Genomic DNA, 55,647 nt, shown 5'->3' with positions numbered 1-55,647 from the left:
CTTTGGCGATGACGTTTTTCATGTCCCAGGGGGCAAGGAACTGGCCTTTCTTCACGTTGACAATCTTGCCCGTCTTCGCGGCTGCGACCAGCAAATCCGTCTGCCGCGAAAGGAACGCGGGTATCTGGAGAATGTCGACGACCTCGGCCACCACATCGCACTGCTCTGCTGTATGGATGTCGGTCAGCACCGGCAGCGCCAGATCGCGACGCAGGTCGGCGAAGATCGGGAGAGCCGCATCCAGGCCGCTTCCTCGTGTGCTGTACAGCGACGTACGGTTGGCCTTGTCGAAGGAGGTCTTGTAGACGAGGCCGATGCCGAGCCTGGCGCACATCTCCTTGAGCGCGCCGGCCATGTCGAAGGCGTGCTGGCGTGATTCGAGCTGGCAGGGGCCGGCAATCAGCGCCAGCGGCGCGGTGTTGGAAAAGCGGACTTCGCCCGCGCTGACGGTCTTGTCGGGAGCGGTCATCGGGTCTCCTCAAAGATGAAATCGACGCCCTGCCCGGCCGTCGCCGGCACGCGGAGGGCGTTTTCGCGGGTTTCGTAATCGATCCCGTTCGCGTTGAACAGGGCGGAGGCCGCAGCAAGGTCGCGAATGCCGAAGGTTACGGCGGTGAACCGCGGATCGGCGGCCTGCGAGGCTTCGGAAACGTCGAGCATCCCGTTTGCGAGGGCAATCTTGCGGGCCGCCGTTACGCTGGCATTGGCGGCCTTTGACAAAAACCGCGCGAAGGCCTCGGCGTCGGGCGCAACCGCATCGATCTGGGTAATCCTCGTCGCACCGTTGGCGTGGCCTTCGAGTGTCGACCGGTCAATTGCCGGAACCTTGCGGCGTTCGCAGGTGAACAGAAACGCGCCGGGCGAGCCATCCGAGGCAAAGGCAAGGCGGAAAGACGCCACGTCGGCCCTGCCCGCGGCATCGAGCGACGGCCGGGAAAACTCGACCATCGGACCGGCCGAAATGCCAGTGTCGACAAAGGCCGCATGGTCGGCCTCGGCATCTTTGGTCGCAAACACCACGGCCGACAGGCCTTCATCGCCATATGTTCCACGGAAAAGCCTGTCGCGCAGGATGAAGCTGTTGCCTGTTACCGCGGCGGATTTCACCGTATCTCGGTCGCCGATCGCCAGCGGTTCGAGAAACGTGCCGTCGGCGAAATAGACACATGCGTTGGTGGTGCCGAACGGATGCACGCCCTGCGGCGCCACGGTAAAGCCTAGTGCTCCGAGCCGCTTGCGGGCCACGTCGAGATTTGCGGTCGGCAATACGAGGTGATCGAGCGCGCGTACGGTGTTTTCTGTCATGGTCGCGGTGTGCCTTAGGGCGCCATCGCTTTCAAGCGGATATTGAGGAATCCTGCGACGGCCTGAATTCGACCCAAAGCGGGAAGTGATCGGAGATACGTACCGAGAAACTCGCCTTCGTCAGGCCCAGGTCCACGAGAAGCCGACCCCAGGTCTCGACAATCCCGCCATCTGCGAGTTCCAGGTCGATCAGCTTCGCCCTCCCCTTGGAGAACCACGCGATCTGGTCATGGTAGCTGTCTTTCTCAGGCTCGGATGCTCGGGCATAGATCGTGCGCGGGTGGCTTTGCAGCACAAAGGGCACTTCCAGCCCGGTCTCGACGAAGGCCTCGTAGAGCTTGTTGCCGATGCGCTCGAGATTGAAATCCCCGAGCGCGATCAGGTTGTGATGCCACCGGTTCTCCCGCGCTGCCCAATCCTGCATCCAGCGGGCGATGGCGCGCAGTTCCGGCAGGCGCTGCGTATCCTCGTTGCCGTAGTCGATATGGGCGGTGACCAGGATGAAGGTCGTGTCGCGGGTGCGGAAGGAAACGGCATAGGGATTACGGGCGAACTGCCTTTTGAAGCTGCCTTCGGTGAATCCGTATTTGGAGGCATCGTCGGGGATGACCAGTTCGCCGGCCAGTCCAGAAAGCGAGACCCGCGACGAATCGAAGAGGAAAGCTATGTGCTCGTTGTTGCCGGCCTGCCCCTCGTTGCGGTCGGTCATCAGGAAGCTCCATTTGGAGCCGAGCACGTCCATCAGCGCCCGCAACGCCTCGAATCCCGCGCCCACCTCCTGAACAGCGACGACATCGAAACGCGACACGATCTCTGCGATTGCCCACAGGCTGCGGTAGTCGCGTTTGGGGCTGTCCTCCGAGCTGGCAGGCACCGACCATTTGCGTGTCAGCGAGCGGAAATGCGCGATGTTCCAGGTGGCGATGAGGATATTGCGGTCAACGTCGCGCTTCGGCGGCACGACGGTGTCGAGATAAGCCGAATAGGCGCGCATCTCCTCCACGACGCCGGCCGGTACGTTGCCATCGAGCGGCGCGTTGCCCGGTGTCTTGAACAACAGGTCGAGAGGGGTGGCCATCGTCGTCGGATACCCGTTTCCGCGCGGTGACGATACCACAGCCTCATCGGCCGCTCCACCGCCCGGATACATGGGTATGGGGAGCCCTCGCCGAGCAGCTGGACGGTCAATCGAGAAGCGGTTCGAAGCCTTCCATTGCCGCGGCGGGCACGACGGCCAGTTCCTGAAGCCCGCCGAGAAAGCTTGATACGGCCTCCCACGCCCCATGGTCGAACATGTCGTCATGGGATGCTTCGGGAAAGATGTGCAGTTGCGACAGGTGCTCGTTGGCTGCCGCGAGCAGGGTCGCGAAGGAGGCTGGCGTCACGGTATCGCGTTCGCCGGCGAGCAGCAGGATCGGCGCCTCGATGGACGAGTAGCGCGACCGCGTGTCGAACCGCGAGCGGACGAGCCACAACGGCATCTGGCGCGCATTGTGGCCGACGATGTCGCGGAACGATGTGAAGGGCGCTTCCAGAACCACGCCCACGGGCTTCGAGTGCGCCGCGATGTAGCTGGCGATACCGGTTCCCATTGAGTAGCCGTAAAGAATGATGCCGTTCGGGGCCAGCCGGTTGTCCGCGACATTTTCCAGAAGTCGAGTGGCGTCTTTGTAAAGGTTGTGCTCGCTGGGCCGTCCGGGATTGCCGCCATATCCGCGATACCCGGCGAGCATCAGCCCGTAGCCTTCCTCCGCGAGGCTGAAGAGGTGACGGGGTTTCCTGATGACGTCACCAACGCGACCGGGAAAATAGACAATGACCGGCTTACCTGCGCGAGGCGGATGATACCAGGAGCGCAGCATGAGGCCGTCATGGGTCGCAAGGTCGACGGGCTGGAGTTCCACATCGCTCTCAAGCTCGAAGATGCTGAGCGCCAGCCGCTCCCTAAAAAGCAGGATTTCGGGCATTGTGGAGAGCGTCGCCAGCACCGCGCCAAGTGCTGCGGCCGCGGACAGGATCAGACGACCATGGCTTGCAACGAAGCCGAAAACCATACTCAAACCAAGCCCCATTGCCCCGCGTCGCGCCCGATGCAGCACCGCAAATCCAGCATAGCCTCATGCAGGCGCTTCGCCAGATCGTTTGTAACAAAAACGAGTTACTGCCGCGTTTCCGGCATCAAGATGCGCGGCGGTCGCGATATCGGCGGATCAGACCAGTCGGCTCTGCTCGACGGCTGCGCCGATGAAGCTTGCAAACAGCGGGTGAGGTTCCAGCGGGCGCGACTTCAGCTCAGGGTGATACTGCACACCGATGAACCACGGATGATCCTGGTATTCGACCGTTTCCGGCAGCACGCCGTCCGGCGACATGCCGGCGAAGACAAGCCCGCACGCTTCCAGCCGCTCCTTGTAGTCGACATTGACCTCGTAGCGGTGGCGGTGGCGCTCGGAAATATCCGTATTGCCGTAGATGTCGGCGATCTTCGTGCCCTCGCCCAGCTTCGCCGCGTAAGCGCCCAGCCGCATGGTGCCGCCGAGGTCGCCGCTTGCCGCGCGCTTTTCGAGCATGTTGCCCTTCAGCCATTCCGTCATCAGGCCCACCACGGGCTCGGACGTCGCCCCGAACTCGGTTGACGAGGCCTTTTCGATGCCGGCGAGCGAACGGGCGGCCTCAATGCAGGCCATCTGCATGCCGAAGCAGATGCCGAAATAGGGAACCTTGCGTTCGCGGGCGAACTTCGCCGCCAGAATCTTGCCTTCCGCCCCGCGCTCGCCGAAACCGCCAGGCACGAGAATACCGTGTACCTTCTCCAGGAACGGCGCCGGGTCCTCCTTCTCGAAGATCTCGGCCTCGATCCAGTCGAGCTTCACGCGCACCCGGTTGGCCATGCCGCCATGCGAGAGCGCCTCGATCAGCGATTTATACGCGTCCTTGAGACCGGTATATTTGCCGACGATGGCGATCGTGACCTCGCCTTCCGGGTTGTGGATGCGCTCTGCGACGCCTTCCCATGGCGCCATGCGCGGCTTGGGGGCCGGGTCGATGCCGAAGGCGGCCAGCACTTCACTGTCGAGCCCTTCGCGATGATAGGCCATCGGCACGTCGTAGATATGCGCCACGTCGAGCGCCTGGATGACGGCCGATTCGCGCACGTTGCAGAACAGCGACAGCTTCCGGCGCTCTTCCTTCGGGATTGCGCGGTCGGCGCGCACCAGCAGAATGTCCGGCGCGATGCCGATGGAGCGCAGTTCCTTTACCGAATGCTGGGTCGGCTTGGTCTTGAGTTCGCCAGCGGCCGGAATCCACGGCATCAGCGTCAGGTGGATATAGACCGCCTGCCCGCGCGGGAGGTCGTTGCCGAGCTGGCGGATCGCCTCGAGAAACGGCATCGCCTCGATGTCGCCGACCGTACCGCCGATCTCGCACAGGACGAAATCGTAGTCGTCGTTGCCGTCGAGGACGAAATTCTTGATCTCGTCGGTGACGTGGGGGATCACCTGCACTGTCGCGCCGAGATAGTCACCGCGCCGCTCGCGCTCGATGATGTTCTTGTAGATGCGCCCGGTGGTGATGTTGTCCTGCTGGTTGGCGGACCGTCCGGTGAAGCGCTCGTAATGGCCGAGATCCAGATCGGTCTCGGCGCCGTCGTCTGTGACGAAGACCTCGCCGTGCTGATAGGGCGACATCGTGCCCGGATCGACGTTGAGGTAGGGATCTAGCTTGCGGATCCGCACACGGTAGCCACGCGCCTGAAGCAGGGCTCCGAGAGCTGCTGCTGCAATGCCTTTACCGAGTGAGGAAACCACGCCGCCGGTGATGAAAACGTATCGCGCCATGGGAGTCGTCGCTTAACCCGATAGGAGTGATTCCACCAGTCAAAATTTGTCAGGGCGTCGGTTTTTCTTCGCCCAAACAAAAGGGCCGGCACCTGCCGGCCCTGTCTTTCGCCTATGTGGCGATGCTTACTGCCCGCTCGGAACCTGCGGCTGCGCGGGTTCCGGGGCTTGTGCCGGCGGGGTGTCCTCGCCGCCAAGCTGGTCGAGAACGCCGCCCTCGCCTGAAGGCGCGCCCTGCTGGGTCGTCGGCATGCGGTCGAAGATGTCGGTCGGCTGGTCGCCGTAACGCGCCAGCAGCGACAGGGCCAGCGACGTCGCGAAAAACGCGGTCGCCAGCATCGCCGTCGCGCGGGTCAGCGTATTGGCGGCGCCGCGCGCCGTCATGAAGCCGGAGCCGCCACCGATGCCAAGCCCGCCACCTTCGGAGCGCTGCAGGAGGACCACGCCAACAAGGGCGAGGACAACCATCAGGTGAATGACGATGAGCACTGTCTGCATGATTCAATCCGGATTGTTCTATCGCGCAGCACTGTAGTTGTGCCGCAGCGGACGCGGCTCATTACACGCCTTTGCCGCGCATTCCAACCCATATGGGAAGGAATGGCGCTGCAAAAAAGACGGCATATGCAAGTTTGCCCACCTAAAACGACCGGTAGGCCTCGGCGATGCCCAGGAAATCGGAAGCCTTGAGGCTGGCACCGCCGACCAGTGCCCCGTCGACATTGGCCACAGCCAGCAACTCGCCGGCGTTGGAGGGCTTGACCGATCCGCCATAGAGAATGCGCATGCGGCCCGCCTCGTCGCCGACGAGTTTCGTCAGTTCGGTCCTGATATGAGCATGCGCCTGCGCGACGTCGTCCACAGAAGGCGTCAGTCCCGTTCCGATGGCCCAGACCGGCTCGTAGGCGATGACGGCGGTCGCGTGGGTCGCTCCATGCGGCACGGAGCCGGCGATCTGGCGCGACAGTACGTCGAGGGTCTGTCCGGCTTCACGTTCGGCCTGCGTCTCGCCGATGCAGATAATCGCGACGATCCCCGCACGCCACGCCGCTTCCGCTTTCGCGCGCACATCCGCGTCGGTTTCGCCATGGTCGGTGCGCCGCTCGGAGTGGCCGACGATGACGGCCGACGCACCCGCGTCCTTGAGCATTTCGGCCGAAATGTCGCCGGTATGCGCGCCCGTCTCCTTTGCGTGGCAATCCTGTCCGCCAGACTTTACCGGCGTGCGGTGCAGAATTTCCGACGCCCGCCACAGCAGGGTAGCGGGAACGCAGACGAGCGCGTCGGTTTCCGCTTCCAGCCCCTTCATGAAACCGTTGCCGATCGAGACCAGCTCGTTGAGCGATGCGCTCGTGCCATTCATTTTCCAGTTGCCGGCAACCAGCGGGCGGATACCTGGTGTCATCGCGCGTGTTCCCTTCCTTCGGTCTCGAGGCTAGGTTCTCCTACCAAAAACCGGGCACAAAGCAATCGACACCGGCCGGGAAGGACGGTATTGCCGAGGCTCACATCAGGTAACCGGAAGAAAACATGCTCAATTCCCTCAGAAACGCCGCCAGATCCTGGATCGCCAAGCTGCTTCTCGTGATGCTGGTGCTCAGTTTCGCGGTATGGGGCATTTCCGGACAGATTTTCGGTGGACTCGGCTCCAACGTGCTGACCGCAGGGGATACGCGCGTGTCCATCCTCGAATACCGTCTCGCCTACGATCGGCAGCTCTCGCTGCTGTCGCAGCAATTCGGCGTGCCGGTGACGCGTGAACAGGCGCAGCAGTTCGGTGTCGACAACCGCGTGCTTTCGCAGCTTGCGGCCGGCGCCGTGCTGGACGAACAGGCGCGCGAGATGCGGCTCGGGCTTTCGCGCGACCGGTTGGCCGCAATGACGGCCGAGGATCCCGCCTTCCAGGGGGCTGACGGTCGGTTCGACCGCAACCAGTTCGATTTCGTGCTGCGCCAGATCGGCATGCGGCCGGAAGACTATCTGAAGAACCGCGAGCAGGCTGCGGTGCGTCAGCAGATCATCGAAGCGGTCTCGGACGGCATGACGGCGCCGGATGCTTTCCTGCGCGCCGTGTCGCTCTATCAGGGCGAGGACCGCACGGTCGACTACATCGTCCTGTCGCGGTCCCTGGTCGAACCTATCGAAGAGCCTGCGCAGGATGTGCTCGAAGCGTATTTCGAAGAGAACAAGGCCAATTACGCCGCGCCGGAATACCGGCGCATCTCCTACGTCAAGCTGGAACCTGCAGATATTGCCGACCCGGCCGCTATCCAGGCGGAGGAGGTCGAGCGTTATTACGAGGACAACGCCGCTCGCTTCACATCGCCGGAGCAGCGCAAGATCGAACAGCTCGTCTTTGCCGATGCGGAAGCCGCGCAGGCTGCGCTGGACAAGATCCGTGGCGGCGCGACCTTCGAGGAGGTCGTGACCGAGCAAGGCAAGACGATGGGCGACGTCGTGCTTGGCACTTTCGCGAAGGCCGACGTGGCCGACCCGGCAATCGCCGAGGCCGCGTTTGCACTGGCCGAAGGCGAAGTCAGCGACGTGGTCGACGGCGCGTTCGGATCGCTGCTCGTTAGAGTTCCGGAAGTTCAGCCGGCAAAGGTTCAGCCGCTCGCCGAAGTCGAACAGCAGATTCGCAGCGACATCGCGCTGGGCGAAGCAACCCGCATTCTGGACGACGTCTACGAAGGCTATGAAGATGCGCGCGCCGGCGGCGAAACCATGGCGGAAGCCGCCGCCCGCAACCGGCTTGAGGTCGTTACGGTCGAGGCGGTCGACCGCAGCGGCCGCAATCCTGAAGGCACGATCCTGACCGACCTGCCCGAATCGAACGCCCTGCTCCAGGAGGCATTCGACAGTGAAATCGGCGTCGAGAATTCGCCGCTGAACACCGGATCGTCGGGTTACCTGTTCTACGAGGTCGACGACGTCACGGAGGCACGCGACCGCACGCTCGAGGAGGTTCGCGATCAGGTCGTTACCGACTGGAAGGAGAACCAGGTCGCAACGAGACTGGCCACCCGCGCCGAGGAAATCGAAAAGCAGGTTGCCGATGGCAAGGCCCTGACCGAGGTCGCGGAGGAACTCGAACTCGAGGTGCAGGTCAGGCGCGGACTGAAGCGCGACGCCAACGATGCCGAGCTCGGCGATGCAGGCGTGGCCGCCGTCTTCTCCGTAGCGCGGGGCGAAACTGGCCTTGCGCCGGCGCAGGATGGTGACGCCCAGGTCGTGTTTCGCGTGACGGATGTGCTGGTGCCGGCCGGTGCCGGTCCCGACGCCCTGCCCGCCGAAGCCCGCGATCGTTTCGCATCTGCGATCTCCGACGACCTGCTGGACCAGCTCGTTGCACGGCTTCAGACCGAATATCCGGTGACGATCGACCGTGGTGCCGTGCAGCAGGCGCTGAGCTTCTGAGCGACGCAATGAACGACTTCAAGTCTCACATAGCCAAGGTCGCGAACGGCACGCCGCTGTCCTTCGAGGAGGCGCGCGAGGCTTTCAGCATCATGATGTCTGGCGAAGCGACGCCGAGTCAGATCGGCGGGTTCCTGATGGCGCTTCGTACGCGCGGTGAAACGGTGGACGAGATTTCCGGCGCCGTGGCCACCATGCGGGCCAAGATGCTTCCCGTCCGCGCGCCGGCCAACGCCATCGACATCGTCGGCACGGGTGGCGATGCGTCAGGCACCTATAACGTCTCCACCTGCGCCGCCTTCATCGTTGCCGGCGCCGGGGTGCCGGTGGCCAAGCATGGCAACCGCGCACTCTCGTCGAAGTCGGGGGCGGCGGATGCGCTTGCCGCTCTTGGGGTCAATATCGAGATCGGGGCCGAAACCATCGCGGCCTGCATCGAGGAAGCCGGGCTCGGCTTCATGTTCGCGCCGGTCCACCATTCGGCCATGCGCCATGTCGGCGCCTCGCGTGTGGAACTCGGCACCCGTACGATCTTCAACCTGCTCGGCCCTCTGTCGAATCCTGCCGGCGTCAAGCGCCAGCTCGTCGGTGTGTTTGCCCCGCAATGGGTGGAGCCGATCGCCGAAGTGCTCAAGGCACAGGGTTCGGAAGCTGTCTGGGTCGTCCATGGCGACGGGCTGGACGAAATGACGACGGCCGGCACGACGATGGTCGCGGCGCTGGAGAACGGCAAGATCCGTACCTTCGAGGTCCAACCCGAGGAGGTCGGCCTGGCACGCGTCAAGCCCGAGGACCTGAAGGGCGCCGATGCGGCTCACAACGCCAGGGCGCTTCGTGGCGTGCTTGCCGGCGACAAGGGTGCTTATCGCGATATCTCCCTCCTGAATGCGGCAGGCGCGCTTGTCGTGGCCGGCAAGGCCCGGACGCTAGACGAGGGCATGGAGCTTGCCACCCGCTCAATCGATAACGGGTCGGCGGCCTCCGCGCTCGAACTACTGGTGCACGTCTCCAACCGGGGAGCGGCATGACTGATATTCTGCGCAAGATCGAGGCCTACAAGCGCGAGGAGATCGCTGCTGCCAAGGCCGAGCTTCCGCTTGCCGAGGTCAAGGCGCGGGCTGCCGACCAGACCCCGCCTCGCGGTTTTCGCAAGGCGCTCGAGGCCAGGCACGAAGCCGGACAGTTCGCGCTGATCGCCGAGATCAAGAAGGCGAGCCCCTCGAAGGGGCTCATCCGTGCCGACTTCGATCCGCCCGCGCTTGCGCACGCTTACGAGCAGGGAGGCGCTGCGTGCCTGTCGGTGCTGACCGACCGCCCGTCTTTCCAAGGTGCGCCCGAATTCCTGACCGAGGCGCGGGCCGCCACCGCCCTGCCCGCGCTCCGCAAGGATTTCATGTTCGAGGCCTATCAGGTTCACGAGGCGCGAAGCTGGGGTGCCGATGCGATCCTCGTCATCATGGCGAGCCTGTCCGACGATGAAGCGAAAGCACTCGAGGATGAGGCCCATGCCATCGGCATGGACGTGCTCGTCGAGGTGCATGACGAGGCGGAACTGGATCGCGCGCTGAAGCACCTGTCCTCGCCGCTCGTCGGTATCAACAACCGCAACCTGCGCACCTTCGAGGTGAGCCTCGAAACCTCGGAGCGACTGGCGGCGCGCATCCCCCAAGAAAAGCTCATCGTCGGCGAGAGCGGCATCTTCACCAATGCCGACTGCGCGCGCCTGGCTCGCTCCGGCATCTCCACCTTCCTCGTCGGCGAAAGCCTGATGCGGCAGGCCGATGTTGCCGGCGCTACGCGGTCGCTGCTCGGTCTCGACACGCATCGGCTGGCAGGCTGACGCCGTGAGCGGCCTCACGCATCTTGGCGCATCCGGCGAGGCCAACATGGTCGATGTCGGCGGCAAGCAGGAGACTGAGCGCACGGCGGTTGCGCAAGGCGCGGTGACGATGCAGCCCTCCACGCTGGCCATGATCCTCGCCGGCGATGCAAAGAAGGGGGACGTGCTCGGCACCGCCCGCATTGCCGGCATCATGGCCGCCAAGCGGACGCACGAGCTGATCCCGCTCTGCCATCCGCTCCTGCTCACCAAGGTTTCGGTCGAGATAGAACCGGATGACAACCTGCCCGGCCTGCGCGTCACGGCGCTCGCCCGCGTGACCGGCAAGACCGGCGTCGAGATGGAAGCGCTGACGGCGGCTTCGGTCGCCTGCCTGACGATCTACGACATGGCCAAGGCAGCCGACCGCGCCATGACGATTTCCGACATCCGTGTGGTGGAAAAGTCCGGCGGCAAGTCCGGCGATTACCGGCTGCAGGACGTCTGACATGGCTGGCCTGCTGCCGGTTGACGAAGCGCTGCGCCGGCTGCTCGACGATGTGACGGCCCTGCCCGCCGAGGAGATCGCGATTGGAGACGCAGCCGGACATGTGCTGGCCAACGCCGTGGAGGCACGGCGGACGCAGCCTCCCTTCCCCGCTTCGGCAATGGACGGATATGCGGTGCGCGCCGCGGATACGGTCGACCAATCCACTGCTCTGACGGTCATCGGTCAATCGATAGCCGGCCAGCGCTTCGATGGCGCGGTCGGCGCCGGCGAGGCCGTACGCATCTTCACAGGCGCACCTGTCCCCGAAGGCGCGGATGCGGTTCTGCTTCAGGAAGATGCCGAGCCGGACGAAGACGGACTAACCATCCGCGCCAGCGAAGCGGTCACCCCTGGCCGTCACGTAAGGGCTGCCGGGCTCGATTTCCGCGTCGGCGACATCCTTTTGGCCAAAGGCCGGGCGCTCGACGCTGCAGCGCTGTCGCTCGCAGCAGCCGGCAACCACCCGCTCCTTTCGGTGGTGCGCACGCCGCTGGTCGCGATCCTGGCCACGGGCAGCGAGTTGCTGCCGCCCGGTTCGGAACCCGGGCCCGACCAGATCATCGCATCGAACGGCTATGGGGTCGCGGCGCTGGCGCGCGATGCAGGCGCTCGGGTGCTGGATCTCGGCATCGCGCCTGACGATCGCGGCGTGCTTGCCGAGCGCGTCCGTGACGCAATCTCGGCCGGTGCCGACGTGATCGTGACGCTCGGCGGTGCTTCGGTCGGCGACCACGACCTCGTCCGCGAGGTGCTTACTGGCGAAGGCATGGCGCTCGAGTTCTGGAAGATCGCCATGCGCCCCGGCAAGCCGCTGATGTTCGGCAGACTAGCCGAGACCCGTGTACTCGGCCTGCCGGGAAATCCGGTTTCAAGCCTCGTCTGCGCGCATCTGTTCCTGAAACCGCTGCTCGCGAAGCTTGGCGGCCGCCCACATGTTGCCGACATAAGGGAAGCCGTCCTTGGCGAAGCCATGAAGGCCAACGATCACCGGCAGGATTATGTCCGCGCGGCAGCGACGCTTGAGGACGGGCGCCTCGTTGCAAGGCCGTTCGCCGTGCAGGATTCCTCGATGCTGACGACACTGGCGCACGCCAACGCGCTCATCATCCGCGAACCGAACGTGGCCGCGTCGGAGGCGGGTGATGCCTGCCGCGTGTTGATGCTGCGCTGAGCCTGGCTTGGGCAATAAGGGCGGCCTCGAGCTGCCAAGTTCACGATAATTTAAGCCGTTGCGGAACACAACTGGAACAGATAGTGTTTGTTCTGGTTTTGTTTATGGACTGATTCCCAAAAGGGGCAACAGAATGCTGACGCGCAAGCAACACGAACTGCTTCTCTTCATCCATGAAAGGCTGAAGGAAACTGGCATTCCCCCTTCCTTCGACGAGATGAAGGAGGCGCTCGACCTCGCTTCCAAGTCCGGTATTCACCGCCTGATTACGGCGCTCGAGGAGCGCGGCTTCATTCGACGCCTGCCCAACAGGGCACGTGCGCTGGAAGTGCTGCGGCTGCCGGACTCGATCGCGCCGGGGCTCAATGCGGCCAAAAAGTTCTCGCCCAGCGTCATTCAAGGCAGCCTTGGCCGAGCGCCTGAACCCTCGCGCATCCAGGCTGCCAGCAATGACGATGATGCCGGTGCGGCCGTTGCGATTCCCGTAATGGGCCGGATTGCCGCCGGCGTGCCGATCGAGGCGATCCAGCACAGGACGCATTCGATCAGCGTTCCGCCGGAAATGCTTTCGGGCGGCGAGCACTACGCACTCGAGGTCAAGGGCGACTCGATGATCGAGGCTGGCATCTTCGACGGCGACACCGTCATCATCCGCGACGGCCAGACCGCCAATCCCGGCGACATCGTGGTGGCGCTCGTCGACGATGAGGAAGCAACCCTCAAGCGGTTCCGCCGCAAGGGCGCCTCGATCGCACTGGAGGCCGCCAATCCGGCCTACGAAACCCGTATCTTCGGTCCCGATCGCGTGAAGGTGCAAGGCAGGCTTGTCGGGCTTATTCGGCGGTATTGAGCGGCCCTTAGACAAGGTCATGCTCGACTGAGGATGAGCATGAGGGGCGGATTGATCGAATCCAACCTATTGGGCTCTATGCACGTCAAGGAATAGCCCGTCGGGCAGCAGGATTCCCGGGCGATGCACACCCTCCCTCATGCTGAGATGCGAGCCCCCGGGTCTTGCCTTCGGCGAGCCCGAGGACAGGCTCCGCGAGCCTTGAAGGACGCACCGATCAGCGCTTCCGCTGCAAAGGTATCGCGGCAGCCGGCGGGGTGTTACTCACCTTGCGATTTCTGCCAGGGTGGAAGTCCCCTCGCCTCCCGCGAATACTGCCGGTGCGCGTGCCAGTGCCGATAAGGTTCGCGGATCGCGAAACGGATGTTTGGGTATAAAGCCGGTCTCGCGGAAGTGCGATCCAAGTCGCTGGCGCCTGTGCCAGGGCTTGCTCCGGTCCCGCGTGTTTCCCTGATGATGTCGTTCTCGAAGACGATCTCGGCGCTGCCGCGGCGGGCCAGATCGCGCTTGGTGATGACCGCAACGCTGCTATCCCGGCAAGGATTGTTCGCAGTGGCGTCGTCGATGACGATCAGGCTGGCATAAGAACACGCAGTCGAAGCCGTTCGTTCGCCGTCGGCGTGAACGACTATGCCGCCGCCGCCATGGCGCGCTATGCAAAGCCCTTCGCCGCACCGGAAAGGCAACTCGCTCTCATCGTCACTCAGGGCGGCATGAGGCGGGAGCCCGGCATCACCTTCGATGGGCCAAACCAGTTCGCCGGCTTGTGCGGCCCGCTGCCAATTCTGGATGGTAAAGGCGCTTGGTCGCGCGCGGTTGACGGCGAGGCGCCCATTGCCGCGATCGACAGCAACGAGCCGCGCGTCCTCCGAGACGAAGACATGCGGCAACTGCCGTGTCGCGATCAGGAACGCCCCGGCGATGAGCAGCGGAAGTGCTGCCCAGCGCAGGGCGCTGCCAGCCATCGTCAGGATCGCCAGCGCTGCGGTCAGCATCAGCACCGCCGAAAGCGGGATCGCGCCGGTGGCGTCGAATGCCGATCGCTCGGCAAGCCACACGGCTATCGAATTCATCGCGGATATGCCCATCCCCATCGCATACAACGCCGGCCCTTCGAGGCCGAAGGGCATCAACAGGCATGCGAGCACCGCCGCCGGCATGACGACGGCGGAGACGAATGGCATTGCCGCAAGGTTGGCGACGAGGCCGAGCGGCGAAACCTGCTGGAAGTGCCATGCGGTGAAAAGCGCCGTTGCGAGACCCGCGACGACTGACGTCAGCGACAGTCCCGAGACGTATTTCATGCCCGTTGTGAAGGCCAGCCGCACGGGACCGTACTTTGCGGCCTGTCGGCGCGGCGTCCGCCTTTCGCGGTACGAGGCCCAGGCCGCGTAAGCGGCCACAAGCGCGGCGGTTGCGGCAAACGACATGTGGAAGCTCGGCCCCATCACCTCATGCGGGGCAATCAGCAGGATGATGACGGCCGATATGGCAAGGTTGCGCATCGTGAGCGCCGCGCGGTCGACCATGACCGCAAGCAGCATCACCGCAAGCATGGTGAAGCTGCGCTGCGCGGCAATGCCTGCGCCCGAAATGACGAGGTAGGCCGCCGTCGCGGTGAGCGCACCGAAGGCGGCATATTTCTTCGCCGGCCATCGCGACGAAAAGCCCGGTGCAAGCGCAAAGGCGGTTCGCAAGCCGAACATAACGGTCCCGGCCACCAGGGCCATATGCAGGCCGGAGATGGAGATGACGTGATAGAGCCCGACCACCCGCAGTGCCTCGTTCATCTCTTCCGGTATGCCTGCGCGGATACCCGTAATCAGCGCGGCCGCGATAGCGCCCTCAGGGCCGCCGATGCTGGCCGCGATGTCCTGCGCCATGCGCGTACGCCAGCCCTCCACCCATGCGGCGGCGGCAGTCATCAACCCGGGTTTGTCTGCCGTTTCCACGAGCTCCGGATTTCTGAGGAAAAAGCCGACCGCGCCGATACCGTCGAAGTAGCTGTTGAAGGCAAAGTCATAGCTTTGCGGGCGGACTGGCCCGGAAGCAGGCATCAGCCGGACAAGACCTTGCACGGCATCTCCAGGCCGCAATGTTTCTGGCACCGCGCGGGCGGTTGCACGAACGCGATCCGGCGCATAACGAAGCACCGGCCGCTCGGTCGCGATGACATCCAGCGTCAGGCGGATGCGTCCGGATGCCTGCTGCTCGATGCGCACAACGCGGCCGGTAAGGCGCGTCGAAATCTCGGAGCCGAGCATCTGCGTGCTGGCCCGCCATGTCTCGAATTTCGCGGCAAGAACGCCCGTGAGCGTGATCAACACCGCGAGCGACGCCATCCGTAGTCCAGGCCGGTTTGCGAGCGCGAGTGACAGGGCCGCGAGCAGACCAGTGGCCAGAAGCAGGCCGCCAAGTCCTGGCTCGGCCGGTGCCGAGAAATAGAAAAGCGCGCCCAGCGCGATGAAAACCGGCACGAAGACGAACGCGGTGCCATGCTCAAGCTCGCTGTAGAAGCTGCGGCGCAGCGCAGGACCGAGCCTCGCGAGCGGAGTGAGACTGCTTGTGGGTACGGGCGGCGGCAGCGCTCGCATGGTTTGCGGACGATGGACTTCGGGGGCAGCATTTTCGGGCGCGACGACACGCGCGCCGAACTGCAGGCGCTCGTCTTCTCGCGTCGCCGTCTCCCCGTCCATGCGGCGTTCCCCACCCGGTAATCGCTTGCACGCCGAAGCCTCTATGCTACATGAGCCCCATCAAAACACCACAGGCGCAGCCGCTGCGCGCCCTCATCCGTTTCCGGGGAAGAAGAAATGTCCGACAAGGTCGTCACCCGTTTTGCGCCGTCACCCACCGGCTACCTGCATATCGGCGGCGCGCGCACGGCGCTATTCAACTGGCTGTTCGCCAAGCACACCGGCGGCAAGATGCTGCTGCGTATCGAGGATACCGACCGCGAGCGCTCGACCGATGTGGCAACGGCAGCGATCCTCGACGGCCTCTCCTGGCTCGGTCTGGGTTGGGACGGGGAACCCGTCTCCCAGTTCGAACGCGCGCAGCGTCATCGCGAGGTGGCCGAAGAGCTCGTGCGCAACGGCAAGGCCTATCGGTGCTACGCCACGCAGGCGGAGCTTGAGGAGATGCGCGAGAAGGCGCGCGCCGAGGGCCGTCCGCCGCGCTATGACGGACGCTGGCGCGACCGCGATCCCTCGGAGGCCCCGGCCGGCGTGAAGCCCGCAATCCGCATCAAGGCGCCTACGGACGGCGAGACGATCGTGCGCGACCGAGTGCAGGGCGACGTCAAGTTCCCCAACAAGGATCTCGACGATTTCATCATCCTGCGGTCTGACGGCAACCCGACCTATATGCACGCCGTCGTGGTAGATGATCACGACATGGGCGTGACCCATATCATTCGGGGCGACGATCACCTGACCAACGCGGCGCGCCAGACGATCATCTACAACGCGATGGGCTGGGATGTGCCGGTGATGGCGCATATCCCGCTCATCCACGGGCCGGACGGCGCGAAGCTTTCCAAGCGCCACGGCGCACTGGGTGTCGAGGCTTATCGCGCGATGGGCTATCTTCCGGAAGCGCTGCGCAACTATCTCGCGCGCCTCGGCTGGAGCCATGGCGACGACGAGGTCATGTCCACCGCGCAGATGATCGAGTGGTTCGAGATCGAGGACGTCAACAAGGGAGCCGCGCGCTTCGACTATCAGAAGCTGGAAGCCCTCAACGGCTTCCATATGCGCCAGAGCGACGACGGCGAGCTGCTGGAGCAGTTCATCGCGACATTGCCTTATCTGGAACAGCCCGGCGCAATCCCGCGCGAGCCGGACGCCGCGCAGCGGGCGATGCTGCTTGCCGCCCTGCCCGGCTTGAAGGAGCGCGCGAAGACGCTCGTCGAACTGGCTGACAGCGCGCAATATCTGTTCGTCCAGCGCCCCTTGTCGCTGGATGAGAAGGCAGCGCAGATTCTCGACGGCGACGCGCGCTCGGTGATCGCCGCGCTGCTGCCGGATTTTGAGGCGCTTGGCGAATGGTCCGCAGACACAACGGAAGCCGTCGTGCGCGCCTATGCGGAAAAGGCGGGCCTCAAGCTTGGAAAGGTTGCGCAGCCGCTGCGTGCAGCGCTGACCGGCAGGGCCACATCGCCCGGCGTTTTCGACGTGCTTGCAGTCCTTGGCCGGGAAGAAAGCCTCGGCCGGCTGCGCGATCAAAGCACCTGAACGATTGTGGCGAAGTCGCGTTTTTTGCGTTGCAACAATGTGACCTTGGGATAGCTTGGCACGCTCCCGCAAATCGGATAGCAAGAGCGCGCAATCGGAGCACGGTTGTTATGCGTCATAGCTGATCGGCGTCGAGGGCGGGCTAACGTACATTGAGAGGTGATAGGGATGACCAGTTCGACTGCAAAGCTTGAATTGAACGGCAAAGCCAGCGAATTCAAGGTACGAAAAGGCTCGGTCGGACCAGAGGTCATCGACATCAGCTCGCTCTACAAGGACACCGGGCTGTTCACCTACGATCCCGGTTTCACATCCACCGCGAGCTGCGAATCGGAAATCACCTATATCGACGGTGATGCTGGCATGCTGCTGCACCGCGGCTATCCGATCGACCAGCTTGCCGAGCACGGCGACTTCCTGGAAGTGTGCTACCTTCTTCTCTACGGCGAGCTGCCGACGAAGGCGCAGAAGGACGATTTCGACTACCGCGTGACGCGCCATACGATGGTGCATGAGCAGATGACCCGGTTCTTCACCGGCTTCCGCCGCGATGCGCATCCGATGGCGGTTATGTGCGGCGTCGTCGGCGCTATGTCGGCGTTCTATCACGACTCCACCGACATCTCCGACCCGCACCAGCGCATGGTCGCCTCGATCCGCATGATCGCGAAGATGCCGACGATCGCCGCGATGGCGTACAAGTACCATGTCGGCCAGCCCTTCATCTATCCGAAGAACGAGCTGAATTTCGCCGCCAACTTCCTGCACATGTGCTTCGCCGTGCCTTGCGAGGACTACAAGGTCAACCCGGTGCTGGCGCGCGCGATGGAGCGCATCTTCATCCTGCATGCCGACCACGAGCAGAATGCGTCGACCTCGACGGTTCGGCTCGCCGGCTCTTCCGGCGCCAACCCATTCGCCTGCATCGCTGCCGGCATTGCCTGTCTGTGGGGCCCGGCGCATGGTGGGGCCAACGAGGCTGCGCTCAACATGCTGGCGGAGATCGGTTCCGTCGACCGCATCCCCGAGTTCATCGACCGCGCCAAGGACAAGAACGACCCGTTCCGCCTGATGGGCTTCGGCCACCGCGTCTACAAGAACTACGATCCGCGCGCCAAGATCATGCAGAAGACCACGCATGAGGTTCTGGGCGAGCTCGGTATCAAGGATGATCCGCTTCTCGACGTCGCCATGGAGCTGGAAAAGATCGCGCTGACGGACGAGTATTTCATCGAGAAGAAGCTCTACCCCAACATCGACTTCTATTCCGGCATCACACTCAAGGCGCTCGGCTTCCCGACCACTATGTTCACCGTGCTTTTCGCAGTCGCCCGTACGGTCGGTTGGATTGCCCAGTGGAAGGAGATGATCGAGGATCCGCACCAGAAGATCGGCCGTCCTCGCCAGCTCTACACCGGCCATGGCGAGCGCGATTACGTGCCGATTGCCAAGCGCTGATCGATACTTTCGAGACAAGAAGAAGGGCGCCGTTGGCGCCCTTTTTCGTTCAGCCTGGCTTCTTCTCGAGAACCGCCAGCAGCGCTTCGGCTGCAAGTTCGCCTGATGGCCTGTCCGTTTCCATGGCTTCACGGATAGCGGCGAAGCCGGCCATCTGGACAGCGCGGGCTGGCGTATCAGCGGTGAGCTGCTCAGTATAGCGCGCGAGCCGCCCCGGCCGGAGCTGGCCATCGTAATATTCCGGCACGACTGGCCAGTCCGCAATCAGATTTGGCAGCGAAGCCGACCATGCCGTGATCATGCGGGCCATTACCGAACCGATGACGGGATCGGTGCGATAGCATGAGACGAACGGCACGCCACACAGCGCCAGCTCCAGCGTGACGGTACCGGATGCGGCAATTGCGGCATCGGCCTCGGCAAACGCCTGCCACTTCTCCTCGTCCCCATGGACGACGCGCGGACGCACCGGCCAGTCTGCCGTGCCCGCTTCCACCAGAGGCGCGACATGAGGCACTGTCGGGATCGTCACATCGAACAAATTGCCACGCGCGGCAAGGATGCGCACGGCTTCGCCGAAGGGCTCAAGCAGCCGCTTGACCTCGCTACGACGCGAGCCGGGCAGGATCAGCAGCTTTTTCGGTTGATCCGATGCGCGAGCCCGCGCCGCCTGTGCCTCGGCTGCGGCGACAATGCCTGGGTGGCGCACCAGCCGATGACCGACATAGGTGCCGTGCGGCCCGTCGAGATCGGCCAAGGCCTTCGGCTCGAACGGCAGCAGGCATAGCACCTCGTCGACATAAGGCCGCATGGCCGGAGCCCGTCCGGGCCGCCATGCCCAGACGCTTGGGCACACATAATGGATGATCGGGATCGACGGATCGGCCGCCCTCACCTTCTTCGCGACGCGCAAGGAGAAATCGGGGCTGTCGATGGTCACGAGGCAATCGGGCGCGGCGCGCACCACAGCCTGTGCTGTTTCGTTGAGGCGGCGCATAAGGCGAGGCAAGCTCGCGACAACAGCGCTCACGCCCATCAACGCGATCTCGGAGCCATCGAACAACGGGTCCAGGCCGAGCGCCTGTAGATGCCGGCCGCCGACGCCGACCAGCTCCACCTCATGTCCGGTACGCGCTGCCAATGCCCTCACAAGGTCCGCGCCAAGCAGGTCGCCGGATTCCTCGCCGGCAACGACTGCTATTCGCAAAGGCCTGGCCGGCGTCATTGATCGTCCTCCGGTTTCGCGGGCATTCCGACGACGAACAGGCCAAGTTCGTCGGCGCGGGCAATCGTCTTGTCGAAATCGAGGATGAAAGAGCGCCCGGCATCGACGGCAATGCCCGCCAAACCCGCCTTGTGGGCGCCCTCCACCGTCTGCGGGCCTATGGCGGGCAGGTCTGCGCGGCGCTCCTGAAGAGGCTTGCAGTGTTTGACGAGAACACCCCGCTTCTTGCCAGCCAGCCTTCCGTGGCCACGCATCTGTGCTGTGCGCTCCAGCAGTCCGTCCGTGCCCTCTATGCCTTCGAGCGCGACGGCGCGTCCGCCGATCGCGATCGCTGCCTGGCCGATGTCGAGCCGCCCAATCGCAAGGGCCGCTTCCGATGCCGCTTCCAGGTCGCGACGGTCGCGTGATGTCGACGTCGCGCGCGTCAATGTACCTTCCGGTGCCAGCAGGTCCGGTACGATTTCGTGCGGGCCCACCACGGCGATGTCGTTGGCCTCCGCAATCTCGATGATTGTGCGCAACAGCCCGTCGTCTCCGCGCAAGAGGCCGGCGGCCACGCGCGGCAACAGCGCCAGGGTGGACAGGTTCCACCGTACCCGGCGCAAATTCGGGCGCCGGACGACGTTGCCCGACATGACCAAGCGTTTCACACCGTGCTTCTTGAGAAGCGGCAACGCCTGGCCGAAATCCTCAACTGCGAGCACGGCCTGCTCTGCACCGTCAAAAGACTGCTCGTCGTCGACTTCCCCGGCAATCAGGATAACGAAAGGCTTTTCTCCGCGATCGAGGAGCGTCCGCACAACCGCGACCGGCAGTGCTCCGCCGCCGGCGATGACGGCGATGCGGCCGTCACGGCTTGCCTGCGCGTTCGGCTGGTCAGCCCTGGTCATCATCCGCGGCATCGTCGCCATCGAGCGGCGGTACGGCGAAGTGGCGCTTGCCGCGCTGCGTGATGAAGTCGACGATCTCAATGACCGCCGGCGAGTCGGCAAATTGCACCCGCACCTCCTCGGCACTTTCGAGCAGGGGCTTTTCCGGCGAGAACAGGATGCGATAGGCCGCACGCAGGTTTGCAAGGTCGCTGCGCGCCATGCCCGAGCGCTTCAGGCCCACGACATTGAAGCCGCGCAGCTTCGCGCGGTTGCCAACAGCCATACCGTAGGGGATGACGTCCCCGACGACGGCGGAGCAGCCGCCAAGGAACGCACGGCGCCCCACCCGGACGAACTGATGGACTGCGGTCAGGCCACCGATAATGACGTAGTCGCCGATCTCGCAATGGCCGCCGAGCGTCGCGCCGTGTGTCAGTGTGACGTTGTCGCCGACGATGCAATCATGGGCCACATGCGAGTAGGCAAGGAAGAAGCCGTTGGCGCCGACGGTCGTGGCACCGCGGCCGCTATCGGTGCCTACATTCATCGTCACGGATTCGCGTATGTCGCAGTTCTCACCGATGGTCAGCGTCGTGCGGCCGCCCTTGTGCTTGGAATCCTGCGGCGGCCCGCCCAGCGCGGCGAATGCCTGCGCGCGGGTGCCCGCACCGACGGTGGTGGCGCCCGTTACCGAGACATGGCCGGCAAGGTGAACATTGTCACCGAGCACGACCTCCGCGCCCACATGGCAGAAGGGTCCGACATGGACACCGGTGCCCAGTTGCGCGCCTGGCTCCACGAAGGCGGTCTGGTGGATGAATGTTTCGCTGGTCATGATCTCGGCGGCTCAGTTTGCCGGCTTGGGCGACATCATCGCCGATATTTCGGCCTCGGCAACCTTGGTTCCCTCGACGATTGCCTCGCAGGCGAAACGCCAGATATTGCCGCGCTGCTTGAGCTTCCTGACGTGGATTTCCAGGCGATCGCCCGGCACCACCGGGCGGCGGAACTTGGCGTTGTCGATGGTCATGAAATAGACGAGCGACGGCTTGTCCTCGCCGGTTGAGCGAATGCAGATAGCGCCGGCCGTCTGTGCCATTGCTTCTACGATAAGCACCCCCGGCATCACCGGCTGCTCGGGAAAGTGTCCCTGAAAATGGGGCTCGTTCGCCGTGACGTTCTTGATGCCGATTGCAGAATTGTCGCCGTCGATCTCGATGATGCGGTCGACAAGCAGAAACGGATAGCGATGCGGCAGCAGCCGCATCAGGCCAAGTATGTCCAGGCTGTCGAGCGAGTTGGCGGCTGCGGTGTCATTCATCCCGCGGTCCCTTTCCCGTCTGGTCGTTTGTGAGTTTTCGGATCGTCGCGATCTCTCTGAACAGGCTCTTCAGCGGCTGTGCAGGTGCACCACCCCAGCGCGCGCCGGCCGGAACGTCGTTCATCACGCCGCTGCGCGCCGCGATGGCGGCGCCACTGCCGATGCTAATGTGGTCGGCAAGGCCGACACTGCCGCCCAGCATTACCCCATCGCCCAATTGTACCGAGCCGGACAAGCCGCAAAGACCGGCGATCAGGCAGAACCGACCGATCCGGACGTTGTGGGCGATCTGGACGAGATTATCGATTTTGGAGCCTTCGCCGATGATTGTATCGGAAAGCGTGCCGCGGTCGACCGTGGTATTCGCGCCGATCTCGACGTCGTCCTGTATGATGACCCGTCCGATCTGTGGGATCTTTTCCGGCCCGGATCGGCCTGCGGCAAAGCCGAAGCCATCCTGTCCAATCCGCACCCCGGCATGGATGATCACACGATTGCCGACCAGCGCGTTCTGAACCGATGCCCCCGGCCCCACGAAACTGTCGCGCCCGACCTGGCAGGAAGATCCTATCACCGCCGTCGGCGCAATGACTGTTCCACTGCCGATTGCAGCATGCGGGCCTACGACAGCGCCGGCCTCGATAATCGCGCCGGACTCGATGAGCGCATCGGGATGAACATGAGCACCCGGCGACACGCCGTTTTCGCCCGTCAACGGCGCAGGGCGCACGGCGGCAGGAAACATGATCCTGCCGATCGCAGCAAAATCGGATTGCGGCCTCGCTGAAACGACGATAGCGCTGCCGTCGCGCACGAAACCGGCAACGTCTTCAGTGCAGAGCACGACCGAAGCCTCGATGACCTCGAGTTTCGCCGCGTTGCGCTTGCCGTCGATGAAGATCAGGGCACCCGGACCGCCCTCGCCGGCTGAGACGAGCTTCGACACCTCGTTCTGAGCCAGCTGGGGCGTGCGGAGTTCCGCGCCCGTCAGCGTCGCGATCTCAACCGCGGTAAACCGGCGCGACGGTTCGAAGAATACCGGATCGGTCATGCAAACCTTCTCTTCCGGGCCGGTTGCCAGCCCGGAAGCGCCTTGCCCGTTTTCAGGGCACGGCCCGCTCCCCATGGGTCCAGGCCGCGCTCATCATCGTTCGTTGCGCAACGGACCTGCCGAAGCCGCCACAATGCCGGCACGACGCGCTAGAAACGGGTCGAGATACCGAAGCTGAAGTTCTGAATCTGGTCGCCTTCTTCCTTCATGACCGGCACGGCGTAGTCGACACGCAGCGGACCGAAGGGCGACGCCCAGATCAAGCTCGCACCCACCGATGCGCGCCACTCCATCTCGCTCCCAAGAACAGCACCCTGGCCGGTCAGCTTGTTGCCGTAGAGGGTCGCAGCGTCAGCAAAGGCGGCAGCACGCAGGCCGATGCCGGTCGGGATAAAGGGCATCGGAAACTGCACTTCGGCGGATGCATTGAAGTAGGTGGTACCGCCAAGGTGGTTGTAAACGGTGTTGCCGTTGCTATCGAGCGTCGTCTGATAAGGGCCGATACCGTTGCTCTTGAAGCCGCGGATCATACGATCATTGTTCTGGAAATGATCGAACACGCGCAGCCCGTCATTGCCGTAGGAGGCGATGTGGCCGGCGCCCGCCGAAAGCAGACCGACAAGGTCCAGCTCCTCCGACAGGAGGTGGTAGTAGCTGCCGCGGGCGGTCAACTTGGTCCACTGCGCGTCGCCACCGAGACCAGCAACCTCGACAGTACCGTTGAGGTAGAGACCCTCGCGCGGATTGCGCATGTCATCAATCGTGTTGAACAGCAGCGTGCCACTGACCGAAGACTTGGTCCACGGGCTCTGGTTTTCAATCGCGTCCTTCAGGTAATCCGACAGCGTGCATCGCGGATCATTCGGGATCGGATTGCCGTTATCGTCAAGGCAGACGCCGCTGTAGACGTACTTTTCCTGCGTCAGGTTATAGGCAAACTGTGTGCTGAGCGCCTGCGTGATCGGCAGGCCGAAACGCACGGTGCCGCCGGTCAGTTCGCTGTCGTAACCCTGGTTGTACTCGCGCGTCTGGCGATAGATATCGAAGCCAGCGCTGATACGACGCCCGAGGAAATACGGCTCCGTAAACGATACGGTGTAGTCGCGAGAATTCCTGCCGCCCGCCATCGAGAGGCGGATCGACTGGCCGCGGCCAAGGAAGTTGCGCTCTGCGATCGAGCCTTCGACGCTGAAGCCGGAGGTTGCCGAATTGCCGGTCGTGTAGCCGCCGCCGACGGACAGCTCACCGGTCGACTTCTCGATGACGTCGACGACCAGGATAACACGATCCGGCTCGGAACCGGGCGCGGTCGCTATGTTGACCGTCTCAAAGAAATCAAGCCTTTCCAGCCGGCGCTTGGCGCGCTGGATGAGAACCTGATTGAACGCGTCGCCTTCGCTGAAGTCGAATTCACGACGAATCACATAGTCGCGCGTGCGCTGGTTGCCGCGAATCTCGATACGCTCGATATAGGCGCGCGGCCCCTGGTCGATCGTATAGACGACGGAGATCGTCTGGTTCTCGAAGTTGCGGTCGCCGCGTGGGGTTACCTGCGCGAACGCATAACCGAGATCGGCAACACGCTCCGAAAGGCCGACCAGCGAGTCCTCGACCGCCTTGGCGCTGTAGTAGTCGCCGCTACGGGACTCGAGCTGGTTGCGCAGTGCCTGACCATCCAGACCCTCGACGGTGCTCTCCACTTCGATGGAGCCGAAGCGATAACGCTGGCCTTCGTCGACCGTGAAGCTGACGCGATAGGAATTCGCCGCCTCGTCGAACTCGCCAAAGGCCGAGATGACACGGAAGTCAGCGAAGCCGCGATTGTAGTAGAAGCGGCGTAGCGCCTCCTCGTCGGCACGCAGCCGGTCCTCGTCATAGATGTCGTTGCGGGTCAGCCACGACATGACGTTTGACTGCTTGAGCGAAATCACCTCGCGCAGGCGGCCGTCGGAGAAGGTGTTGTTACCCTCGAAGCTGACCGAAGCGATCTTCGTGCGATCGCCTTCCTGAATATTGAAGACGACGTTGACGCGGCCCTGGCCGAGGTCGACGACCTCCGGGGAAACGGTTGCGTCTTCACGGCCGGTACGGCCGTATGCCTGACGGATCGTCTCGGCGTCGGCTTCCATCATCGCGCTGGAATAAGCGCCGCGCGGACGAAGCTGGATCTGACGACCGAGGTCGGCGTCCTTAAGACGCCGGTTACCCTGGAACAGAACCTGGTTGACGATCGCGTTCTCGTCGACGCTGACGATCAGCGTCGAGCCCGACTGGTTGATGCGCACATCCGAGAACATGCCCATCGAGAACAGCCGCTTGACCGCTTCATCGACGTCGGCGTTGCTGAAATTCTGGCCGGGACGAATGCCGGTGTTATTGCGGATGGTTTCGGCATCCACGCGGCGGTTGCCGCGAACCTCGATGCTGCTCACGACGGCGGCCTGCGCGACCGTCGTCGATGCAAGCTGCAACGCGCCGGCGCCGGATACTATGAATCCGACCGAAAGGGCGGCCGCCGAAGCGGCGCTCAACAAACTGGAAGCTGCCTTCATTGGGCTTTAAAACCTTTTATTCTCGTAGTCCCCACGGCGAGAAACCCGGACGTCGCGGTCAATTCTGCTACCGTATTACCCGTATTTTCCATACACGCAAGGCTTCGGGTTAACATGCGTTTACTAAATCCCCGAGCGTGGCTTTCGCGTCACTCCAATTCGACCCCATGGTAAACGAGCGGTCAACCGAAACGCCAAGTCACGCATTTTCTTCACATTTCAGCAACCGAATAGGTCGTTCCAGAACACGAACACCATAAAGGCCAGCACAAGCACAAGGCCGATTCGGTAGACCATCTCCATGATCCGTTCCGACACCGGGCGCCTCATGACGGCCTCGACCCCATAGAACACCAGATGCCCGCCGTCGAGAGGCGGAATCGGCAGCAGGTTCAGAAAGCCAATGCCCACGGAGAGCAAGGCAACAAGCTGCACCAGCCATTCGAAGCCGAGCGCGGCCGCCCTGCCCGCCATATCGGCGATCTTCACCGGTCCGCCGAGTTGGCAGCGGTCTTCGCGCCCCACCGCAAAGCGCTGCAGGAATTGGCCGGTCCGGGCGATGATGAACCCGGTCTCCTTCGCGGCCTCTCCGACCGCTTCGACCGGATTGAAAGTCAGATGTCGCGGCTTGCCAAGCTCCGCGTTGTTCACGACACCGATGACACCCAGCCGGATGGTGTTGCCGAGCGCATCCTCCTGCTCAACAACTTCCGGTGTTGCCGTCAGCGTGACTTCCTCGCCATCGCGAAGCATGACGAAAACGATGGAATCTCCGGCACGGCCCGAGACCAGGCGCTGCACATCCCCGAACGTGTCGATACGTCGCCCGTCAACCGAGACGAACCGGTCGCCTGGCTGGAAGCCTGCAACATCGGCCGGGCTGTCGGCCCGCACCTCCGCAACGGTCGGTTCGGCGACATAGCGGCCATACATCGAAAACATCACCGTAAACACGGCGATCGCCAGCAGGAAATTGAACAGAGGGCCGGCAAAAACGGTCGCGGCACGTTTCCAGACCGGCTGCAGATGGAACGCCACCTTGCGTTCCTCGGCGCTCAGCGAGTCGTCTTCCTCGCGGTTCGACGGTTCGCTGGTGACGCTCATGTCACCGACGAACTTGACGTATCCACCCAGCGGAATTGCGGAAAGCTTCCAGCGCGTTCCACGCCTGTCGTTGAAACCCAGAAGTTCCGGCCCGAAGCCTATCGAGAACTCTCGTACCCCGATGCCGCACCAACGGCCGACAAGGTAGTGACCCATCTCATGGACGAACACGACCACGGTCAACACGAACAGAAAGGGGATTATGGTCGTGATGACGATATTGTCGAAGCTGAAGAATGTGGTCAGAAATTCGTTCAAGACGTCCCCTTACCCTTTTGGCACGCAACCCTGTCGTCTCTTAGCGCAACAATACTGGCGAATCCGTGTCCGAAACTGACGCGATTTTTCGTTGCTGCAAACGCTTGAGCGTCAGCGACCGAACAGCGCATTTGCGGGCGCGTCCAGTCCGGAAGCAGCCGCACCGATGACGAAAAGCATGAAGGCAGCGGCGACAAGCCCATCGACACGATCCATCACACCACCGTGACCCGGGATGAGTCCGCTCGAATCCTTGGTGCCGAACCGGCGCTTGAGCGACGATTCGAAAAGGTCGCCAATCTGAGAGACGATCGAAAGGATCAAGGCTAGAGCTGCCGTCGCCAGCACACCCCAGACTATGCCTGCATAAAGCGCGACCGTACCGCCGGCGACGATACCGGCAATCGTTCCGCCGATAGCACCGCTCCAGGTCTTGCCCGGCGAAATCGAGGGCGCGAGCTTTGGGCCGCCGATCGCGCGTCCAACGAAATAGGCGAGAATGTCGGTCGCCCATACAATTGCGAAAAGGAAAAGCGTCGCGGCGAGCCCAGCCGCATCGTCGCTACGCAGTGCGGCAAGCGAGATCGCGGAGAGCCCCGCATACGCCACGCCAGCAACCGGCCAGAACTCCCGCTGGCCGTAGGCCGCATGCGCTGCGCCGACGATAACTGCCACCACGAGGGCGATATGCAGCGTTACCGCCGGCACGCCAGCCAGCAGCATGGCAAGAACGACAGCAAGAAGGCCCCACAGAACGATGCGGTGTGCGGTGGCATCTCGCGGCGACGCCATTGCCGTCCATTCATAGAGGACCGCACCGGCGATCCCTGCACAGAGAATGCGATACCAGAATCCGCCGGCCCAGGTCAGGGCCAGCACCACCGCTACGAGCAAGATGGCGGACAAGACGCGCTGCTGCAAATTGCTCCGGCCTGCGCCCTTTGTCATAGGGCGACGTCGCGGGCGGTCACGCCGCCAAACCGACGCTCGCGCGCGGCAAAGCTCTCGATTGCCTGTTCGAGTTCGGCAAGGCCGAAGTCCGGCCAGTAGCAGGGCATGAATACCAGTTCGGAATAGGCCGCCTGCCAAAGCAGAAAATTGGACAGCCGCTGCTCTCCACTCGTGCGGACGATCAGGTCAGGGTCCGGTATCAGTTTCGTGTCGAGGAACTGGCCGAATGCCTCCGGCGTGATGTCGGCCGAATCGAGGGTGCCGGCCCGGACGGATTCTGCGATCGCTGCTGCCGCGCGGGCTATCTCGTCGCGGGCACCATAGTTGAAGGCGATCACGAGGTTCATCGATCGGTTGGCGACGGTCAGCGTCTCGGCTTCTTCGACGAGCGCCCTGATGTCGGGGGCGAGGCTTGCCCGCTCGCCGATCATGCGCACACGCACGCCTGCCTGGTGGATTTCGGCAAGGTCGCGGCGAATGAATAGCTTAAGAAGGCCCATAAGGTCGCTGACTTCGGCCTTGGGTCGCGACCAGTTCTCCGAAGAGAACGCGTAAACGGTGAGCCATTCGATGCCGAGGTCACCTGCGGCCCTCACCGTGCGGCGCAGTGCTTCCACGCCGGCGCGATGACCCGCAGCGCGCGGCAGGCCGCGTGCCTTGGCCCAGCGGCCGTTGCCGTCCATGATGATCGCGATATGGGCGGGCTTCAAATCCCGTTTCCTTTCCGCGGGTCCCGCGCGCCGGAGCGACGCTCCGGCACAGGCGCGGTCAAACCTGCATGATCTCCGCTTCCTTCTCGGACAGAAGGCTGTCGATCGAGGTGATCGTGTCGTCGGTCAGTTTCTGCACACGTTCCGACTGGACGCGCGAGTCGTCCTGGCTGATCTCGCCGTCCTTCTCCGCCTTCTTGGCATTTTCCATGCCGTCGCGGCGAACATGCCTGGCGGCCACTTTCGCGTTTTCCGCGTACTGGTGCGCGATCTTGACCAGCTCCTTGCGGCGCTGCTCGTTGAGCTCCGGCAGCGGGATGCGAAGGTTCGTACCGTCGACGATCGGATTGAAGCCAAGATTGGATTCGCGGATGGCGCGATCGACGGCGCCGACAAGCTGCTTGTCCCACACCGAAACCGAGATCATGCGCGGTTCGGGCACCGTCACCGTCGCGACCTGGTTGATGGGCATGGGCGCGCCGTAAGCCTGAACCTGGATAGGGTCGAGCAGGTTCGCGGAAGCGCGGCCCGTGCGCAGCGATGCCAGATCGTGCTTGAACGCACTGATCGCACCTTCCATGCGTCGCTGCAGGTCCTTGAAATCAATTCCGGTGCTCATCTCAACCCTCCGCTTCCGGCGTCGCCGGTCGTTCTCTGTGGTGTTCTTCGGCGGACGTCGTCAGGCTTCGCTGACGACTGTGCAGCGGCCTTCGCCACGCAAAATGGCACCGAAACCACCTTCTTCATGAATCGAATAGACGATTATCGGAATGTTGTTCTCGCGTGCAAGTGCAATTGCGGCCGTATCCATGATCGACAGGCCGTTGCGCAACACTTCCTGATGGGTGATGCGGTCGTAGCGCTTGGCGGCCGGATCCTTCTTCGGGTCCGCCGTATAGACGCCGTCCACCTGGGTGCCCTTGAACAGCGCATCGGCGCCGATCTCGGCGGCGCGCAGCGCGGCTGCGGAATCGGTCGTGAAGAACGGATTTCCCGTTCCGCCGGCAAAGATCACAACCTTGCCCTGGTTCATGTAGGCTGTTGCCTGGCGCTGAGAGAAGCTTTCGCAAAGCTCCGGCATGGCTATCGCCGAGAGAACCACCGCTTCGACGCCGATCTTGACCAGCGACGTCCGCAGCGCGAGGGAATTGATCACGGTGGCCAGCATGCCCATGTGGTCGCCGGTCACACGGTCGCCACCCTTGGAGGCCACTGCGACGCCGCGAAAGATGTTGCCGCCACCGATCACGACGCCAACCTCGACGCCCATGTCGCGCGCCTGCTTGATATCGGCGGCAATGCGATCGACGACGGAGACGTCGATACCGAAGCCCTGTTCACCCATGAGCGCCTCGCCGGAGGCTTTGAGAAGGACACGGCGAAAGGCGGGTTTGGGGGGCATGGGGTCCTCTTGGTCGGCTGATGCGAAGCTGCGATACACGAAGGGCGCCGCGATGTCACGCGGCGCCCTTCGAGCAGTTGCGATGATCTTCGGCCGGGGTCCGGCTATCTACAGCAGCTCCCCGGCGTTCGAAGCCTTTCGTCATGCCACCGGCATGAGGAACTCGCCTCCGGCGAACCGGCTTCTCACCCCTTGGCTGCAGCTGCGACCTCGGCTGCGAAGTCGCTCTCTTCCTTCTCGATGCCTTCGCCGAGCGCGAAGCGCACGAAACCGGAGATCCTGGCTTCCGCGCCGATGTCCTTCTCGGCGGCCTTGAGGGCCTGCTCGACAGTCATATCGGGGTTCAGCACGAAGGCCTGCTTGAGCAGCACGACTTCCTCGTAGAACTTGCGCATGCGGCCTTCCACCATCTTCTCGATGATGTTCTCCGGCTTGCCGGATTCGCGCGCCTGGGCGGCGAAGATGTCCTTCTCGCGAGCAACCGCGCCCGCATCGACTTCTTCGGCGGTCAGTGCCAGCGGGTTGGTCGCGGCCACGTGCATGGCAACCTGGCGGCCGAAGGCACGCGCAGCGTCTGCATCGCCGGTGGTTTCCACCGCCACGAGCACGCCCATCTTGCCGAGATTTTCGACGACGGCATTGTGCACATAGGTGGCGACCGCGCCGTTGGACACGGAGAGCTTGGCGGAACGGCGCAGGCTCATGTTCTCGCCGATCGTGCCGATCGCGTCCTTGATCGTGTCGGAGACCGACTTCTGCGAGCCCGAATAGGTCGCGGCGGCAACGGCGTCGACGGAACCGTCGGTTGCAAGGGCAACCTGGGCGACATTGCGCACGATGTCCTGGAAGGCGTCGTTGCGGGCAACGAAGTCCGTCTCGGAATTGACCTCGACGACGACCGCCGAAGTGCCCTCGGACGCGACGCCGATCAGGCCCTCTGCGGCCGTACGTCCGGCCTTCTTGTCAGCCTTGGAGATACCCTTCTTGCGCAGCCAGTCGACGGCGGCCTCGATGTCACCATTGGTTTCGGCCAGGGCCGCCTTGCAGTCCATCATGCCCGCGCCGGTCATGTCGCGCAGTTGTTTGACCTGTGCAGCAGAAATGCTCATTGTCGCCTCTTCAGTTTCCGTATCGTTCAAAAGGCAAGGCGCACCGTGGGTTCTTCCAGGTGCGCCTGCCGAAGGTTCAGGTTTCAAGACCGCCGAAGCGGCCGGCAGGATCACGCGCCCTTGTTTTCCTCTGCGGGCGTCTCGTCCAGGGTCGGCTCGGTCGGAGCTTCTTCGGAAGCGCCGACGTCCACGCCCATGGCGCCCTGCTGGCGGGCGATGCCGTCGATGGCAGCCTTGGAGATCAGGTCGCAATAGAGCTGGATCGCGCGGGCGGCGTCATCGTTGCCCGGGATCGGGTAGTCGACCTTGTCCGGATCGCAGTTGGAATCGATGATCGCCACGACCGGGATACCGAGGCGCTTGGCCTCCTGAATCGCGATCGCTTCCTTGTTGGTGTCGATCACGAACATCAGGTCCGGCGTCGAGCCCATGTCCTTGATGCCGCCGAGGGCCTTGTCGAGCTTCTCGCGCTCGCGCTCCAGGTTGAGGCGCTCCTTCTTGGTGAAGCCCTGGGCGTCGCCGGCGAGGAGTTCGTCGAGCTTGCGCAGACGGGAGATCGAGTTCGAGATCGTCTTCCAGTTGGTCAGCATGCCGCCGAGCCAGCGCGAGTTGACGTAGTACTGCGCCGAACGGGAGGCCGCATCCGCGACGATGTCCGAAGCCTGGCGCTTGGTGCCGACGAAGAGTACGCGGCCGCCACGGGCCACGGTGTCGGAAACCAGCTTCAGCGCCTGATGCAGCAGCGGAACCGTCTGCGAGAGGTCGATGATGTGGATGTTGTTGCGGGCGCCGAAGATGTAGGGCGCCATTTTCGGGTTCCAGCGGTGGGTCTGGTGGCCGAAGTGAACACCAGCCTCGAGAAGCTGGCGCATGCTGTAATCAGGCAGAGCCATTGTCTTATCCTTTTCCGGTTTGCCTCCACGGACCATTGACGGATGGGATCGCTCCCGCTCCGCCACCGGAGGTCTCAGCCGGATTTCTCCCGGACAGAGGCCAAAGCCCGTGTGTGGAATGTGCGCGCATATAGAGGCTAAGCGCGCAAAACGCAACCTGATGTGTGGCAGGTCATTCCGCCGCAGCCGGAATGGCCGCCGCGCCGGATACCTTCCTCGGCTGGCGGACACGGCGGAACACATCGACGATCACGTCGCGGCCAACCGGCAGCGCGCCCATGCGCACGGCGCGGTCGCGCTCGAAGCCCGTCAGGTCGTAATGCGGCGCCGACGTCTTCGGCGGGCCCTGATAGGAGTGGCGATGCACGCCGATTCTGGCAGCGAATCGGTGCAGCTCGGCCTCGTCATCGGCAAGCAGATGGCACCAGCGCCGGCCTGCCCAGGGCCAGATCGCATTGTCGACATAGACCGCCATTCGTGCCGTTGCCGCCGGTTATTCGGTGCAGGATAGCGGTTCGTCGAACAGCGCCAGGTCGACAAGCCGGCCGGTCATGGAAAAATCGCCGTAATCCATGACGAGATCGCGGGTTACGCCGTTCTCGTAGAGCTTGAAGCTGATGCGGTAGGTCGGAAGCTCCTCCCCCTGCTCGTCCTTCATGTCGAAATACGCCACGTCCACCGGCCAGAACGGCTCCTCGGCCATCGGCGCCAGCGCCTTCTGCTCGGGGTCGTTCGCCGACGCCTTGGCCTCGCGGCCGATGATGACGGTCGTCGTCATGACCTGGTCGGCCTTGTCGGACGCGTCGAACAGTGTCGTCTCGTAGAATGTCTCGCCGCTTTCCGCCTTCTTCAACAGTTCCAGAAGGTGCTGCGTCGGGAACTGGGTCGCCGCAAGGCGAATCTCCTGCGTTTCCGGCTTCTCGATGGAAACGACGGTCGCATCCGGCTTGGACGCCGGCGTCAGCCGCGCGGTCCCGCGCAGTTCCGTGTCCAGCGCCTCGTCGACAAAGGAGCGCGTGACGAAGCGGAAACTCTCGCCATCGCCATCCTCGTAGGTGGTCGTCTGCTGGTCGGTCACGCGCGACAGATCCGCGGTGTCAATCTGCGTGACGAAGCGAAACGTGACCGTATAGCCTTCGCAGGCGGACCCGTTGAATTCATAGACCATGCGGCCGGTGATGCCGGTGATTCCCGAGCGGTCGGATGCCTCGTCGAGGGTCAGGTCGTAGACGGCACGGTGCGGTATCAGGGCGCCTGCATGGGCGGGCACCACGGTTGCCGGAATGGCGGACAGGAAGGCAGGCAGGGCAAGGCGCACAATGCGCATGAACAAATCTCCGAAGCGCGGCGAGGTCCGCATTCTTTCTATTCACCACAGGAAATATTCGTGGCAGAAGCAGGGCGCTATCGGAAGCCGTTCCCTCGCCTGCCCCGCAGCATAAGGAATAGACCATGTCGGACACAATCCAAAAACGCCTCGACGCGCTGGGCGTGGCCTTGCCCGCAGCGGCTGCGCCTGCGGCCAACTATGTGCCTTATGCCCAAAGCGGCAAGCTGCTGATGACGGCAGGCCAGTTGCCACTTGAAACCGGCAAGCTGGTAACCGGCCTGCTTGGTCGCGACCTCGACACCGAGGCCGGCAAGAAGGCGGCGAGACTTTGCGCCATCAATATTCTGGCGCAGATCCAGGCAGCGACCGGCGATCTCGAGCAGATTGCGCGCATCGTGAAGATCACTGTGTTTGTCGCCTCGGCCCCGGACTTCACGGAACAGCACCTGGTTGCCAACGGCGCGTCGGACTTTCTGGCCGAGGCGCTTGGCGAACGCGGCAAGCATGCGCGCTCGGCCGTCGGCGTGGCGGTGCTGCCGCTCAACGCTGCGGTGGAAATCGAAGCCATCGCCGAACTCAAATAGCGATCACGACATCCATGACCGACATCGCCTGGCTCACCAGCCGTCCGATCGCCCATCGCGGCTACCACGACCTCAATAACGCGCGTTGGGAAAACACCCTGTCAGCGTTCGATGCCGCGGCGGAGAGGAACTACGCGATCGAATGCGACGTGCACCTTTCCTCCGATGGTGTGCCGGTCGTTTTCCACGACGCTGTCCTCAACCGGCTCGTCGGCCGCGAGGGCTTCGTCTACGAACAGACCGTCGCGAGCCTCGCGCAGATGCAGATCGGCGGCACGGCCGACCACGTGCCGACGCTTGCTGAGATGCTGGAGCTGGTTGACGGTCGCGTGCCGGTGGTGATCGAGTTGAAGGGCACCGAGGGCAAGGATGATGGGCTGGTCGCCGCCGTCGCGAAAACGCTGTCGTCATATCGGGGTCATGCCGCGATCATGTCGTTCGACCACTGGCTCATTCGCCAATTCGCGAGCGATGCACCCGGCATCCCGGCCGGATTGACGGCGCACGGGCGAACGATCCGCGATCTCGAAGCCCATTTCTCGATGCTGGCGCACCCGATCTCGTTCGTCTCGTTCGGGGTGCACGACCTGCCCAATCCGTTCGTCGGTTTCGTGCGGGAAAAGCTCGCGATGCCCGTCATCACCTGGACCGTGCGCAACGACCAGGCGCGTGACGTGACATTTACGCATGCCGACCAGATGACCTTTGAAGGTTTCGAAGCCTAGTGCTGCAAATCGAGCCGGCCGATCTTGCATCGCACAACGGCTGTCGTATCTAAGAACCCATGAGCGATAGTTGCGACGAGGAAGCGCAATCCGGCGGCGAATTCGTCATTCGCGTCGTGCGGAGCATGGCGGCGTTCTCCCGCAGTGAATGGGACGCTCTCGCCGGGACCACGCGCGGCGATTCAACAACACCCTACAACCCGTTCATATCATATGACTTTCTGCTTTCTCTTGAGGAGAGCGGGTGTGCCGACCGCCGCACGGGCTGGTTGGCGCAGCACCTGAGGCTGGAGACACCGGACGGCACGCTCATCGGCGCCGTTCCCTGCTATCTGAAGAACCACAGCCAGGGAGAGTACGTCTTCGATCATGGCTGGGCCGATGCGTTCGAGCGGGCCGGCGGAGCGTATTATCCGAAGCTGCAGGTTTCGGTGCCGTTCACGCCTGCCACTGGTCCTCGATTGCTGACCCCGCGCGGTAGTGACGGTTCATCGGCCCGGCAGGCTCTTGCTGAAGGTCTGAAAGCGCTTTGCGCGCGGATCGGAGCGTCATCCGTACACGTCACGTTCGCCGATACCCGCGATGTTGAGGTCCTCGAACAGGCCGGTTTCCTGCACCGGACCGACCAGCAGTTCCACTTCTTCAATGAAGGCTATAGCGCCTATGGCGACTTCCTTGACACGCTCGCCTCACGCAAGCGCAAGGCGCTGAAGCGCGAAAGACGGGAGGCCCTGGCGTCCGGCATCGAGATCGACTGGCTGACGGGAAGCGACCTGACCGAGGGCGCATGGGACGACTTCTATGCCTTCTATATGGATACCGGCGGGCGTAAATGGGGAAGCCCCTATCTCAACCGCCGCTTCTTCTCGTTGGTCGGCGAGCGCATGGCCGATGACATCCTGCTGGTAATGGCGCGCCGTGACGGCCGCTATGTCGCCGGTGCCATCAATTTCATCGGCTCGGAGACGCTTTACGGTCGCAACTGGGGCTGCATCGAGGACCATCCGTTCCTGCATTTCGAGGTCTGCTACCATCAGGCCATAGACTTCGCGATCGCAAAGGGACTCAAGACCGTGGAAGCCGGCGCGCAGGGCGAGCACAAGCTGGCGCGCGGCTATCGTCCGGTGACGACACATTCCGCGCACCACATCGCCCATCCAGGCCTGCGCCATGCGGTGGCCGACTATCTCGACCGCGAACGCCGCGAGGTTGAGATGATCAGCGGCTATCTGGAAGAGCGCGCGCCGTTCAAGAAGATCTGAGCGGGTCAGTGGGCGAGCGTGTCTGAGAAGAGGTTTATGACCAGCACGCCGGCAATGATGAGCGCGATACCGATCATCGCGGCCGGGTCGAGCACCTGCCGGAACCAGATCCATCCGATGGCGGTAATCAGCACGATGCCGACACCGGACCAGATCGCATAGATGATGCCCACCGGTAGCGCCCTGAGCGGCAGCGACAGGAAATAGAAGGCGAGCGCATAGCCGCCGACGGTCACCAGCGATGGCAGCAACCGGGTAAAGCCTTCGGTCTGCTTGAGCGCTGTCGTTGCAATGACTTCGAAGACGATCGCGACCGAGAGAAAAACGTAGTTCATGACGGCACCTGTGCGAATCGACCGAGGTTGACGCGAAGAAGGCTAGCACCGAAACATGCTGCAACCATTCCGCAATCACCGAGGAACAGATGAGCCAGCCCGCCTACGATCCCGACAACGTCTTCGCCAAGATCCTGCGCGGCGACATGCCGGCACACAAGCTCTACGAAGACGCCGACACCTTTGCCTTCATGGACATCATGCCGCGCGGGGACGGTCATTGCCTGGTGATTCCCAAGACGCCGTCGCGCAACATTCTGGACGTCGAGCCAGCCAGCCTGTCGGCAGTGGCTGCCACGACGCAGAAGGTCGCCCGCGCCGTCATGAAAGCGTTTTCGGCCGATGGCGTCACTGTGCAGCAGTTCAACGAAGCGGCCGGCGGACAGGTGGTGTTCTACCTGCACGTCCACATCATCCCGCGCTTCGACGGTGTCAGCCTCAAGCCCCATACCGGGCAGATGGAGGATCAGGCCGTGCTGGCGGCCAATGCCGAAAAGATCAGGGCTGCGCTCGGTTCAGCATGATTATCCGCCGTTGAACCCGATCGCATAGAGGCCGGCAATCAGCACGGCCTCCGCCGTCAGGATGCCCACCACCACGCTCTTGCGCACCAGTAGGTAGGCGCCGAAACCTGCAGCCGCAGACAGCAGCCTCAGCGCCAGCGGCGCGGCTGCCAGCGCCCCGCTGGGGAATACGATCAGGTTCCCGATGACGGCGGCGACAAGGGCAGTCGCCAGCGCGCGCACGAGAACCAGCGCATCGGTATCGTCCCGCAGCCGTCCGCCCAGATAGACACCAAGAAAGCGCCATGCGTCTGTCGCCAGCCAGCCGCCAACGAGGATGAACAGGTAAGGCCACCACCAGGCGTCGAAAGCATCGAAAGTCATGTCGCTGCTCCCCTGCCCTTGCGCATCCTGTGGACCAGATACGCAGCGGCCCCGCCGATGACGCCAGCGGCCAGCAGGTCGAAACCGGGCAGGACGACGTGGAACAGCGGGCCGAGCACGAGCCCGAAGATCATCGCGAAATGACCGGCACTTTCGCGCGCCGAGCCCCATAAGGACGTCAGGAAGTAGATCGGAGTCAGCATCAGAAGTGCGGCCGAAAGTACCGGCGGCAGGCTGCCCGCAACCGCATACATAACCGTGACCACGATCATGTTGGTCAGGACCAGCGTGCCGCCGAGCCCGCCATAATAGACCGTGCGCATGTCGCGCGGCACGGTCCGTAGATGCTCCATCGCAAGCACCCAGGACGTTACCGCCACGAAATGGGAAAGCAGGTAGAGCACCCACGGCCGCGTCCGTTCGGTCTTCAGTTCCGGAACGAGGGATACAACCATCGGCGTCAGTCGCACGGAGGAGAGCGCTACCGCGAACGCAGCCGCAGGAAGCGAACTACCGGAGATGATCGCGCCGATCAGCACCACCTTGGCCGGCAGCGCCCAGACCATGCCGGTCATGAACACCGCCTGCGGCAGCGTGATGCCCGCCTCGCGTGCAAGGCCCGCGAAGCCGACGAACGCACTCATCAGGATCAGCGCCGGTATGGACGCCGATGCGACGACGCCTTTCAGGAACCAGCGTCGGTAATCGGAAGCCTTGAGGGGAGAATTCGGAAGGTCTTCGGCCATATCTGGTGGCCGCATATCACACGGAACGATTCAGCGCGATATGGCTCGTCGCCGATCCCGCAACTTTCGCGGGCGCAGCGCGAGAGGCCGTGACGGGCTTTGCGGCCCGTCACGGATCGGTCGTTACTTGCGCGGCAGTTGGGGAACGATGCTGCGCTTGGGGGGCTGCTTGCCCTTCGGCTCGCTCTTCGGCTTGGCTGCAGATGCCGTCGCCTTTGCCGGTGCCTTCTTCTTGGCCGCCTTACGCTTTACCGGCCGTTCCTCGGGGTCTTCCTTCTTCGGCTTGACCGGCGTCTCGTCGGCAAGCGCCTCGAGGTTGAGAACCTCGATGCCGGCGTCGGTCTTGATCACCGAGACGCGCACCGTGCCGCCCTTCTTCAGTCTGCCGAAAAGCACCTCGTCGGCCAGAGGCTTCTTGATGTGCTCCTGGATGACGCGGGAGAGCGGACGTGCTCCCATGCGCTCGTCGTAACCCTTGTCGGCAAGCCAGGCGATTGCCTCCGGCGTTAGGTCGAAGGTGACGCGGCGCTCGGCGAGCTGCGCCTCGAGCTGCATGACGAACTTCTGCACCACCTGGTGGATCACCGGCACCGGCAGCGAGCCGAACGGTATGATCGCGTCGAGACGGTTGCGGAACTCCGGCGTGAACAGCCGGTTGATCGCCTCCATGTCGTCGCTGTCGCGCTTGGACGAGCCGAAGCCGATCGCAGCCTTCGCAAGGTCGGCCGCACCCGCATTGGTCGTCATGATGAGGATCACGTTGCGGAAATCGATCTGCTTTCCGTTGTGGTCCGTCAGCCTGCCGTGATCCATCACCTGCAACAGGATGTTGAACAGGTCCGGATGCGCCTTCTCGATCTCATCCAGCAGCAGCACGCAATGCGGATGCTGGTCGACGCCGTCGGTCAGGAGCCCGCCCTGGTCGAAGCCGACATAGCCGGGAGGTGCGCCGATCAGCCGCGAGACCGTGTGGCGCTCCATATATTCCGACATGTCGAAGCGCAGCAGTTCGACGCCGAGAGAGGCGGCGAGCTGCTTGGCGACTTCGGTCTTGCCGACACCGGTGGGGCCAGAGAACAGGTAGGAGCCGATCGGCTTCTCTGGTTCGCGCAGCCCGGCACGCGCCAGCTTGATCGCCGACGACAGCGCCGTGATTGCCGTATCCTGCCCGTAGACGACGCGCTTCAGCTCCTCCTCCAGGCTGGCGAGAACCTTCTCGTCATCGGCGGAGACAGTCTTGGGCGGAATACGCGCCATCGTCGCCACGGTAGCCTCGATCTCCTTGATGGAGATCGTCTTCTTGCGGCGCGATTCGGGCAGCAGCATCTGCGAGGCACCCGTCTCGTCGATCACGTCGATCGCCTTGTCGGGCAGCTTGCGGTCGCTGATGTAGCGCGAGGACAGCTCCACCGCGGCCTTGATGGCCTCGTTGGTGTACTTCACCTTGTGGAACTTCTCGAAATAGGGCTTCAGCCCCTTCATGATCGAGATCGCGTCCTCGACCGAAGGCTCGTTCACGTCGATCTTCTGGAAGCGGCGGACAAGAGCCCTGTCCTTCTCGAAGAACTGGCGGAACTCCTTGTAGGTGGTCGAGCCGATGCAGCGGATCGCACCCGACGACAGGGCCGGCTTGAGAAGGTTGGAGGCATCCATCGCCCCGCCCGACGTCGCGCCGGCGCCGATCACCGTGTGGATTTCGTCGATGAAGAGCACCGCGCCGGGGTAATCCTCAAGCTCCTTCACGACCTGCTTCAGCCGCTCCTCGAAGTCGCCGCGGTAACGCGTGCCTGCCAGCAGCGTGCCCATGTCGAGCGCGAAGATGGTGGCATCGTGAAGCACTTCCGGAACATCGCCTTCGACGATTCGCTTGGCGAGCCCTTCGGCGATCGCGGTCTTGCCGACGCCGGGGTCGCCCACATAGAGCGGATTGTTCTTGGAGCGGCGGCAGAGCACCTGGATCGTCCGGTTGATCTCCGACTCGCGGCCGATCAGAGGATCGATCTTGCCCTGCCGGGCCTTGGCGTTGAGGTTCACGCAGTAGGCCGTCAGGGCGTCCTGCTGCTTCTTCTTGCCGCCGTCCTCGCCCTCGCCCACGCCGGGCTGGCCGCCCTGCTCATCCTCGGCCCCGCGCGGCGCGCGGGCCTCCGACGAGCCCGGCCGCTTCGCGATGCCGTGGCTGATGTAGTTGACCGCGTCGTAACGCGTCATCTGCTGTTCCTGGAGGAAATAGGCGGCGTGGCTTTCGCGCTCGGCGAAGATCGCGACGAGCACGTTGGCGCCGGACACTTCCTCGCGACCGGATGACTGGACATGGATGACCGCGCGCTGGATCACGCGCTGGAAGCCTGCCGTCGGCTTGGAGTCTTCATCATAGCCGGTGACGAGATTGTCGAGCTCGGTGTCGATGTAGGACAGGACGGTCTGCTTCAATTCTTCGAGATTGACGTTGCATGCACGCATGACGGCGGCGGCATCACCGTCGTCAAGCAGCGCGAGCAGCAGGTGTTCGAGCGTCGCATATTCGTGGTGACGCTCGTTTGCAAATGTCAGCGCCTGATGCAGCGCCCGTTCGAGGCCTTGCGAGAAAGCCGGCATTCAGAACCTCATTTCTTTTCCATCACGCATTGCAGCGGATGCTGGTGCTGGCGGGCGAAATCCATGACTTGAGTCACTTTGGTCTCAGCCACCTCATATGTATAGACCCCGCATTCACCGACACCGTGATTGTGAACATGCAACATTATGCGGGTCGCGGCCTCGCGATCCTTCTGGAAGAAACGCTCCAGCACATGGACCACGAATTCCATCGGGGTGTAGTCGTCGTTGAGGATGAGCACGCGGTAGAGCGACGGCTTCTTGGTTTTCGGCTTGGTACGGGTGATGACCGCGGTGCCGCGTCCGGGACCGTTGGCCCGGTCGTCGTCACCCTGCATCCTCGTCACCAGTTCCGGCATGGGTACCCCGCCACTCGTTTCCGCATCCTTCCAGTTGCGCGCGCTTCCTTCAAGGCACGTCATGTAGGCACTCATCATGAAATTTTAAGGCCTTCTTTCTTGCTGACAATACGGCTCACGTCACAGACGCGCGAATTCGGGTGCGGCGTAGCGCACTTCGAACCCTGAAACGACAAAAAACCCGGCCGCGAAGCCGCGACCGGGCATATCGGCGGGCAAAAGCCCGCGCGACAACGATTTCGAAGCGGATTACTTCGCCTTGGCGACGACCGATTCGAAGGGCTTGTAGGCGTCCTTGGCCATCTCGGCATAAAGCTCACCCATCTTGGTGGCCTGTGCGACGAAGCCTTCGTAAGCCTGCTTGGCATAGTCGGTCTGGATCTCGACAGCCTTGTCGAGCGACTTGGCGGAGGTCAGCTTCTCGAAAGCGGCGGTGCCGTTCTCAAATGCCTTCTTCGAGTACTCGGTGGCCTCGACGGTGATCGCCTGCGCGTTTTTCGACAGAGCGGCGAAGCTCTTGAGGCCGGTGTCCATGAATTCCTTGCCAGCCTTGCTGGCGTCTTCGAACGACTGAATCATCTGAATGCTACCTTCCGTTGGAGGTGGGGTTTCCCGCATCCCTAATGCGTTGCACTCTATTTATGTTGCAGTGCACAAAAAGTCAATATGCAGCCCTAGGTCCAATCAACAGCTGGCTGTCGAGGCCGCTTTCTTTCCTAGAAGTTGACGAAATTGGTGAACGGGCCGGTTACCATAAACGGATTGGTAACGGGCTCGCCTCTATCGTGGCTGACAATCCCGGGGGCGGGTTTGGGCATCAGTCAGTATCAGTAGAAGTGTAGCTATGGTTGTGCGTCAGGCGTTGGCAGGCTTTATCTCGCAAATCTCGAACACTCGCAGCATTTTCGTCGCCATGCTGGCGGTCGTTATGTTCACGGTCGCAGGAGCAGGGTCGGCTTCGGCCAATTCCCGTTATGCGGCCTATGTGATGGATGCGCGCACCGGTCAGGTGCTGTTCTCACGCAATGCGGACGAGCGGCGCTATCCCGCGTCGCTGACGAAGATGATGACGGTGTACATGATCTTCGAGGCGATGAACGCGAGGCGTATCTCGACGAAGACCGCCATCCCCTTCTCGAAGAATGCATCGGCTGAGCCGCCAACGAAGCTGGGCGTGAAGGCGGGCGGCTCGATCACCGTCGACACGGCCATCCGCGCACTTGTCACGCGTTCGGCCAATGATGTCGCGACGGCCGTTGCCGAGATGCTCGGTGGCTCGGAGGCCGGCTTCGCGCGGATGATGACGGCCAAGGCCCGCCAGCTCGGCATGAACTCGACTCAGTTCCGTAACGCGCACGGCCTGCCCAACAGCGCCCAGCACACGACGGCGCGCGACATGGCGATCCTGGGTGTCGCACTGCGCGAGCATTTTCCGCAATATTACGACTATTTCTCCACCCGCTCCTTCAAATACGGCAAGCAGACGATCAGCACGCACAACCGGATGTTCGGCCGGATCAAGGGCGTCGACGGCATCAAGACCGGTTACACCCGCGCCTCGGGCTTCAACCTGGTGACGTCGGTGGAAGACAATGGACGACGCGTCGTTGCCGTGGTCATGGGCGGAAAGAGCGGCCGCAGCCGCGACGATCACATGGCCGCGCTGCTGCGCGATTACATGCCCAAGGCCTCCCGCAACGGGGGCGGCGCGCTTATTGCCTCCCAGCGCCCGACGCCGGGTGCCGGCGCGGTTGTCGCAAGCGCCTTCTCGCTGCCAAGCCGCAACATTCCGACGCCGGACTTCCGGCCGCGGGAAGAAGTCAGCGCACCATTGGTCGCCTACGCGCAGGAGACGACGCCCGCAGCCGTTGCCGCGCTGACACCGACGCCTTCGGCTCCCATTCCGTCTGCTCCGGTGCCGACACCGGCAGCAGCCGTTGAGGCCCGCTTCGCCGCCGAAGGGGACGCCAACATCGATCCCGTTATGACCTCGTCCACGGCGCCCTCCGGCTGGGTGGTGCAGGTTGCTTCGTCACCGTCGCAAAGCGACGCGTTTGCCGCGCTCGTGCGCACCGGCAAGGAAGCGCCCCGCATCCTCAACACCGCGAACGCCTTCATCGAGGAATTCGACAACAAGGGCACTGTCTACTATCGCGCGCGCTTCGGCGGGTTCGCTTCGAAGAACCAGGCATGGAACGCCTGCAACGCGCTCAAGAAGCAGAAGATCGATTGCTACGCAGTGGGGTCGTAAGCAGGCTTTCGGACCAGCCCGCGCCGCGGGCTGCCCGGGTGGGCACTACGTCGAAGGGGATTATTTGTGATCAGACAGCAAAACTTCCTTGGCCTCGTTGATCCTCGCCGCAAGGAAAGAAGTGCCGCCGAGGTCGGGGTGCAGGCGCTGCATCAGGCGGCGATGCGCCTTGCGGATCTCCGCCGCACTGGCACCAGCTTCAAGACCAAGGATCTCGTAGGCCTCCTGCTTAGTCATGGGGCCAGAAGTTGGCGTGCCACCCTGCCCGCCGCTCATGTCCGACTGCGCGTGGTCACGCCAGCCGGGAAAACGGCCGTCAAGATAGGTCTCAAGTAGCTGCATGCTTTCCGGGTCGGCGGAGAGTTCACCGCCGAGCTGCAACAACTGATCGAGCTCGAGCTGGCCAAGCTCGCGCCCCTCGAAGCGCCCGACAAGCACGATCCCTTCAAGCGATCCGGAATCGTGATCCAGTTCCATCTCCAGCGCGGCGGTGCGCACCGTGGATCGCTTTCCGGGCGTCGGACGGGCCTGCCGGCGCATGCGCCCCGAAAGATGCCATGCGAGTGCTGTGGAGATCAGCATCCCGCCAAGCCCCGCGCGCCCGAGCAGCAGCAAGCCTACACCAAGCCCGCCGACCGCGATCGGTCCGACAAGCCTCATGCTGCCGGCAATGCGTCTCGCATCCATGCGCAGAAAGGCTGCGCCCAGCAGCGTCAACACGAGAACGGCCGCGGCAAGATAGAAAAGGACCGTCATCCCCGTCCGCCGGACTTCTTCAGATGCTCGATCATCAGGCGGTCCTCCGCGCGGCCTCTGGCTTCCAGCGCCTTCAACCCACCTGTTGCGTAGACGGCAACCGCCGAAAGCAGCTTCGAAAGGGTCGAAGCCGCGTTGCGGTCGAAGCGGAACCAGGCCCCCTTCGAAAGCCGGGCGACTTCCTTGAATGCGGTTTCGGCGACCGGATCGTGCCCTTCCTGAAAGGCGAACACGGGAACGCCGTGCAGACCGAGCCGGCCGGCCTTGTCGGCCAGGTCGTCGACATTTTCCTCCATCGCGTCGCCGATATAGACCAGCGCGTTGACCTTGGTCCGTTCCGTCTCCTTCAGCGTGTGCGAAAGCACCTTGCCGATCTGCGTATGTCCGCCCCGGCAGTCGATCTTCACCATCAGGTCTTTCAACGAGCTGGTATCGCGCACAAACCTCGATGCGCGGCACTCGCCAAAGCCACGGAAATAAACGAGCTGGACGTTGAGGCCCCCTGCCCTGGATACGGCGTCGAACATCTCAGCCTGCAACGAACATGCGAGGTCCCAGGTCGGCTGCCGGCTCATCGTCGCGTCGAGCGCCAGAATCAGCCGCCCGCCATCTTTGGCCCCGGTGGGCTGTGCCAAAGCGCGCGCATGGCGCACAAACGCATCAATCGCGGTGCTGTCGGATCGTGCCGCGGCAGGTTTCTGGTCGGCCTTGCGGGGTGCCGGCGTCTTGTCGTTGCTCATGCCAAGAACATGTAGCCGTGACGGACTGCTTGCAAGGCCTGAAGCGCGTTGGGCGAAAGCGTCACAGCGCGGGCGTGATCGCGGCTTCGGTCGGGCTCGTCCCGGGCCCGCCCACTGGTAACGAAGGCCCGGTATGAAGCAGATCCATTCGATCCATCAGCCGCCGCATCTCCTGCCGCGCGGCCAGATGCGCGAGGTTCGGCCGGGAGGACGCCGAACGTCCGTCGTATTCGTCAAACGCCGTGAGGCCCGCTGCAAAGAGATCGTCGAACAGCGACCGCTGCGAGATACCGTCTGCGAAGCGAAAGCCGAGCGTCGATGCCATATCGCGCAAGCGCGGCGCTATCTTGGCCTCTCCAGCCGCCGTCACCGGTACGCGATTGCACGCGACGATCCAGTCGATCAGCCGGCCGTCGGCACGCCGCCGTTCGTCGCGCGCCTGCGCGACGGCCTGTGCGTAACCCGAACCGGAAGGCGAACCGCGGCCCGCAGGAGGCAGATCTCCAAGCGCTTCCAGATCGATAAGCGAATCGTTCAGCGGTGTGACCAGCGTGTCGGCAAGGCGGTGCGCGAGCATGCCGGCAAACGTGTCTCCGGCGGCGGTGTCGATGACGACGAAATCAAACGCGGCATCGACGCCGGCCAGCGCCTCCGCGAGGGCTGCAAAGGTTTCACCTTCGCTATCGGCAAATTTCCCGCGATGCGGGACATCGCGGTGATCGGGCACTGCGACCGCGATCCCCGTCCCCTGCGCCCATCGCCTTCGGTTCTCGACGTACCGTGTAAGCGTCTGCTGGGCGGTGTCGAGATCGATCGTCGCGACGCGATTGCCGGTGCGAAGCAGCGCCACCGCGATATGCATGGCAAAAGTCGATTTGCCGGTGCCGCCCTTGGCATTACCGCACACGATGACGTGGGCGCGACGTGGCGCGGCGGAAACGCTTGCTGATACACCGGACACGTTCATGTGACCGCAACTCCATACTTCGCACGCAGCATCGCCGGTTTGCCGTTGCGTTACAATCCGTCGCGAGGCATCGGCTGCGGGTCTTGCGAAGTTCGGTTAAAGCAGGCCCAGCTCGGAAAGCTCACGACGCAGGTTCAGCGGCAGTTCCTCGCCTGCGTCCGCACCGCCAAGATCGGTCGGCGTATCGGCCGGCACCAGATAACGCCAGCCTTGGAAGGGCCTGCGCGGCTGCCATTGGGTGCGCACGACCGTCGGATCGAAAACCAGATGGCAGCGGCCTATGCCTTCGGCATCCGTGAAGGGGCGAATGTCGACCAGTCGCTGACGGCATTGCACGCCGCCCTTGATGACCCAGTACAACGAGCCGCCATCGAGCAGCTCGTCGGCGCGCTTGGGCACCATACGGGTGGTATGGAAATGCTCAACGACAACGCCGGCGCGCCGCTTCTCCTCGAGCCGCAGCGCGATCCAGTCTTCGAGGTCTTCAACGCTTTCGGCGCCGACGCAGAGTTTGATCAGGTTGAGAGCCATGCGCCTAATCTAGTGCGGAACGGCGCGCCTTACAGCGCCGGTCCGCACTTTCCACAGGCTCAGCATTCGACGACGTTGACGGCCAGCCCGCCGAGGCTCGTTTCCTTGTAGCGCTCATTCATGTCGAGGCCCGTCTGCCGCATGGTCTCGACCGCGGCATCCAGCGGCACGAAATGGGTACCGTCACCCTTGATCGCCAGCGAGGCGGCGGTGACCGCCTTGACCGCGCCCAGCGCATTGCGCTCGATGCAGGGCACCTGCACCAGACCGCCAACAGGATCGCAGGTCATGCCCAGATGATGTTCCAGGGCGATTTCGGCGGCGTTCTCCACCTGGGCTGGCGTGCCGCCCATGACGGCGCAAAGCCCGGCCGCAGCCATGGCCGACGCAGACCCAACCTCGCCCTGGCAGCCTACTTCAGCGCCGGAAATCGAGGCGTTATGCTTGATGATGCCGCCGATCGCCGCCGCCGTCAGCAGGAAGTCGCGGATCGAGTCCTGATCGGCCTCGACATGGAAATGCAGCCAGTAGCGCATGACGGCGGGCACCACGCCCGCGGCGCCGTTTGTCGGCGCCGTTACCACGCGCCCGCCGGCGGCGTTCTCCTCGTTGACGGCCATCGCGTAGATCGAGAGCCAGTCATTGGCCAGAAGCGGGTTCGGTCGGTTGCGGCTCCATTCCTCTTGCAGCTTGTCGTGAAGCTGGCGCGCGCGCCGCTTGACCTTCAGCCCACCGGGCATGATGCCTTCCTGCGACAGGCCACGCTCGATACAGCTGCGCATCGCATCCCAGATGCCGTCGAGCGAGGCATTCAGCTCCTCACGGGAGACGAACTTCTCCTCGTTGGCGCGCTTCATCGCCGCGATCGAAAGACCGCTGCGTGCCGCCATTGCAAGCATCTCCTTCGCTTTCCCGAAGGGATAAGGAACGCCCTTGTCGCCGCTGCCCCGCACCGGCCCCTCGGCCTTCATGCGCTGCAGTTCCTCGTCGGAGACGACGAAACCGCCGCCGATCGAATAATAGATGCGGCGCAGGAGCAGCCGGTCGTCGGCGTCAAAGGCTGAAAACGCCATGCCGTTCGCGTGGCCGGGCAGCGGCGTTTTCTTGTCGAGCACCAGATCGTTCGCCGGGTCGAAGCGATATGTCGGATGGCCGGGCGGGCTGACGCGCTTCTGCGCCTGAACGTCGGCAAGCGTTACGTCGACATTGTCCGGATCGACCGTGACCGGCGTGAGTCCGGTCAGCCCCAGGATAACCGCGCGATCCGTTCCGTGTCCGACGCCGGTGAAGGCGAGCGAACCGTGGAGGCTGACTGCAAGTCGCGCCACGGCGACGCCTGCCGGTCGCGGCCAGTCATCGCCGGACACTTCTGACAGGAAGCGCGCGGCCGCCGTCATAGGCCCCATCGTATGGGACGAGGACGGGCCAATGCCGATCTTGAACAGATCGAAGACGGAAAGGAACATCGAGAAGCGCTCCGACTGGGTTGGCCCCGATGTTTCGCGGCTTTCGGCATGAGAAGCAAGCAGGCTGCCGACCTCATCTGATCAGGCTGCGACATTCCCGGCCAACAAAAGAAAAAGGCGCGGTCGAAACCGCGCCTCTTCAGATTCCCTGAGATTGCCGGGAGGGTCTAGCCGGCGACGATCATCGCCGCAGACGCCGGACCACTGAAAAGCCAAGCCAGAAGAATGATGCCGGCAAAGCCGATCACTGCCTTGGCGGTTACGCCCCAGCAGGATTTCTGAACGGTTTCGTCCATTTTTGTCCTGTTTCCGTAGATTTCATCCCGAAATGCGGCTCTCGAAACGCCGCGACGGTCCCACCCGTCTGGCCGCTAGATAGCCGTTCGGCGCGCCATTCGCAATGCAAAAACGGCGAAAGCAAGGCAAGGCCTTTTGCCCGAATGGTGCAAACCGATTAAAATTATTCCTTTTCAAGGGCTTGAGGCGGCCACAGATATTCATCGCTTTTCAACATAGACGGCCAAATTGAGGCGCAAAAGTTGGCCTGCGGCACAGCCTTTCGCGATAGGATAACGGCATGCTGATCGATTCCCTGTTCCGCTCCCCTCCCGACATTGCCGCGCTCGCCTTCTTTCTTGTCGGCTGGACCCTGTTCTCGCACGCGACGCAAGGCCGCATCGTCTCGCGTGAAACGCTGACTTCGGCGATGAACCGGCAACGCGAGGCGTGGATGCGCACAATGGCGCGGCGCGACATGCGCATGGTCGACACCAGCATCATGGGCGGGCTTCAGCAGGGCACGGCGTTCTTCGCGTCGAGCTGCCTGCTCGCCATCGGCGGCTGCTTTGCGCTGCTGGGCGCGACCGACGCGGTGCTCGACGTGCTGGGCGAACTGCCCGCCACGGATGCAGACGCGCGGCCGGTGTTCGAGGCCAAGGTGCTCGGGCTGGTCGCCGTCCTCTGCTACGCCTTCTTCAAGTTCGGCTGGTCCTACAGGCTGTTCAACTACTGCTCGATCCTGATCGGCGCTGTGCCGGTGGCGCGGGAAGACGGCCAGACCGATGCCGAGATCGACGCTTCGGTGGCCCGGGCCGCGCAGATGAACATGCTCGCAGGCAAGCACTTCAATGCCGGACTGCGGGCGATCTTCTTCTCGATTGGCTATCTGGGCTGGTTCGTCGGCCCGTGGGTGTTCATCGCCACCACGACCTTCATCCTGGGCGTCCTGATCCGCCGGCAGTTCTTCTCCGCCGCGCGGCGCGCCGTGCTCGAAGGTGGCGGCTAGGACCGCTCCGGGAAGATGCTGTCTATACGTCCGGTGAGCCGGTAGGCCACGAGCCCGATCCATTCGCGTATGGCGATCGTCAGGTTCTGCAGGGAATCGGAGACGTTGTCGCGGGCAAGGCCCACGGGCTCGTTGCCGGCCGTGCGGTAGTCCGCCGGCCACGGCACAACGTCGAACCCCGCCTTGCGGAAAAGACCGACCGAGCGCGGCATGTGAAATGCCGAGGTCACCAGAAGCCAGGTTTCTCCCGGTTTCGGCTCGACCATCTCGCGGGTGAAGAGCGCGTTCTCGTAGGTATTGCGCGAGCGGTTCTCCAGCACCAGGCGATCTGCTTCGACCCCGAGCGCCGTCAGTAGGCGGGGGGCGGTGTCGCCGTCTCCCTCTCCCTCGAGGATCAGCGTGCCTGTGCCGCCGGTCACGACGACCCGCGCCTGCGGGTAGCGCCTTGCAAGGACCGCCGTTTCCACAAAACGGTCGCCGCTGGCGTTGAGCTCATAGCCGCCACGCGCGAGGTTGATCGCGCCCTCGAAGCCGCCGCCAAGGACGATGATACCGGCGACATCCTGCGGCGCGGGATCCGGTCTGGCGAAATGATCCTCCAGCGGATGCAGCAGCAGCGCGCCGGTGCTCGTCCAGCCGCCGAGCGCCAGCACGAGCAGGCCGCAGATCGAGAAGAACAAACCGATCCGCCGCAACCGGAAGAAAGCACAGACGATGCCCAGCAGTACCAGTATGCCGATCAGGTTGATCGGCTGCGCCACGATCCAGAAGAGCTTGGAGAGCGTGAAGAACATCGAATCAGTGCGTCCTTCGAGGCTCGCTTCGCTCGCACCTCAGATGAGGGAGGTGGTTTGTCGAACCCACCTTCTTATGGGGTCGAAATACAACTTCCCCCGCGATGTAGTTTGATCGAACCGATTGGTAGCGGTCTCGATTGCGCGACGCCCCTCATCCTGAGGTGCGAGCGAAGCGAGCCTCGAAGGACGCACTACCACCACTTCTCCGGTTCGAATCGGCCAGCAGCCTGCTCGATTACGTGGGAGGCGCGGAAGAGCGTCTCTTCCTCGAACGGCCGTCCGATAAGCTGGAGACCGAGCGGCAGGCCCTTGCCGTCGAGACCTGCCGGCACCGCGATGCCCGGCAGGCCCGCCATGTTCACCGTCACGGTGAAGATGTCGTTCAGGTACATCTTCACGGGGTCGGCCGCCATGTCCTGATCGGCGATGCCGAAGGCTGCCGAAGGTGTCGCCGGCGTCAGGATCGCATCGACGCCCGCGTGGAAGACATCTTCGAAGTCCTTCTTGATAAGCGTCCGCACCTTCTGCGCCTGCACGTAGTACGCGTCGTAGTAACCCGCCGACAGCACATAGGTGCCGATCATGATGCGGCGCTTGACCTCGCGGCCGAAGCCGGCGGCGCGGGTCTTTTCATACATGTCGATGATGTCCTTGCCGGGAACGCGCAGCCCGTAGCGCACGCCGTCGTAGCGCGCGAGGTTGGACGACGCCTCGGCGGGCGCGACGATGTAATATGCCGGCAGGGCGTATTTCGTGTGCGGCAGCGAGATGTCGACGATCTCGGCGCCCGCATCCTTGAGCCAGGCAATACCCTTCTGCCACAGCGCCTCGATTTCCTCCGGCATGCCGTCGACGCGGTATTCCTTCGGAATGCCGATCTTCATGCCCTTGACCGACTGGCCAAGCGCGGTCTCGTAGTCAGGCACCGGCCGGTCGACCGAGGTCGTGTCCTTCGCGTCCACGGAAGCCATTGATTTCAGCATGATCGCCGCATCGCGCACGTCGCGGGTGATCGGACCGGCCTGGTCGAGCGACGAGGCGAAGGCGACCGTGCCCCAGCGCGAGCAGCGGCCATAGGTGGGCTTGATGCCAACCGTGCCTGTGAAGGCCGCCGGCTGGCGGATGGAGCCGCCTGTGTCGGTCGCGGTCGCGCCCGCGCAGAGGAAGGCGGAGACCGCCGCGGCAGAGCCGCCCGAAGATCCGCCCGGCACGAGGTCGACGTTGGAGCCCTTCGCCCGCCAGGGATTCTTGACCGGGCCGTAATAGGAGGTCTCGTTCGACGAGCCCATGGCGAACTCGTCCATGTTGAGCTTGCCGAGCATGACTGCGCCGTCGGCCCACAGATTGGCCGTCACCGTCGATTCGTAGCGCGGCTTGAAGCCGTCCAGAACGTGGCTGGCAGCCTGCGTGTGGACGCCTTCGGTGGCAAAGAGGTCCTTGATGCCGAGCGGAATACCCTCCAGCGCGCCGCCTTTGCCGGCGGCCAGCCGCTCGTCGGACGCCTTTGCCATCTCGCGCGCCTTGTCGTGGGTCACGGCGACATAGGCGTTGAACGTCTCGTTCGCGGCATCGATCGCGCCGAGATAGGCATCGGTCAGCTCGATCGCCGAGATGTCCTTGGCGTGCAGGCGGTCGCGGGCTTCTGCAATGGTCAGGTGCGTCAGATCGGTCATGAATCGTCCGTTCAGGCTGCCGCGGGCGCGGCGGTCAGGTCTTTGCGATAGAATGTAGAATAGGGATTGTCCGGGTAGTCGGCGAATGCACCACTGCGCCGGTAACCGGCGCGCTCATAGACGCGCCGCGCGGCACCATAGCCCTCGCCTCCGGTCTCGAGCGCCAGATGCGTCAGGCCCTCGGCTGCGGCCAGTTCCTCGATCGCCACCAGCATCAAGCCGGCAACGCCCCGCCCCTGGGCGGCGGGCCGCACATACATGCGCTTGATCTCGCCAAACCCGCCGGCATGGCGCAGCAGTGCGCCGCAGCCGACGGCCTCGCCGTCCAGCCGCGCCACCCAAACGGTTGTTTCAGGCCCTGCCATTTCGTCGGCCGTCATGCGGAAGTTGAATTCCTCGGGGGTTTCGGGTTCCTGCGCGCTGAGCGCGCCGTTCAGCTCCGCGATGAGCTTGCGGACATCGTCCTGCAACGGCGTCTCGACCGCGATCTCGACGGCCATGGCAAGCTACTCCACAACCTTGGGAACGAGGAAGAAATTGTCTTCCGTGGCGGGCGCGTTGGCGACGATGTCGGCAGCCTTGCCGCCATCGGTGACGCGGTCTTCCCGCTTCTTCATCTCCATCGGGATCACGGAGGTCATCGGCTCGACGCCGCTCACATCGACCTCGCCGAGCTGCTCGACAAACCCCAGGATCGTGTTGAGCTCGCCGGTCATGCGGCCGGCTTCTTCTTCGGTCACGGCGATGCGGGCGAGACGCGCCACGCGCTTAACGGTGTCGATGTCGACGGACATGGTGCGCTCCGGCGATTGGAAGGAAAATCACAAGCCCGCGCTATACCGGCGCAGCCGGCACAGCGCAACATGCAAGCCGGCTGCCGCCGCCGGTCACACCTCGAAAGGCTCGCCGATCTTCGGCGTCAGCACTTTGGCAGACGCACCCTCCATGCCGGCGACGAACTTGTCCGCCGTCTGGTCGATGATGCCGAACGAGGCGTAGTGCGCCGGAATCACCGTCTCGAAGTCGAAGAAGCGCCTGCAGGCGAGCGCTGCCACCGCGCCGCCCATCGTGAAACGGTCGCCGATCGGCACGATGCCGACCGCCGGCTGGTGCAGTTCGTTGATCAGCGCCATGTCCGAGAAGATGTCGGTATCGCCCATGTGATAGAGCGTCTTGTCGTCCGGGAAATGCAGGACAAGGCCGGTCGGATTGCCAAGAAAGACGTTGATGCCCCCTTCCCGACTGAACGACGAGGAGTGGATGGCATTGACGAATGTTGTCGTGAAGCCGCCGCAATCGACCGTCCCGCCGTGGTTGCCGGGGTTGACCTTGCTCTCGTCCACGCCCTGGCCAACCAGATACTCATAGATCTCGAAGCTGGAGACGAGCATCGCGCCGGTCTTCTTCAGAATCGGCAGCGCGTCGCCCAGGTGGTCGTTGTGGCCATGCGTGATGAGAACGTGGGTGACACCCTCGGCCGGCCCTTCCCAGCCGCCATCCCATGACGGGTTATCGGTCAGGAACGGATCGATCAGGATTGTCGCTCCGCCTGCTTCAACGCGGAATGCGGAATGGCCGTACCAGGTCAGCTTCATCAGAACACCTCTGCAACTCGCTTTTCGATACCGTGAAGGATAGAACCGCGCGTGTGCAAGTCAAAGAAGAAGGCAATCACGTGGCTGTTGCGGATATCGGCGAGGTTCCCGCCCTCATCGCGCCCGGTGGACGGCTCGCCGGCCTCGACCTCGGCACCAAGACCATCGGGGTGGCGGTCTCCGACGCGGGGCTATCGTTTGCCCATCCGCGCCCCATGATCGCGCGTCGCAAGTTCACGCAGGACGCCCAGGCGCTGCTGGTGCTGCTGCAGAAAGAGGCGGTCAGCGCCGTTATCATCGGCCTGCCAGTCAACATGGACGGGTCGGAGGGACCGCGCGTGCAGGCGACCCGCGCCTTCGTGCGCAACATGGAGAAACTAACCGAACTGCCCTTCGTCTACTGGGACGAAAGGCTGTCGACGGTGGCCGCGGAGCGGGCACTGCTCGAAATGGACGTATCCCGGCGCAAGCGCGACGAACGGATCGATTCGGCGGCGGCGGCCTTCATTCTGCAGGGGGCACTGGACCGGCTTCGGGCGCTACGGTCGGCTGCCGGCTAGCGTTCCACCAGGCAATTATGTCGCGGCGCCTGCGGAAGGCGTAGATCGCGAAGATCACCACCGTATCGACGACACAGGCGCGCGCCACCAGCGGCGGGATCGTCTGCGGGTCGATGCCCAGCAGATTGCCGTAGAAGCCGAAGGCGAAGTCATGAACCGGCCGGCTGAGGAATGTCAGGCCGAAATTGATGTCGTTGTACGACAGGTAGAACCAGCCCCAGAAAAGCCCCATCGGCACGGCCCAGAAAAGAAGAATGTAGCGCATCAGCCGTCGCTCTCCACGATCTCTGGTCCTCGCCGCGACAGTCGCGACAGCATCGAGCCGTGGGCGGCGCCAACGGCGAGACGGCGCGCAACGGCGCTCGAATAATCCACGGACCGCGGTTTGCGTTCCGCTGCCTCGGCACGGATCACAAGATAAGTGGCCGCAAGGGCAGCGAACTGCATGGTGGATGCCGCGCCGGGCGTTGAAGCGCCCGCCACGACCGCCTGCTCCACGGCAACCGCGACAGACACCAGAACGGCCGCGCTCAGGGCCAGCCTTGCCACATCGTCCACGCCCTCGTCGCCGTGTCCCAGCGCGGCGAATGCAGTCCACAGGAACAGCAGCGCCACCAGGGCCTGCGCTACAGCCATGGCAGTTGCGAACAGATCGGGTGCGTGAATGCCCGCCGAAAGCCCAGCCACGCCGCATGCACCGACCGCGAAGACGACCGTCCAATAGGCTGCCAGACTTGTAATGAGAATCTTCTGCATGCGGTCCCTGCTCGGCGAGAATCGAAACTGGACGCTGGCCGCGTTAACCGCAATTGAAACCATTCGTTAAGGTTAACGTACGAGCTTGAGGGAGCGTTTATCCCCTGCTGGGCTATCAGGCTTGTGCCGCTGCCACGCTTTACAGGGCGGATGACGCTGCCTATGCCGGGGGTCGATCCCTCCTGTCCGGTCCGCCTTGCCTGCCATGCTCGCCATCTTCGAAAGCATCCTCCCCATCTTTCTCATCATCGTGCTGGGCAATCTCCTGCGCCGCACGTCGATAACCAGCGACGACGGCTGGCGCGGACTGGAACAGGTCAGCTACTGGGTGCTGTACCCTACCCTGCTGTTCGCCACGATCATTCACGCGGACTTCTCGGGATTGCGGCTCGACGCGATGCTCATCGCGCTTCTGGCCACGATCGCGATCATGGCAGTGCTGGTGCTGGGGAGCTGGCCGCTGTGGCGGCCCAGCGGCGCTGCGACCCCCGGTGAATTCTCGTCCATGTTCCAGAGCGCGCTGCGCTGGAACGGCTTCATTGCGCTTGCCGTTGCACAAAAACTGTTTCCGCCGGCCGCGAGCGCCGTGGTCGCGCTGGCCATGGCCGTCATCATCATCCCCCTCAATGTGATGTCGGTCGCCGTCGTCGCGCGCTTTGGGAGCCGGGATGCGGATTGGGGCAAGGTCATGCGGGCGACAGCGACCAACCCGCTCATCGTCGGCGTCGCGGCCGGCATCGTTCTGCGCTTCCTTCCGGGCGGGCTCTACGACCCGCTGGACGAGGCGATCGGGCTCATCGCCTCGGCCGCCATCGGCATGGGGCTGATCTCGGTCGGCGCCGGCCTGCGGACCGCCGACATGTTCCGGCCCCGGCTGGCGATCTGGTTTCCGGTCGTGCTCAAGCTCGCCGTGCTCCCGGCCATCCTCTGCCTGATCGCCTACGGGCTCGGCGTGCGCGGCCCGGAACTCGTCTATCTGGTGCTTTGCGGTGCGGTGCCAACCGCCATGAACGGCTACATGCTCGCCCGTCAGCTCGGCGGCGACGCCGAGTTCTACGCCGCGGTCACCACACTGCAGACGGTCCTTGCGGTGCTCACGATGCCGGCAGCGCTCGCCATCGCCACTCAGCTCAGCTCGGGATAGAGCGTATCCACGATGACGCGCGCGTCGTGGCGGGCGTCCAGCATGCCGTAGGTGGTGCGCCACTGGCCGGCAAGGCGTGATTCCACGAACGCATCCGCGATCTGCCCTGCCCCCTGCCTGCGGAGCTCCGCAGCCGCCGCCGAAATGGCAAGCTGCTCGGTGAGGATGCGGGCCGAACCTTCATCGGAACTGGCCACCTGCAAGGCCGCGC

At 63.6% G+C, this 55,647-nt stretch carries 59 protein-coding genes (2 of these 59 running past the window's edge); 16 read left to right on the top strand and 43 right to left on the bottom strand.

Annotated elements, in window-relative coordinates:
• From kdsA to tpiA, 7 genes are all read right to left on the bottom strand, one after another.
• A protein-coding gene (gene kdsA, locus V1479_RS11900; RefSeq protein ID WP_368803074.1) for a 3-deoxy-8-phosphooctulonate synthase crosses the window boundary here: on the bottom strand, window positions 1–469 show its 5' portion. 368 nt of this gene lie to the left of the window's left edge; the window shows 469 of its 837 coding nt (coding positions 1–469); it begins with the start codon at window positions 467–469; the stop codon falls past the left edge of the window.
• The gene (locus V1479_RS11895; protein ID WP_368803073.1) at window positions 466–1,305 is read right to left on the bottom strand and encodes a VOC family protein; all 840 of its coding nucleotides are present in this window, start codon (window positions 1,303–1,305) and stop codon (window positions 466–468) included. The genes kdsA and V1479_RS11895 overlap by 4 nt, the downstream gene beginning before the upstream one ends.
• A gap of 31 nt (window positions 1,306–1,336) precedes the next feature.
• Window positions 1,337–2,383: an endonuclease/exonuclease/phosphatase family protein gene (locus V1479_RS11890; RefSeq protein WP_368803072.1), complete on the bottom strand. Its 1,047-nt coding sequence runs from the start codon at window positions 2,381–2,383 to the stop codon at window positions 1,337–1,339.
• 106 nt (window positions 2,384–2,489) lie between these two features.
• On the bottom strand, window positions 2,490–3,359 hold the full coding sequence (locus V1479_RS11885) for an alpha/beta hydrolase (protein WP_368803284.1): 870 nt from the start codon (window positions 3,357–3,359) through the stop codon (window positions 2,490–2,492).
• Window positions 3,360–3,515: 156 nt separating this feature from the next.
• Window positions 3,516–5,144 carry a CTP synthase gene (pyrG, locus tag V1479_RS11880; protein WP_368803071.1) on the bottom strand — a complete coding sequence of 543 codons (1,629 nt, stop codon included), beginning with the start codon at window positions 5,142–5,144 and terminating at the stop codon, window positions 3,516–3,518.
• Window positions 5,145–5,270: 126 nt separating this feature from the next.
• Window positions 5,271–5,642: a preprotein translocase subunit SecG gene (secG, locus tag V1479_RS11875; protein WP_368803070.1), complete on the bottom strand. Its 372-nt coding sequence runs from the start codon at window positions 5,640–5,642 to the stop codon at window positions 5,271–5,273.
• Window positions 5,643–5,784: 142 nt separating this feature from the next.
• Window positions 5,785–6,549: a triose-phosphate isomerase gene (tpiA, locus tag V1479_RS11870; protein ID WP_368803069.1), complete on the bottom strand. Its 765-nt coding sequence runs from the start codon at window positions 6,547–6,549 to the stop codon at window positions 5,785–5,787.
• A 125-nt stretch (window positions 6,550–6,674) separates the two neighbouring features.
• On the opposite strand from tpiA, the gene V1479_RS11865 reads away from it, so the two are divergent.
• From V1479_RS11865 to lexA, 6 genes are all read left to right on the top strand, one after another.
• Window positions 6,675–8,561 carry a peptidylprolyl isomerase gene (locus tag V1479_RS11865; RefSeq protein ID WP_368803068.1) on the top strand — a complete coding sequence of 629 codons (1,887 nt, stop codon included), beginning with the start codon at window positions 6,675–6,677 and terminating at the stop codon, window positions 8,559–8,561.
• Window positions 8,562–8,569: 8 nt separating this feature from the next.
• Entirely contained in the window at window positions 8,570–9,589 is a 1,020-nt protein-coding gene (gene trpD / locus V1479_RS11860) for an anthranilate phosphoribosyltransferase (protein WP_368803067.1), read from the top strand.
• Window positions 9,586–10,401 carry an indole-3-glycerol phosphate synthase TrpC gene (gene trpC, locus V1479_RS11855; RefSeq protein ID WP_368803066.1) on the top strand — a complete coding sequence of 272 codons (816 nt, stop codon included), beginning with the start codon at window positions 9,586–9,588 and terminating at the stop codon, window positions 10,399–10,401. Before trpD ends, trpC begins: the two co-directional genes overlap by 4 nt.
• Window positions 10,402–10,405: 4 nt before the next feature.
• Entirely contained in the window at window positions 10,406–10,888 is a 483-nt protein-coding gene (gene moaC, locus V1479_RS11850; RefSeq protein WP_368803065.1) for a cyclic pyranopterin monophosphate synthase MoaC, read from the top strand.
• 1 nt (window position 10,889) lies between these two features.
• Window positions 10,890–12,101 (top strand): molybdopterin molybdotransferase MoeA, encoded by a 1,212-nt coding sequence (locus V1479_RS11845; protein ID WP_368803064.1) that lies wholly within the window; start codon window positions 10,890–10,892, stop codon window positions 12,099–12,101.
• A 133-nt stretch (window positions 12,102–12,234) separates the two neighbouring features.
• The gene (gene lexA, locus V1479_RS11840) at window positions 12,235–12,951 is read left to right on the top strand and encodes a transcriptional repressor LexA (RefSeq protein ID WP_368803063.1); all 717 of its coding nucleotides are present in this window, start codon (window positions 12,235–12,237) and stop codon (window positions 12,949–12,951) included.
• Window positions 12,952–13,211: 260 nt separating this feature from the next.
• Here the strand turns inward: lexA and V1479_RS11835 are convergent, their stop codons facing one another.
• Window positions 13,212–15,647, bottom strand: coding sequence for a ComEC/Rec2 family competence protein (locus V1479_RS11835; RefSeq protein ID WP_368803062.1), 2,436 nt, complete (start codon window positions 15,645–15,647; stop codon window positions 13,212–13,214).
• A 117-nt stretch (window positions 15,648–15,764) separates the two neighbouring features.
• Between V1479_RS11835 and gltX the strand changes: the two genes are divergently transcribed.
• Together gltX and gltA are read left to right on the top strand one after the other, a co-directional pair.
• Window positions 15,765–17,186 (top strand): glutamate--tRNA ligase, encoded by a 1,422-nt coding sequence (gene gltX / locus V1479_RS11830; RefSeq protein WP_368803061.1) that lies wholly within the window; start codon window positions 15,765–15,767, stop codon window positions 17,184–17,186.
• Between the two features lie 168 nt (window positions 17,187–17,354).
• Window positions 17,355–18,644 carry a citrate synthase gene (gene gltA / locus V1479_RS11825; RefSeq protein ID WP_173191447.1) on the top strand — a complete coding sequence of 430 codons (1,290 nt, stop codon included), beginning with the start codon at window positions 17,355–17,357 and terminating at the stop codon, window positions 18,642–18,644.
• A 49-nt stretch (window positions 18,645–18,693) separates the two neighbouring features.
• Here the strand turns inward: gltA and lpxB are convergent, their stop codons facing one another.
• The 15 genes from lpxB to V1479_RS11750 form a co-directional block, all read right to left on the bottom strand.
• Entirely contained in the window at window positions 18,694–19,869 is a 1,176-nt protein-coding gene (gene lpxB / locus V1479_RS11820; protein ID WP_368803060.1) for a lipid-A-disaccharide synthase, read from the bottom strand.
• Window positions 19,866–20,762 (bottom strand): LpxI family protein, encoded by an 897-nt coding sequence (locus tag V1479_RS11815; protein ID WP_368803059.1) that lies wholly within the window; start codon window positions 20,760–20,762, stop codon window positions 19,866–19,868. Before V1479_RS11815 ends, lpxB begins: the two co-directional genes overlap by 4 nt.
• Entirely contained in the window at window positions 20,746–21,576 is an 831-nt protein-coding gene (lpxA, locus tag V1479_RS11810; protein ID WP_368803058.1) for an acyl-ACP--UDP-N-acetylglucosamine O-acyltransferase, read from the bottom strand. Before lpxA ends, V1479_RS11815 begins: the two co-directional genes overlap by 17 nt.
• A 12-nt stretch (window positions 21,577–21,588) precedes the next feature.
• On the bottom strand, window positions 21,589–22,062 hold the full coding sequence (gene fabZ / locus V1479_RS11805) for a 3-hydroxyacyl-ACP dehydratase FabZ (RefSeq protein ID WP_368803057.1): 474 nt from the start codon (window positions 22,060–22,062) through the stop codon (window positions 21,589–21,591).
• The gene (gene lpxD, locus V1479_RS11800; protein WP_368803056.1) at window positions 22,055–23,113 is read right to left on the bottom strand and encodes a UDP-3-O-(3-hydroxymyristoyl)glucosamine N-acyltransferase; all 1,059 of its coding nucleotides are present in this window, start codon (window positions 23,111–23,113) and stop codon (window positions 22,055–22,057) included. Before lpxD ends, fabZ begins: the two co-directional genes overlap by 8 nt.
• A 149-nt stretch (window positions 23,114–23,262) precedes the next feature.
• Window positions 23,263–25,665, bottom strand: coding sequence for an outer membrane protein assembly factor BamA (bamA, locus tag V1479_RS11795; RefSeq protein ID WP_368803055.1), 2,403 nt, complete (start codon window positions 25,663–25,665; stop codon window positions 23,263–23,265).
• A gap of 219 nt (window positions 25,666–25,884) precedes the next feature.
• Window positions 25,885–27,027, bottom strand: a complete 1,143-nt coding sequence (gene rseP / locus V1479_RS11790) for an RIP metalloprotease RseP (RefSeq protein ID WP_368803054.1) — start codon at window positions 27,025–27,027, stop codon at window positions 25,885–25,887.
• A 111-nt stretch (window positions 27,028–27,138) separates the two neighbouring features.
• A complete protein-coding gene (locus V1479_RS11785; protein ID WP_368803053.1) occupies window positions 27,139–27,975 on the bottom strand; it encodes a phosphatidate cytidylyltransferase in 837 nt (278 codons plus the stop codon).
• On the bottom strand, window positions 27,972–28,688 hold the full coding sequence (locus V1479_RS11780; protein WP_368803052.1) for an isoprenyl transferase: 717 nt from the start codon (window positions 28,686–28,688) through the stop codon (window positions 27,972–27,974). Before V1479_RS11780 ends, V1479_RS11785 begins: the two co-directional genes overlap by 4 nt.
• A 58-nt stretch (window positions 28,689–28,746) precedes the next feature.
• Window positions 28,747–29,307 (bottom strand): ribosome recycling factor, encoded by a 561-nt coding sequence (gene frr / locus V1479_RS11775; RefSeq protein WP_173191433.1) that lies wholly within the window; start codon window positions 29,305–29,307, stop codon window positions 28,747–28,749.
• 60 nt (window positions 29,308–29,367) lie between these two features.
• On the bottom strand, window positions 29,368–30,090 hold the full coding sequence (pyrH, locus tag V1479_RS11770) for a UMP kinase (RefSeq protein WP_368803051.1): 723 nt from the start codon (window positions 30,088–30,090) through the stop codon (window positions 29,368–29,370).
• Between the two features lie 185 nt (window positions 30,091–30,275).
• On the bottom strand, window positions 30,276–31,199 hold the full coding sequence (gene tsf / locus V1479_RS11765) for a translation elongation factor Ts (RefSeq protein ID WP_173191431.1): 924 nt from the start codon (window positions 31,197–31,199) through the stop codon (window positions 30,276–30,278).
• Between the two features lie 110 nt (window positions 31,200–31,309).
• The gene (gene rpsB, locus V1479_RS11760) at window positions 31,310–32,092 is read right to left on the bottom strand and encodes a 30S ribosomal protein S2 (protein ID WP_173191429.1); all 783 of its coding nucleotides are present in this window, start codon (window positions 32,090–32,092) and stop codon (window positions 31,310–31,312) included.
• A gap of 172 nt (window positions 32,093–32,264) precedes the next feature.
• Window positions 32,265–32,567 (bottom strand): DUF4031 domain-containing protein, encoded by a 303-nt coding sequence (locus V1479_RS11755; protein ID WP_368803050.1) that lies wholly within the window; start codon window positions 32,565–32,567, stop codon window positions 32,265–32,267.
• 18 nt (window positions 32,568–32,585) lie between these two features.
• Complete coding sequence (locus V1479_RS11750; RefSeq protein ID WP_368803049.1) at window positions 32,586–33,419, bottom strand: cell envelope integrity EipB family protein; 834 nt, start codon at window positions 33,417–33,419, stop codon at window positions 32,586–32,588.
• Window positions 33,420–33,544: 125 nt separating this feature from the next.
• Here V1479_RS11750 and V1479_RS11745 point away from each other — a divergent pair, with 125 nt between their 5' ends.
• From V1479_RS11745 to V1479_RS11735, 3 genes are all read left to right on the top strand, one after another.
• A complete protein-coding gene (locus tag V1479_RS11745; protein ID WP_368803048.1) occupies window positions 33,545–34,006 on the top strand; it encodes a RidA family protein in 462 nt (153 codons plus the stop codon).
• 14 nt (window positions 34,007–34,020) lie between these two features.
• Window positions 34,021–34,731, top strand: coding sequence for a glycerophosphodiester phosphodiesterase (locus V1479_RS11740; RefSeq protein ID WP_368803047.1), 711 nt, complete (start codon window positions 34,021–34,023; stop codon window positions 34,729–34,731).
• 125 nt (window positions 34,732–34,856) lie between these two features.
• Window positions 34,857–35,993 (top strand): GNAT family N-acetyltransferase, encoded by a 1,137-nt coding sequence (locus V1479_RS11735; RefSeq protein WP_438620523.1) that lies wholly within the window; start codon window positions 34,857–34,859, stop codon window positions 35,991–35,993.
• A 5-nt stretch (window positions 35,994–35,998) separates the two neighbouring features.
• On the opposite strand, the gene V1479_RS11730 is transcribed toward V1479_RS11735, so the two are convergent.
• On the bottom strand, window positions 35,999–36,328 hold the full coding sequence (locus V1479_RS11730) for a DMT family transporter (RefSeq protein ID WP_368803045.1): 330 nt from the start codon (window positions 36,326–36,328) through the stop codon (window positions 35,999–36,001).
• Between the two features lie 89 nt (window positions 36,329–36,417).
• Between V1479_RS11730 and V1479_RS11725 the strand changes: the two genes are divergently transcribed.
• Window positions 36,418–36,852, top strand: a complete 435-nt coding sequence (locus V1479_RS11725) for an HIT family protein (RefSeq protein ID WP_368803044.1) — start codon at window positions 36,418–36,420, stop codon at window positions 36,850–36,852.
• Here the strand turns inward: V1479_RS11725 and V1479_RS11720 are convergent, their stop codons facing one another.
• The 5 genes from V1479_RS11720 to V1479_RS11700 form a co-directional block, all read right to left on the bottom strand.
• Window positions 36,853–37,215, bottom strand: a complete 363-nt coding sequence (locus V1479_RS11720) for an AzlD domain-containing protein (RefSeq protein WP_368803043.1) — start codon at window positions 37,213–37,215, stop codon at window positions 36,853–36,855.
• Window positions 37,212–37,961 (bottom strand): AzlC family ABC transporter permease, encoded by a 750-nt coding sequence (locus V1479_RS11715; RefSeq protein ID WP_368803042.1) that lies wholly within the window; start codon window positions 37,959–37,961, stop codon window positions 37,212–37,214. The genes V1479_RS11720 and V1479_RS11715 overlap by 4 nt, the downstream gene beginning before the upstream one ends.
• Before the next feature lie 123 nt (window positions 37,962–38,084).
• Window positions 38,085–40,556, bottom strand: a complete 2,472-nt coding sequence (gene clpA / locus V1479_RS11710; RefSeq protein WP_368803041.1) for an ATP-dependent Clp protease ATP-binding subunit ClpA — start codon at window positions 40,554–40,556, stop codon at window positions 38,085–38,087.
• A gap of 8 nt (window positions 40,557–40,564) precedes the next feature.
• Complete coding sequence (clpS, locus tag V1479_RS11705; protein WP_376769168.1) at window positions 40,565–40,915, bottom strand: ATP-dependent Clp protease adapter ClpS; 351 nt, start codon at window positions 40,913–40,915, stop codon at window positions 40,565–40,567.
• A 249-nt stretch (window positions 40,916–41,164) separates the two neighbouring features.
• Window positions 41,165–41,494 (bottom strand): phasin family protein, encoded by a 330-nt coding sequence (locus tag V1479_RS11700; RefSeq protein ID WP_368803040.1) that lies wholly within the window; start codon window positions 41,492–41,494, stop codon window positions 41,165–41,167.
• Window positions 41,495–41,759: 265 nt separating this feature from the next.
• On the opposite strand from V1479_RS11700, the gene V1479_RS11695 reads away from it, so the two are divergent.
• Window positions 41,760–43,166 (top strand): serine hydrolase, encoded by a 1,407-nt coding sequence (locus V1479_RS11695; protein WP_194248541.1) that lies wholly within the window; start codon window positions 41,760–41,762, stop codon window positions 43,164–43,166.
• Between the two features lie 60 nt (window positions 43,167–43,226).
• Here the strand turns inward: V1479_RS11695 and V1479_RS11690 are convergent, their stop codons facing one another.
• The 6 genes from V1479_RS11690 to V1479_RS11665 all read right to left on the bottom strand — a co-directional run bounded on the left by V1479_RS11690 (window position 43,227) and on the right by V1479_RS11665 (window position 47,922).
• Window positions 43,227–43,922, bottom strand: coding sequence for a DnaJ domain-containing protein (locus V1479_RS11690; RefSeq protein WP_368803039.1), 696 nt, complete (start codon window positions 43,920–43,922; stop codon window positions 43,227–43,229).
• Window positions 43,919–44,662, bottom strand: coding sequence for a VWA domain-containing protein (locus V1479_RS11685; protein WP_368803038.1), 744 nt, complete (start codon window positions 44,660–44,662; stop codon window positions 43,919–43,921). The genes V1479_RS11690 and V1479_RS11685 overlap by 4 nt, the downstream gene beginning before the upstream one ends.
• A 61-nt stretch (window positions 44,663–44,723) precedes the next feature.
• Entirely contained in the window at window positions 44,724–45,629 is a 906-nt protein-coding gene (locus tag V1479_RS11680; protein ID WP_368803037.1) for a division plane positioning ATPase MipZ, read from the bottom strand.
• 96 nt (window positions 45,630–45,725) lie between these two features.
• On the bottom strand, window positions 45,726–46,160 hold the full coding sequence (locus V1479_RS11675; RefSeq protein ID WP_368803036.1) for a DUF1489 family protein: 435 nt from the start codon (window positions 46,158–46,160) through the stop codon (window positions 45,726–45,728).
• Between the two features lie 59 nt (window positions 46,161–46,219).
• A complete protein-coding gene (locus tag V1479_RS11670; protein ID WP_368803035.1) occupies window positions 46,220–47,626 on the bottom strand; it encodes an L-serine ammonia-lyase in 1,407 nt (468 codons plus the stop codon).
• A gap of 167 nt (window positions 47,627–47,793) precedes the next feature.
• Window positions 47,794–47,922: a hypothetical protein gene (locus V1479_RS11665; protein WP_280515712.1), complete on the bottom strand. Its 129-nt coding sequence runs from the start codon at window positions 47,920–47,922 to the stop codon at window positions 47,794–47,796.
• A 284-nt stretch (window positions 47,923–48,206) separates the two neighbouring features.
• Between V1479_RS11665 and V1479_RS11660 the strand changes: the two genes are divergently transcribed.
• Entirely contained in the window at window positions 48,207–48,911 is a 705-nt protein-coding gene (locus tag V1479_RS11660; protein ID WP_376769194.1) for a DUF599 domain-containing protein, read from the top strand.
• On the opposite strand, the gene V1479_RS11655 is transcribed toward V1479_RS11660, so the two are convergent.
• The 5 genes from V1479_RS11655 to V1479_RS11635 form a co-directional block, all read right to left on the bottom strand.
• Complete coding sequence (locus V1479_RS11655) at window positions 48,908–49,705, bottom strand: YdcF family protein (protein WP_368803034.1); 798 nt, start codon at window positions 49,703–49,705, stop codon at window positions 48,908–48,910. The genes V1479_RS11660 and V1479_RS11655 overlap by 4 nt on opposite strands.
• Window positions 49,706–49,899: 194 nt before the next feature.
• Window positions 49,900–51,381, bottom strand: coding sequence for an Asp-tRNA(Asn)/Glu-tRNA(Gln) amidotransferase subunit GatA (gatA, locus tag V1479_RS11650; RefSeq protein ID WP_368803033.1), 1,482 nt, complete (start codon window positions 51,379–51,381; stop codon window positions 49,900–49,902).
• A gap of 11 nt (window positions 51,382–51,392) precedes the next feature.
• Window positions 51,393–51,881, bottom strand: a complete 489-nt coding sequence (locus V1479_RS11645; protein WP_368803032.1) for a GNAT family N-acetyltransferase — start codon at window positions 51,879–51,881, stop codon at window positions 51,393–51,395.
• A gap of 6 nt (window positions 51,882–51,887) precedes the next feature.
• Entirely contained in the window at window positions 51,888–52,175 is a 288-nt protein-coding gene (gatC, locus tag V1479_RS11640) for an Asp-tRNA(Asn)/Glu-tRNA(Gln) amidotransferase subunit GatC (RefSeq protein WP_368803031.1), read from the bottom strand.
• Window positions 52,176–52,268: 93 nt separating this feature from the next.
• A complete protein-coding gene (locus V1479_RS11635) occupies window positions 52,269–52,976 on the bottom strand; it encodes a metal-dependent hydrolase (RefSeq protein WP_368803030.1) in 708 nt (235 codons plus the stop codon).
• 80 nt (window positions 52,977–53,056) lie between these two features.
• Between V1479_RS11635 and ruvX the strand changes: the two genes are divergently transcribed.
• The gene (ruvX, locus tag V1479_RS11630) at window positions 53,057–53,536 is read left to right on the top strand and encodes a Holliday junction resolvase RuvX (protein ID WP_173191381.1); all 480 of its coding nucleotides are present in this window, start codon (window positions 53,057–53,059) and stop codon (window positions 53,534–53,536) included.
• On the opposite strand, the gene V1479_RS11625 is transcribed toward ruvX, so the two are convergent.
• Together V1479_RS11625 and V1479_RS11620 are read right to left on the bottom strand one after the other, a co-directional pair.
• The gene (locus V1479_RS11625) at window positions 53,481–53,801 is read right to left on the bottom strand and encodes a DUF6105 family protein (protein ID WP_173191379.1); all 321 of its coding nucleotides are present in this window, start codon (window positions 53,799–53,801) and stop codon (window positions 53,481–53,483) included. The two genes, ruvX and V1479_RS11625, sit on opposite strands and share 56 nt — an antisense overlap.
• Window positions 53,801–54,292: a hypothetical protein gene (locus V1479_RS11620; protein ID WP_368803029.1), complete on the bottom strand. Its 492-nt coding sequence runs from the start codon at window positions 54,290–54,292 to the stop codon at window positions 53,801–53,803. Before V1479_RS11620 ends, V1479_RS11625 begins: the two co-directional genes overlap by 1 nt.
• Before the next feature lie 205 nt (window positions 54,293–54,497).
• Here V1479_RS11620 and V1479_RS11615 point away from each other — a divergent pair, with 205 nt between their 5' ends.
• On the top strand, window positions 54,498–55,436 hold the full coding sequence (locus V1479_RS11615) for an AEC family transporter (protein WP_368803028.1): 939 nt from the start codon (window positions 54,498–54,500) through the stop codon (window positions 55,434–55,436).
• Here the strand turns inward: V1479_RS11615 and V1479_RS11610 are convergent.
• Window positions 55,418–55,647 carry the end of an acyl-CoA dehydrogenase family protein gene (locus V1479_RS11610; RefSeq protein WP_368803027.1) on the bottom strand. It continues 1,399 nt past the right edge of the window, so 230 of the gene's 1,629 nt are visible here — the last part of the coding sequence; its start codon lies beyond the right edge, outside the window — the gene reads right to left on this strand; the stop codon is at window positions 55,418–55,420. The two genes, V1479_RS11615 and V1479_RS11610, sit on opposite strands and share 19 nt — an antisense overlap.

The sequence above is a fragment of the Neoaquamicrobium sediminum genome (genome assembly GCF_040970315.1).
Taxonomy (GTDB): domain Bacteria; phylum Pseudomonadota; class Alphaproteobacteria; order Rhizobiales; family Rhizobiaceae; genus Aerobium; species Aerobium sediminum.
This window is presented reverse-complemented; position numbering and strand designations above follow the sequence as displayed.

Coding starts and splice junctions, on each gene's coding strand:
- V1479_RS11895 (WP_368803073.1), bottom strand. CDS start 1,305: ATGACAGAAAACACCGTACGCGCGCTCGATCACCTCGTATTGCCGACC.
- V1479_RS11890 (WP_368803072.1), bottom strand. CDS start 2,383: ATGGCCACCCCTCTCGACCTGTTGTTCAAGACACCGGGCAACGCGCCG.
- V1479_RS11885 (WP_368803284.1), bottom strand. CDS start 3,359: ATGGTTTTCGGCTTCGTTGCAAGCCATGGTCGTCTGATCCTGTCCGCG.
- pyrG (WP_368803071.1), bottom strand. CDS start 5,144: ATGGCGCGATACGTTTTCATCACCGGCGGCGTGGTTTCCTCACTCGGT.
- secG (WP_368803070.1), bottom strand. CDS start 5,642: ATGCAGACAGTGCTCATCGTCATTCACCTGATGGTTGTCCTCGCCCTT.
- tpiA (WP_368803069.1), bottom strand. CDS start 6,549: ATGACACCAGGTATCCGCCCGCTGGTTGCCGGCAACTGGAAAATGAAT.
- V1479_RS11865 (WP_368803068.1), top strand. CDS start 6,675: ATGCTCAATTCCCTCAGAAACGCCGCCAGATCCTGGATCGCCAAGCTG.
- trpD (WP_368803067.1), top strand. CDS start 8,570: ATGAACGACTTCAAGTCTCACATAGCCAAGGTCGCGAACGGCACGCCG.
- trpC (WP_368803066.1), top strand. CDS start 9,586: ATGACTGATATTCTGCGCAAGATCGAGGCCTACAAGCGCGAGGAGATC.
- V1479_RS11845 (WP_368803064.1), top strand. CDS start 10,890: ATGGCTGGCCTGCTGCCGGTTGACGAAGCGCTGCGCCGGCTGCTCGAC.
- lexA (WP_368803063.1), top strand. CDS start 12,235: ATGCTGACGCGCAAGCAACACGAACTGCTTCTCTTCATCCATGAAAGG.
- V1479_RS11835 (WP_368803062.1), bottom strand. CDS start 15,647: ATGGACGGGGAGACGGCGACGCGAGAAGACGAGCGCCTGCAGTTCGGC.
- gltX (WP_368803061.1), top strand. CDS start 15,765: ATGTCCGACAAGGTCGTCACCCGTTTTGCGCCGTCACCCACCGGCTAC.
- gltA (WP_173191447.1), top strand. CDS start 17,355: ATGACCAGTTCGACTGCAAAGCTTGAATTGAACGGCAAAGCCAGCGAA.
- lpxB (WP_368803060.1), bottom strand. CDS start 19,869: ATGACGCCGGCCAGGCCTTTGCGAATAGCAGTCGTTGCCGGCGAGGAA.
- V1479_RS11815 (WP_368803059.1), bottom strand. CDS start 20,762: ATGATGACCAGGGCTGACCAGCCGAACGCGCAGGCAAGCCGTGACGGC.
- lpxA (WP_368803058.1), bottom strand. CDS start 21,576: ATGACCAGCGAAACATTCATCCACCAGACCGCCTTCGTGGAGCCAGGC.
- fabZ (WP_368803057.1), bottom strand. CDS start 22,062: ATGAATGACACCGCAGCCGCCAACTCGCTCGACAGCCTGGACATACTT.
- lpxD (WP_368803056.1), bottom strand. CDS start 23,113: ATGACCGATCCGGTATTCTTCGAACCGTCGCGCCGGTTTACCGCGGTT.
- bamA (WP_368803055.1), bottom strand. CDS start 25,665: ATGAAGGCAGCTTCCAGTTTGTTGAGCGCCGCTTCGGCGGCCGCCCTT.
- V1479_RS11785 (WP_368803053.1), bottom strand. CDS start 27,975: ATGACAAAGGGCGCAGGCCGGAGCAATTTGCAGCAGCGCGTCTTGTCC.
- frr (WP_173191433.1), bottom strand. CDS start 29,307: ATGAGCACCGGAATTGATTTCAAGGACCTGCAGCGACGCATGGAAGGT.
- pyrH (WP_368803051.1), bottom strand. CDS start 30,090: ATGCCCCCCAAACCCGCCTTTCGCCGTGTCCTTCTCAAAGCCTCCGGC.
- tsf (WP_173191431.1), bottom strand. CDS start 31,199: ATGAGCATTTCTGCTGCACAGGTCAAACAACTGCGCGACATGACCGGC.
- rpsB (WP_173191429.1), bottom strand. CDS start 32,092: ATGGCTCTGCCTGATTACAGCATGCGCCAGCTTCTCGAGGCTGGTGTT.
- V1479_RS11755 (WP_368803050.1), bottom strand. CDS start 32,567: ATGGCGGTCTATGTCGACAATGCGATCTGGCCCTGGGCAGGCCGGCGC.
- V1479_RS11750 (WP_368803049.1), bottom strand. CDS start 33,419: ATGCGCATTGTGCGCCTTGCCCTGCCTGCCTTCCTGTCCGCCATTCCG.
- V1479_RS11745 (WP_368803048.1), top strand. CDS start 33,545: ATGTCGGACACAATCCAAAAACGCCTCGACGCGCTGGGCGTGGCCTTG.
- V1479_RS11740 (WP_368803047.1), top strand. CDS start 34,021: ATGACCGACATCGCCTGGCTCACCAGCCGTCCGATCGCCCATCGCGGC.
- V1479_RS11735 (WP_438620523.1), top strand. CDS start 34,857: ATGGCGGCGTTCTCCCGCAGTGAATGGGACGCTCTCGCCGGGACCACG.
- V1479_RS11730 (WP_368803045.1), bottom strand. CDS start 36,328: ATGAACTACGTTTTTCTCTCGGTCGCGATCGTCTTCGAAGTCATTGCA.
- V1479_RS11725 (WP_368803044.1), top strand. CDS start 36,418: ATGAGCCAGCCCGCCTACGATCCCGACAACGTCTTCGCCAAGATCCTG.
- V1479_RS11720 (WP_368803043.1), bottom strand. CDS start 37,215: ATGACTTTCGATGCTTTCGACGCCTGGTGGTGGCCTTACCTGTTCATC.
- V1479_RS11715 (WP_368803042.1), bottom strand. CDS start 37,961: ATGGCCGAAGACCTTCCGAATTCTCCCCTCAAGGCTTCCGATTACCGA.
- clpA (WP_368803041.1), bottom strand. CDS start 40,556: ATGCCGGCTTTCTCGCAAGGCCTCGAACGGGCGCTGCATCAGGCGCTG.
- clpS (WP_376769168.1), bottom strand. CDS start 40,915: ATGCCGGAACTGGTGACGAGGATGCAGGGTGACGACGACCGGGCCAAC.
- V1479_RS11700 (WP_368803040.1), bottom strand. CDS start 41,494: ATGATTCAGTCGTTCGAAGACGCCAGCAAGGCTGGCAAGGAATTCATG.
- V1479_RS11695 (WP_194248541.1), top strand. CDS start 41,760: ATGGTTGTGCGTCAGGCGTTGGCAGGCTTTATCTCGCAAATCTCGAAC.
- V1479_RS11690 (WP_368803039.1), bottom strand. CDS start 43,922: ATGACGGTCCTTTTCTATCTTGCCGCGGCCGTTCTCGTGTTGACGCTG.
- V1479_RS11685 (WP_368803038.1), bottom strand. CDS start 44,662: ATGAGCAACGACAAGACGCCGGCACCCCGCAAGGCCGACCAGAAACCT.
- V1479_RS11680 (WP_368803037.1), bottom strand. CDS start 45,629: ATGAACGTGTCCGGTGTATCAGCAAGCGTTTCCGCCGCGCCACGTCGC.
- V1479_RS11675 (WP_368803036.1), bottom strand. CDS start 46,160: ATGGCTCTCAACCTGATCAAACTCTGCGTCGGCGCCGAAAGCGTTGAA.
- V1479_RS11670 (WP_368803035.1), bottom strand. CDS start 47,626: ATGTTCCTTTCCGTCTTCGATCTGTTCAAGATCGGCATTGGCCCGTCC.
- V1479_RS11665 (WP_280515712.1), bottom strand. CDS start 47,922: ATGGACGAAACCGTTCAGAAATCCTGCTGGGGCGTAACCGCCAAGGCA.
- V1479_RS11655 (WP_368803034.1), bottom strand. CDS start 49,705: ATGTTCTTCACGCTCTCCAAGCTCTTCTGGATCGTGGCGCAGCCGATC.
- gatA (WP_368803033.1), bottom strand. CDS start 51,381: ATGACCGATCTGACGCACCTGACCATTGCAGAAGCCCGCGACCGCCTG.
- V1479_RS11645 (WP_368803032.1), bottom strand. CDS start 51,881: ATGGCCGTCGAGATCGCGGTCGAGACGCCGTTGCAGGACGATGTCCGC.
- gatC (WP_368803031.1), bottom strand. CDS start 52,175: ATGTCCGTCGACATCGACACCGTTAAGCGCGTGGCGCGTCTCGCCCGC.
- V1479_RS11635 (WP_368803030.1), bottom strand. CDS start 52,976: ATGAAGCTGACCTGGTACGGCCATTCCGCATTCCGCGTTGAAGCAGGC.
- V1479_RS11625 (WP_173191379.1), bottom strand. CDS start 53,801: ATGCGCTACATTCTTCTTTTCTGGGCCGTGCCGATGGGGCTTTTCTGG.
- V1479_RS11620 (WP_368803029.1), bottom strand. CDS start 54,292: ATGCAGAAGATTCTCATTACAAGTCTGGCAGCCTATTGGACGGTCGTC.
- V1479_RS11615 (WP_368803028.1), top strand. CDS start 54,498: ATGCTCGCCATCTTCGAAAGCATCCTCCCCATCTTTCTCATCATCGTG.